General features: G+C 72.4%; 55 protein-coding genes and 1 riboswitch (1 of these 56 cut by a window edge). Of the genes, 25 read left to right on the top strand and 30 right to left on the bottom strand.

Features of this window, described 5'->3' with window-relative positions:
• The 6 genes in view from Nocox_RS20705 to Nocox_RS20680 are tightly spaced (at most 1 nt apart) and all read left to right on the top strand, a layout consistent with a single transcriptional unit that may run on beyond the window.
• Positions 1-578, top strand: the 3' portion of a protein-coding gene (locus Nocox_RS20705; protein ID WP_020543534.1) for an ABC transporter ATP-binding protein. The gene continues 148 nt to the left of window position 1, outside the view; only the last 578 of its 726 coding nucleotides appear in the window; its start codon lies off the left edge, out of view; it ends in the stop codon at positions 576-578.
• A gap of 1 nt (position 579) precedes the next feature.
• Positions 580-1,446 carry a branched-chain amino acid ABC transporter permease gene (locus Nocox_RS20700; protein WP_020543533.1) on the top strand — a complete coding sequence of 289 codons (867 nt, stop codon included), beginning with the start codon at positions 580-582 and terminating at the stop codon, positions 1,444-1,446.
• Positions 1,443-2,474 carry a branched-chain amino acid ABC transporter permease gene (locus Nocox_RS20695; protein ID WP_020543532.1) on the top strand — a complete coding sequence of 344 codons (1,032 nt, stop codon included), beginning with the start codon at positions 1,443-1,445 and terminating at the stop codon, positions 2,472-2,474. Before Nocox_RS20700 ends, Nocox_RS20695 begins: the two co-directional genes overlap by 4 nt.
• The gene (locus tag Nocox_RS20690) at positions 2,464-3,816 is read left to right on the top strand and encodes an amidase (RefSeq protein WP_020543531.1); all 1,353 of its coding nucleotides are present in this window, start codon (positions 2,464-2,466) and stop codon (positions 3,814-3,816) included. The genes Nocox_RS20695 and Nocox_RS20690 overlap by 11 nt, the downstream gene beginning before the upstream one ends.
• The gene (locus Nocox_RS20685) at positions 3,813-4,934 is read left to right on the top strand and encodes an NAD(P)-dependent alcohol dehydrogenase (RefSeq protein WP_026214395.1); all 1,122 of its coding nucleotides are present in this window, start codon (positions 3,813-3,815) and stop codon (positions 4,932-4,934) included. Before Nocox_RS20690 ends, Nocox_RS20685 begins: the two co-directional genes overlap by 4 nt.
• Positions 4,931-6,391: an aldehyde dehydrogenase family protein gene (locus Nocox_RS20680; RefSeq protein ID WP_020543529.1), complete on the top strand. Its 1,461-nt coding sequence runs from the start codon at positions 4,931-4,933 to the stop codon at positions 6,389-6,391. The genes Nocox_RS20685 and Nocox_RS20680 overlap by 4 nt, the downstream gene beginning before the upstream one ends.
• Here Nocox_RS20680 and Nocox_RS20675 read toward each other — a convergent pair.
• Entirely contained in the window at positions 6,388-7,206 is an 819-nt protein-coding gene (locus Nocox_RS20675) for an SDR family oxidoreductase (protein WP_020543528.1), read from the bottom strand. The genes Nocox_RS20680 and Nocox_RS20675 overlap by 4 nt on opposite strands.
• A gap of 435 nt (positions 7,207-7,641) precedes the next feature.
• Here Nocox_RS20675 and Nocox_RS20670 point away from each other — a divergent pair, with 435 nt between their 5' ends.
• Positions 7,642-8,457 carry a hypothetical protein gene (locus Nocox_RS20670; RefSeq protein ID WP_020543527.1) on the top strand — a complete coding sequence of 272 codons (816 nt, stop codon included), beginning with the start codon at positions 7,642-7,644 and terminating at the stop codon, positions 8,455-8,457.
• 88 nt (positions 8,458-8,545) lie between these two features.
• Here Nocox_RS20670 and Nocox_RS20665 read toward each other — a convergent pair whose 3' ends face one another.
• From Nocox_RS20665 to Nocox_RS20650, 4 genes are read right to left on the bottom strand one after another with little or no spacing between them, the layout of a single operon-like run.
• On the bottom strand, positions 8,546-9,262 hold the full coding sequence (locus Nocox_RS20665) for a TSUP family transporter (protein ID WP_020543526.1): 717 nt from the start codon (positions 9,260-9,262) through the stop codon (positions 8,546-8,548).
• Complete coding sequence (locus Nocox_RS20660) at positions 9,259-10,620, bottom strand: MFS transporter (protein ID WP_020543525.1); 1,362 nt, start codon at positions 10,618-10,620, stop codon at positions 9,259-9,261. The genes Nocox_RS20665 and Nocox_RS20660 overlap by 4 nt, the downstream gene beginning before the upstream one ends.
• Before the next feature lie 5 nt (positions 10,621-10,625).
• Positions 10,626-11,486 (bottom strand): SDR family NAD(P)-dependent oxidoreductase, encoded by an 861-nt coding sequence (locus Nocox_RS20655; RefSeq protein ID WP_020543524.1) that lies wholly within the window; start codon positions 11,484-11,486, stop codon positions 10,626-10,628.
• Positions 11,483-12,844: a flavin-containing monooxygenase gene (locus Nocox_RS20650; protein WP_020543523.1), complete on the bottom strand. Its 1,362-nt coding sequence runs from the start codon at positions 12,842-12,844 to the stop codon at positions 11,483-11,485. The genes Nocox_RS20655 and Nocox_RS20650 overlap by 4 nt, the downstream gene beginning before the upstream one ends.
• A gap of 254 nt (positions 12,845-13,098) precedes the next feature.
• On the opposite strand from Nocox_RS20650, the gene Nocox_RS20645 reads away from it, so the two are divergent.
• The 5 genes from Nocox_RS20645 to Nocox_RS20625 all read left to right on the top strand — a co-directional run bounded on the left by Nocox_RS20645 (position 13,099) and on the right by Nocox_RS20625 (position 19,612).
• A complete protein-coding gene (locus Nocox_RS20645) occupies positions 13,099-14,226 on the top strand; it encodes a helix-turn-helix domain-containing protein (protein WP_033409179.1) in 1,128 nt (375 codons plus the stop codon).
• A 292-nt stretch (positions 14,227-14,518) separates the two neighbouring features.
• Positions 14,519-16,840, top strand: a complete 2,322-nt coding sequence (locus Nocox_RS20640) for a hypothetical protein (RefSeq protein ID WP_020543521.1) — start codon at positions 14,519-14,521, stop codon at positions 16,838-16,840.
• Positions 16,841-17,240: 400 nt separating this feature from the next.
• Positions 17,241-18,245, top strand: coding sequence for a metallophosphoesterase family protein (locus Nocox_RS20635; RefSeq protein ID WP_020543520.1), 1,005 nt, complete (start codon positions 17,241-17,243; stop codon positions 18,243-18,245).
• A 114-nt stretch (positions 18,246-18,359) separates the two neighbouring features.
• On the top strand, positions 18,360-18,797 hold the full coding sequence (locus Nocox_RS20630; RefSeq protein ID WP_020543519.1) for a hypothetical protein: 438 nt from the start codon (positions 18,360-18,362) through the stop codon (positions 18,795-18,797).
• Entirely contained in the window at positions 18,776-19,612 is an 837-nt protein-coding gene (locus Nocox_RS20625; protein ID WP_020543518.1) for a CocE/NonD family hydrolase, read from the top strand. Before Nocox_RS20630 ends, Nocox_RS20625 begins: the two co-directional genes overlap by 22 nt.
• Positions 19,613-19,643: 31 nt before the next feature.
• On the opposite strand, the gene Nocox_RS20620 is transcribed toward Nocox_RS20625, so the two are convergent.
• Positions 19,644-20,441 carry a hypothetical protein gene (locus tag Nocox_RS20620; RefSeq protein WP_020543517.1) on the bottom strand — a complete coding sequence of 266 codons (798 nt, stop codon included), beginning with the start codon at positions 20,439-20,441 and terminating at the stop codon, positions 19,644-19,646.
• 125 nt (positions 20,442-20,566) lie between these two features.
• Entirely contained in the window at positions 20,567-20,758 is a 192-nt protein-coding gene (locus Nocox_RS20615; protein WP_020543516.1) for a DUF1918 domain-containing protein, read from the bottom strand.
• Positions 20,759-20,951: 193 nt separating this feature from the next.
• Here Nocox_RS20615 and Nocox_RS20610 point away from each other — a divergent pair, with 193 nt between their 5' ends.
• Complete coding sequence (locus tag Nocox_RS20610) at positions 20,952-21,206, top strand: DUF1876 domain-containing protein (RefSeq protein WP_033409213.1); 255 nt, start codon at positions 20,952-20,954, stop codon at positions 21,204-21,206.
• Positions 21,207-21,272: 66 nt separating this feature from the next.
• On the opposite strand, the gene Nocox_RS20605 is transcribed toward Nocox_RS20610, so the two are convergent.
• Both Nocox_RS20605 and Nocox_RS20600 read right to left on the bottom strand, forming a co-directional pair.
• Complete coding sequence (locus tag Nocox_RS20605; RefSeq protein WP_020543514.1) at positions 21,273-21,488, bottom strand: heavy-metal-associated domain-containing protein; 216 nt, start codon at positions 21,486-21,488, stop codon at positions 21,273-21,275.
• Positions 21,485-21,772 (bottom strand): nuclear transport factor 2 family protein, encoded by a 288-nt coding sequence (locus tag Nocox_RS20600; RefSeq protein ID WP_020543513.1) that lies wholly within the window; start codon positions 21,770-21,772, stop codon positions 21,485-21,487. The genes Nocox_RS20605 and Nocox_RS20600 overlap by 4 nt, the downstream gene beginning before the upstream one ends.
• 40 nt (positions 21,773-21,812) lie before the next feature.
• Between Nocox_RS20600 and Nocox_RS20595 the strand changes: the two genes are divergently transcribed.
• Complete coding sequence (locus tag Nocox_RS20595; RefSeq protein WP_169577038.1) at positions 21,813-22,025, top strand: hypothetical protein; 213 nt, start codon at positions 21,813-21,815, stop codon at positions 22,023-22,025.
• Positions 22,026-22,054: 29 nt separating this feature from the next.
• On the opposite strand, the gene Nocox_RS20590 is transcribed toward Nocox_RS20595, so the two are convergent.
• On the bottom strand, positions 22,055-23,200 hold the full coding sequence (locus Nocox_RS20590; protein WP_020543511.1) for an FAD-dependent monooxygenase: 1,146 nt from the start codon (positions 23,198-23,200) through the stop codon (positions 22,055-22,057).
• A gap of 16 nt (positions 23,201-23,216) precedes the next feature.
• On the bottom strand, positions 23,217-24,221 hold the full coding sequence (locus tag Nocox_RS20585) for a Rossmann-fold NAD(P)-binding domain-containing protein (RefSeq protein WP_020543510.1): 1,005 nt from the start codon (positions 24,219-24,221) through the stop codon (positions 23,217-23,219).
• 385 nt (positions 24,222-24,606) lie between these two features.
• On the opposite strand from Nocox_RS20585, the gene Nocox_RS20580 reads away from it, so the two are divergent.
• On the top strand, positions 24,607-24,756 hold the full coding sequence (locus tag Nocox_RS20580) for a hypothetical protein (RefSeq protein WP_020543509.1): 150 nt from the start codon (positions 24,607-24,609) through the stop codon (positions 24,754-24,756).
• A gap of 490 nt (positions 24,757-25,246) precedes the next feature.
• Here Nocox_RS20580 and Nocox_RS20575 read toward each other — a convergent pair whose 3' ends face one another.
• Positions 25,247-27,472, bottom strand: coding sequence for an alpha/beta fold hydrolase (locus Nocox_RS20575; RefSeq protein ID WP_033409177.1), 2,226 nt, complete (start codon positions 27,470-27,472; stop codon positions 25,247-25,249).
• A complete protein-coding gene (locus Nocox_RS20570) occupies positions 27,469-28,386 on the bottom strand; it encodes an ABC transporter ATP-binding protein (RefSeq protein WP_020543507.1) in 918 nt (305 codons plus the stop codon). The genes Nocox_RS20575 and Nocox_RS20570 overlap by 4 nt, the downstream gene beginning before the upstream one ends.
• Positions 28,387-28,543: 157 nt before the next feature.
• On the opposite strand from Nocox_RS20570, the gene Nocox_RS20565 reads away from it, so the two are divergent.
• A complete protein-coding gene (locus Nocox_RS20565; RefSeq protein WP_020543506.1) occupies positions 28,544-29,719 on the top strand; it encodes a sensor histidine kinase in 1,176 nt (391 codons plus the stop codon).
• Positions 29,704-30,414, top strand: coding sequence for a response regulator transcription factor (locus tag Nocox_RS20560; RefSeq protein ID WP_020543505.1), 711 nt, complete (start codon positions 29,704-29,706; stop codon positions 30,412-30,414). Before Nocox_RS20565 ends, Nocox_RS20560 begins: the two co-directional genes overlap by 16 nt.
• Here Nocox_RS20560 and Nocox_RS20555 read toward each other — a convergent pair.
• Genes Nocox_RS20555 through Nocox_RS20535 form a run of 5 tightly spaced genes read right to left on the bottom strand, consistent with a single transcriptional unit; the run spans position 30,396 to position 33,930 of the window.
• Positions 30,396-31,073: an alpha/beta fold hydrolase gene (locus Nocox_RS20555; protein ID WP_020543504.1), complete on the bottom strand. Its 678-nt coding sequence runs from the start codon at positions 31,071-31,073 to the stop codon at positions 30,396-30,398. The genes Nocox_RS20560 and Nocox_RS20555 overlap by 19 nt on opposite strands.
• Positions 31,074-31,105: 32 nt before the next feature.
• Positions 31,106-31,627: a pyridoxamine 5'-phosphate oxidase family protein gene (locus tag Nocox_RS20550; protein WP_020543503.1), complete on the bottom strand. Its 522-nt coding sequence runs from the start codon at positions 31,625-31,627 to the stop codon at positions 31,106-31,108.
• A gap of 47 nt (positions 31,628-31,674) precedes the next feature.
• Entirely contained in the window at positions 31,675-32,691 is a 1,017-nt protein-coding gene (locus tag Nocox_RS20545; protein ID WP_020543502.1) for an RNA polymerase subunit sigma-70, read from the bottom strand.
• Between the two features lie 28 nt (positions 32,692-32,719).
• Entirely contained in the window at positions 32,720-33,238 is a 519-nt protein-coding gene (locus tag Nocox_RS20540) for a pyridoxamine 5'-phosphate oxidase family protein (RefSeq protein WP_020543501.1), read from the bottom strand.
• A gap of 38 nt (positions 33,239-33,276) precedes the next feature.
• Positions 33,277-33,930: a DUF899 domain-containing protein gene (locus Nocox_RS20535; RefSeq protein WP_020543500.1), complete on the bottom strand. Its 654-nt coding sequence runs from the start codon at positions 33,928-33,930 to the stop codon at positions 33,277-33,279.
• 95 nt (positions 33,931-34,025) lie between these two features.
• Here Nocox_RS20535 and Nocox_RS20530 point away from each other — a divergent pair, with 95 nt between their 5' ends.
• Positions 34,026-34,484 carry a winged helix-turn-helix transcriptional regulator gene (locus Nocox_RS20530; protein ID WP_020543499.1) on the top strand — a complete coding sequence of 153 codons (459 nt, stop codon included), beginning with the start codon at positions 34,026-34,028 and terminating at the stop codon, positions 34,482-34,484.
• Here the strand turns inward: Nocox_RS20530 and Nocox_RS20525 are convergent.
• The 3 genes from Nocox_RS20525 to Nocox_RS20515 form a co-directional block, all read right to left on the bottom strand.
• A complete protein-coding gene (locus Nocox_RS20525; RefSeq protein WP_020543498.1) occupies positions 34,481-34,915 on the bottom strand; it encodes a RidA family protein in 435 nt (144 codons plus the stop codon). The genes Nocox_RS20530 and Nocox_RS20525 overlap by 4 nt on opposite strands.
• A gap of 129 nt (positions 34,916-35,044) precedes the next feature.
• Positions 35,045-36,574 carry an MFS transporter gene (locus Nocox_RS20520; RefSeq protein WP_020543497.1) on the bottom strand — a complete coding sequence of 510 codons (1,530 nt, stop codon included), beginning with the start codon at positions 36,572-36,574 and terminating at the stop codon, positions 35,045-35,047.
• 142 nt (positions 36,575-36,716) lie between these two features.
• Positions 36,717-39,503, bottom strand: coding sequence for an AAA family ATPase (locus Nocox_RS20515; RefSeq protein WP_020543496.1), 2,787 nt, complete (start codon positions 39,501-39,503; stop codon positions 36,717-36,719).
• 53 nt (positions 39,504-39,556) lie between these two features.
• Here Nocox_RS20515 and Nocox_RS20510 point away from each other — a divergent pair, with 53 nt between their 5' ends.
• Together Nocox_RS20510 and Nocox_RS20505 are read left to right on the top strand one after the other, a co-directional pair.
• Complete coding sequence (locus Nocox_RS20510) at positions 39,557-40,084, top strand: SDR family NAD(P)-dependent oxidoreductase (protein WP_169577040.1); 528 nt, start codon at positions 39,557-39,559, stop codon at positions 40,082-40,084.
• A 229-nt stretch (positions 40,085-40,313) separates the two neighbouring features.
• The gene (locus tag Nocox_RS20505) at positions 40,314-40,985 is read left to right on the top strand and encodes a GNAT family N-acetyltransferase (RefSeq protein WP_020543494.1); all 672 of its coding nucleotides are present in this window, start codon (positions 40,314-40,316) and stop codon (positions 40,983-40,985) included.
• A gap of 120 nt (positions 40,986-41,105) precedes the next feature.
• Here Nocox_RS20505 and Nocox_RS20500 read toward each other — a convergent pair whose 3' ends face one another.
• On the bottom strand, positions 41,106-41,327 hold the full coding sequence (locus tag Nocox_RS20500) for a heavy-metal-associated domain-containing protein (protein WP_020543492.1): 222 nt from the start codon (positions 41,325-41,327) through the stop codon (positions 41,106-41,108).
• A 184-nt stretch (positions 41,328-41,511) separates the two neighbouring features.
• Between Nocox_RS20500 and Nocox_RS20495 the strand changes: the two genes are divergently transcribed.
• Together Nocox_RS20495 and Nocox_RS20490 are read left to right on the top strand one after the other, a co-directional pair.
• A complete protein-coding gene (locus Nocox_RS20495) occupies positions 41,512-41,976 on the top strand; it encodes a hypothetical protein (protein ID WP_020543491.1) in 465 nt (154 codons plus the stop codon).
• A gap of 48 nt (positions 41,977-42,024) precedes the next feature.
• Positions 42,025-42,396 (top strand): response regulator transcription factor, encoded by a 372-nt coding sequence (locus tag Nocox_RS20490; RefSeq protein ID WP_157383085.1) that lies wholly within the window; start codon positions 42,025-42,027, stop codon positions 42,394-42,396.
• A 32-nt stretch (positions 42,397-42,428) separates the two neighbouring features.
• Here Nocox_RS20490 and Nocox_RS20485 read toward each other — a convergent pair whose 3' ends face one another.
• The gene (locus tag Nocox_RS20485; protein ID WP_020543489.1) at positions 42,429-43,406 is read right to left on the bottom strand and encodes a saccharopine dehydrogenase NADP-binding domain-containing protein; all 978 of its coding nucleotides are present in this window, start codon (positions 43,404-43,406) and stop codon (positions 42,429-42,431) included.
• A gap of 81 nt (positions 43,407-43,487) precedes the next feature.
• Between Nocox_RS20485 and Nocox_RS20480 the strand changes: the two genes are divergently transcribed.
• Positions 43,488-44,186, top strand: a complete 699-nt coding sequence (locus tag Nocox_RS20480; RefSeq protein ID WP_051112570.1) for a TetR/AcrR family transcriptional regulator — start codon at positions 43,488-43,490, stop codon at positions 44,184-44,186.
• Between the two features lie 65 nt (positions 44,187-44,251).
• The gene (locus tag Nocox_RS20475; protein WP_020543487.1) at positions 44,252-46,615 is read left to right on the top strand and encodes a heavy metal translocating P-type ATPase; all 2,364 of its coding nucleotides are present in this window, start codon (positions 44,252-44,254) and stop codon (positions 46,613-46,615) included.
• A gap of 134 nt (positions 46,616-46,749) precedes the next feature.
• On the opposite strand, the gene Nocox_RS20470 is transcribed toward Nocox_RS20475, so the two are convergent.
• From Nocox_RS20470 to Nocox_RS20450, 5 genes are all read right to left on the bottom strand, one after another.
• A complete protein-coding gene (locus Nocox_RS20470; RefSeq protein ID WP_020543486.1) occupies positions 46,750-47,010 on the bottom strand; it encodes an SHOCT domain-containing protein in 261 nt (86 codons plus the stop codon).
• 294 nt (positions 47,011-47,304) lie between these two features.
• On the bottom strand, positions 47,305-49,539 hold the full coding sequence (locus Nocox_RS20465) for a heavy metal translocating P-type ATPase (protein WP_020543485.1): 2,235 nt from the start codon (positions 49,537-49,539) through the stop codon (positions 47,305-47,307).
• 21 nt (positions 49,540-49,560) lie between these two features.
• Entirely contained in the window at positions 49,561-50,538 is a 978-nt protein-coding gene (locus tag Nocox_RS20460) for a hypothetical protein (RefSeq protein ID WP_020543484.1), read from the bottom strand.
• The gene (locus Nocox_RS20455; protein WP_020543483.1) at positions 50,535-50,744 is read right to left on the bottom strand and encodes a heavy-metal-associated domain-containing protein; all 210 of its coding nucleotides are present in this window, start codon (positions 50,742-50,744) and stop codon (positions 50,535-50,537) included. The genes Nocox_RS20460 and Nocox_RS20455 overlap by 4 nt, the downstream gene beginning before the upstream one ends.
• A 30-nt stretch (positions 50,745-50,774) precedes the next feature.
• On the bottom strand, positions 50,775-51,056 hold the full coding sequence (locus tag Nocox_RS20450) for a metal-sensitive transcriptional regulator (RefSeq protein ID WP_020543482.1): 282 nt from the start codon (positions 51,054-51,056) through the stop codon (positions 50,775-50,777).
• 223 nt (positions 51,057-51,279) lie between these two features.
• On the opposite strand from Nocox_RS20450, the gene Nocox_RS20445 reads away from it, so the two are divergent.
• Positions 51,280-52,704, top strand: coding sequence for an MFS transporter (locus Nocox_RS20445; protein WP_020543481.1), 1,425 nt, complete (start codon positions 51,280-51,282; stop codon positions 52,702-52,704).
• 77 nt (positions 52,705-52,781) lie between these two features.
• Here the strand turns inward: Nocox_RS20445 and Nocox_RS20440 are convergent, their stop codons facing one another.
• Both Nocox_RS20440 and Nocox_RS20435 read right to left on the bottom strand, forming a co-directional pair.
• Complete coding sequence (locus Nocox_RS20440) at positions 52,782-53,426, bottom strand: CHAP domain-containing protein (RefSeq protein WP_020543480.1); 645 nt, start codon at positions 53,424-53,426, stop codon at positions 52,782-52,784.
• A 12-nt stretch (positions 53,427-53,438) separates the two neighbouring features.
• A riboswitch (cyclic di-AMP (ydaO/yuaA leader) is annotated at positions 53,439-53,585 on the bottom strand.
• A 218-nt stretch (positions 53,586-53,803) separates the two neighbouring features.
• Positions 53,804-55,000 carry a hypothetical protein gene (locus tag Nocox_RS20435; RefSeq protein WP_020543479.1) on the bottom strand — a complete coding sequence of 399 codons (1,197 nt, stop codon included), beginning with the start codon at positions 54,998-55,000 and terminating at the stop codon, positions 53,804-53,806.
• Positions 55,001-55,147 lie beyond the last annotated feature (147 nt).

Genomic DNA, 55,147 nt, shown 5'->3' with positions numbered 1-55,147 from the left:
CCGGGCTCAACACCCCCACCTCGGGGACCGTGCACCTCGCGGGGCGCGACATCACCCGCTCCCCCGCCCACCAGCGGGTCTCGGCCGGGATCGCGCTGGTGCCGGAGGGCCGGCGGCTGTTCCGCTCCCTCACCGTCGAGGAGAACCTGCTCACCGGCACCTACCGCAAACGGACCGGCCCCTGGTCGCTGCGGCGGGTCTACGAGCTGTTCCCGTGGATGACCGAGCGGCGGCGGCAGAACGCGGCGCAGCTGTCCGGCGGCGAGCAGCAGGCCGTGGCCATCGGCCGGGCCCTGCTGACCAACCCCGACCTGCTGCTCGTCGACGAGCTGTCGCTGGGCCTGGCGCCGGTCATCGTGCGCCGCATCTACGAGACGCTGCCGGAGATCGTCGCCGCCGGCACCACCGCGCTCGTCGTCGAACAGGACGTCTCGCAGGCGCTGCGGGTCGCCGACCGGGTGCACTGCCTGCTGGAGGGCCGCTCGGTGCTGGCGGGACGGCCCGCGGAGCTCACCGCCGAGCAGGTCGAGCACGCGTACTTCGGCATCGGCGACCTCACGCAGGACGGGAAAGACTGACATGCAATGGTTCAACGCGGTGGTCCAGGGACTGCTGCTCGGCGGCCTGTACGCGCTGTTCGCGACCGGCCTGTCGCTGATGTTCGGCGTGATGCGGATCGTCAACCTCGCCCACGGGGACCTGGCCGTCGTCGCCTCGTTCCTGGCCCTCGCCCTGGTCGGCGGGACCGGGCTGCCGCTGTGGGTGGTCGTCGTGGTGACCGTGCCGCTGTTCGCGGTGCTCGGCTACCTGAACCAGCGGGTGCTGCTGCAGGGCAGCCTCTCCTCGGGGCCGCTGGCCACGCTGCTGGTGACGTTCGGGCTGTCGATCGTGCTGCAGAACGTGCTGCTGGAGATCTTCTCCGCCGACACGCGCACCCTGGACGGCGGCTCGTTCGCCACCTCCTCCTTCCAGCTCGCGGGATCGATCACCGTCGGCTGGCTGCCGCTGGCCACGTTCCTGCTGGCCTGCGCCGTGCTGGCCGGCATCCAGGTGTTCCTGACGCGCACCGGGCTCGGCAGGATGCTGCGCGCCTCCTCCGACGACCGCGAGACCGCGAACCTGGTGGGCGCCGACAGCCGGCACGTCTACGGCGTCGCCACCGCCATCGCCTTCGCCACCGTGGCGCTGGCCGGGCTGATGTTCGCGGTGCGCTCGTCGTTCGACCCGGCCACCGGCCCGTCCCGGCTGATCTTCGCGTTCGAGGCGGTCGTCATCGGCGGGCTCGGCTCGCTGTGGGGGACGCTGCTGGGCGGCATCGTGCTGGGCGTCACCCAGTCGCTCGGCTCCCAGATCGACCCGGCGATGACGCTGCTGGCCGGCCACCTCGTCTTCCTCGCCGTGCTGGCCTTCCGGCCGCAGGGCCTGCTCGCGGGACGGACCGCATGACCCTCTCCCATCTGCTGACCGAGCGGGCGGCGGCCGCGATCGACGTGCGCCGCGCGGCCCGCACCTCCAAGGCGTCGGGCGGGGCGCTGCTCGCCGTCGTGGTGCTGCTCGCGGCGCTGCCGTACGTGGTGTTCAGCGACATCACCGACACGCTCGTCAACTTCTACGTGCTGGTCGCGCTGGCGAGCATGTGGAACCTGCTGGCCGGGTTCGGCGGCCTGGTCTCGGTCGGCCAGCAGGCCTTCGTCGGGATCGGCGCCTACAGCGTGATCGCGCTGGCCGACCTGGGGGTGCAGCCGTACCTGGCGGTGCCGCTGGCCGCGCTCACCTGCGTGGTGTTCGCGGTGCCCACCTCGTGGCTGGCCTTCCGGCTGCGCGGCGACTACTTCGCCGTCGGCACGTGGGTGATCGCCGAGGTGTACCGGCTGCTGGTGGTGCGCGTCGACGCCTTGGGCGGTGCCAGCGGCAAGGGCCTGGCCGGGCTGTCCGGCCTGGACCCCGCGCTGCGCGGCGCGCTGACCTACTGGGTGGCGCTGGCGCTCACCCTCGCCACCGTCGGCGGCTGCTACCTGCTGCTGCGCGGCCGGGTGGGGCTGTCGCTGATGGCGGTGCGCGACGAGGAGACCGCCGCGAGCGCCGCCGGCATCGACGTGACCCGGGCCAAGCGGATCGTGTACCTGGTGTCGGCCGCCGGGACCGGCGCGGCGGGCGGGGTGATCACGGTCAGCTCGCTCAGCGTCAACCCGGACGCGATCTTCAACGTGCAGTGGTCGGCGTACATGATCTTCATCGTGGTGATCGGCGGCATCGGCTTCGTCGAGGGGCCGCTGCTCGGCGCGGTGGTGTTCTTCGCGCTGCAGCAGCTGCTGGCCGACTACGGCTCGTGGTACCTGGTGCTCTTGGGCGCCGTCGGCATCGCCGCCGCCCGGTGGCTGCCGGGCGGGCTGTGGGGGCTGGTACGCGACCGGACCGGGCTGAGCCTGTTCCCCGTCGGCTACTACGTACGGGACCCCGGCCATGCGCGTTGACACCATCGCCGCGGCGTCGGCGGCCGTCGCGCGCGGCGAGCTGTCGCCGGTCGAGCTGACCGAGCACCTGCTGGCCAGGATCGCCGCGACCGAACCGGCGCTGCACGCCTACGCCACCGTCACCGCCGAGGCCGCGCTCGCCCGCGCGAAAGCCCTCGCCGGCGAGCCCGTCCGCGGCCCGCTGCACGGCATCCCGATCGGCGTCAAGGACCTGATCGACACCGCCGGGGTGCGCACCAGCTACGGCTCGCCGCGCTTCGCCGGACACGTGCCGGACCGGGACGCGACGGCGGTGACCCGGCTGCTGGAGGCCGGGACGGTGATCCTCGGCAAGCACACCACGCACGAGCTGGCCTGGGGCGGGCGGACCGACAGCGCCTGCTTCGGCCCCACGCACAACCCGTACCGGCGCGGGCGCATCCCCGGCGGCTCGTCCGGCGGGTCGGCCGCCTCGGTCGCCGCCGGCAGCTCGCTGGGCGGTCTCGGCTCCGACACGGCCGGCAGCGTGCGCATCCCCGCCGCGCTCAGCGGCTGCGTCGGCTTCAAGCCGACCCGCGGCCGGATCCCGCTGGACGGCGTGCTGCCGCTGGCCCCGTCGCTGGACCACCTCGGGGTCCTGGCCCGCACCGTGGACGACGCGGCGCTGCTCATGGACGGGCTCGCCGCCCCTCTCTCGGACGAGCCGCCCGCGCGGTTGCGGGTCGGCTGGCTGGGCGGCTGGTTCGCCGCGGTGCTCGCCCCCGAGGTGCGCGCGGCGCTCGACGCCGTACGGGCCCGGCTGGAGGACGCCGGCGTGGCCGTCGTGGACGTCGCCGTCCCCGACGAGCCGTTGATGCCGGAGGCGCCGCTGGCCAGGATCGTCCGCGAGGCCGGCGCCTACCACCGGGCCGCGTTCGCCGAGCAGCCGGAGCTGTTCGGGCCGGACGTCGCCGACCTGATGCGGCTGCCCGCGCCGCCCGCCGAGCAGGTGGAGCGGCAGGAGGCCGCGCTGGGCCGGGTCGTCGCCGCGCTGCGCTCCGCGCTCGACGACGGCTGCGACGTGCTGGCCTGCGCCACCGTGCCGGTGACGGCCCCGCCCATCGGCGCGGGCACCGTCACCGTGGACGGCCGCGAGTGGCCCGTCGAGTTCGTGCTGACCCGGCTCACCGCGCCGTTCAACGCGGCCGGCCTGCCGGCGATCACGGTGCCGGTGGCCCTGGCCGACGGCCTGCCGATCGGCGTGCAGTTCGCCGGCGGCCCGCTGCGCGACCCGGCGGTGCTGGCGGCGGCCCGCCTCGTCCAGCGGCTCACCCCTCCCCCGCCCCCGCCCTCCGCCATCCGTACCGAAGGAGATCAGCGATGAGAGTGACGGCCGCGGTCGTCGACGAGCTCGGCGGGCGCTTCCACGTCGAGGAGCTCGACCTCGACGAGCCGGGACCGGGCGAGGCCCTGGTGCGCGTCGTCGCCTCGGGCGTCTGCCACACCGACACCATCACCCGGCACGGCGACCTGCCGATGCCGTTCCCCGCCGTGCTCGGCCACGAGGGCGCCGGCGAGGTCGTGGCCGTGGGCGACGGCGTCACCTCCGTACGGCCGGGCGACCACGTGGTCATCGGCTGGCCCTCGTGCGGCACCTGCCGCAACTGCCGCGACGGCGAGCCCCGCTACTGCGCCCGCCTCGGCGAGGCCCTGTGCGGCGGCGGGCGCCTCCTGGGGCCACGCGCCGGGCAGAGCGCGTTGCGCCGGCCGGACGGGTCGCCCGTGCACAGCCACTTCTTCGGCCAGTCGTCGTTCGCGACCCACGCGCTCACCTGGGCGGACGCCCTCGTCGTCGTGCCGAAGGACGCGCCGCTGGAGCTGCTCGGCCCGCTCGCCTGCGGCATCGCCACCGGGGCAGGGGCGGTGCTGAACACCGTCAAACCCGGCCCCGGCTCCAGCCTGGTGATCTACGGGGCCGGCGCGGTCGGCCTGGCCGCGGTCATGGCCGCCAGGCTCTCGCCCGCCACGACGATCATCGCGGTGGACCGGCACCCCTCCCGGCTGGACCTGGCCGTGGAGTTCGGCGCCACCCACACCATCGACGCCTCACGGGCCGACCCCGTCGCCGAGGTGCACCGCATCTGCGACGGCCCGGCCGACCACGCCCTGGAGTGCACCGGCGTCATCCCCGTCGTACGCCAGGCGGCCGACAGCGTCGGCATGCTCGGCACGTGCGTCCTCATCGGCGGCGCCCCGGCCGGCGCCGAGTTCGCCCTCGACCACCTGACGACGTTGTGGGGCAAGCGCATCGTCGGCACCCTCGGCGGCAGCGGCCGCAGCGAGACGCTCATCCCCACCCTGATCGAGCTGCACCGGCAGGGACGCTTCCCCTTCGACCGGCTGGTGCGCCTCTACGACCTGACCGACCTCGAGACGGCCCTGCAAGACAGCCACCGGGGCGAGGTGCTCAAGCCCGTCCTCCGAATGAAGGATCCTTCATGACCATCACCCGCGAACTGCTCATCGGCGGCAAGAGCGTGCCCCCGCGGTCCGGCCGTACCACCGCCGACCTCAACCCCTACACCGGACAGCCGTACGCCACCGTGGCCGCCGCCGGGCCCGAGGACGTGACCCTCGCGGTGGACGCGGCGCAGGCCGCCTTCGACGACTGGGCGGCGCTGAGCCCCTTCGCCCGCCGCGCCATCTTCCTCAAGGCCGCCGACCTGCTGCAGGAACGCGGCGAGCAGGCGGCGGCCCTCATGGCGGGCGAGGTCGGCGGCACCCGGCCGTGGGCCCTGTTCAACGTCGGCCTGGCCGCGAACATGCTGCGTGAGGCGGCCGCCGCGATCACCGCCCCCCGCGGCGACGTGCTCGCCGCGCAGGAGGAGGGCGCGCTCGGCCTCGCCGTACGCGAGCCCGTCGGCGTGGTCGCCGCCTTCTCCCCCTGGAACGCGCCCCTCATCCTCGGTGTCCGCTCGGTGGCCGCCGCGCTCGCCGCCGGCAACACCGTCGTCATGAAGCCCAGCGAGGACGCGCCGATCGCCTGCGGCCTGTTCGTCGCCGACGTGCTGGCCGAGGCCGGGCTCCCCGCCGGCGTCCTCAACGTCGTCACCAACGACCCCGCCGACGCCGCCGGGGTCGCCGAGGCGCTCATCGCCGACCCGCGCGTACGCGCGGTCAACTTCACCGGCTCCACCGAGGTCGGCCGTATCATCGGCACCCACGCCGCCCGGCACCTCAAGCCCGCCATGCTGGAGCTCGGCGGCAAGAACGCCATCATCGTGCTCGACGACGCCGACCTGGACTACGCGGTGGACGCGGCGACGTTCGGCGTGTTCATGAACGCCGGGCAGATCTGCATGTCCGGCGACCGCGTCCTGGTGCACGAGTCGCTGGCCGGGGAGTTCACGGCCAGGTTCGCCGCCAAGGTCGCCGCGCTGCCCGCCGGCGACCCGGCCGAGCCGACCACGGTCATCGGGCCGCTGGTCTCGGCCGCCGCGGCGCGGCGCGTCGCCGCCCTCGTCAGCGACGCCGTCGCCAAGGGCGCCACCGTCGTGACCGGAGGCGGCGAGCCGGTCGGGGCCGTCCACCCGGCGACCGTCCTGACCGGGGTGCCCGCTGACGCCGACCTGTACTACGGCGAGGGCTTCGGCCCGATCTGCGTGATCGACACCTTCGCCACCGACGAGGAGGCCGTCACCAAGGCCAACGACACCGACCACGGCCTGACCGCGGGCATCATCACCGAGAACGGCACGCACGGCCTGCGCGTGGCCCGCCGGTTGCGGACCGGCATCGTGCACGTCGGCGACCAGTCGGTCGCCGACGAGCCGCAGGCCCCGTTCGGCGGCTTCAAGTCCTCCGGTTACGGGCGCTTCGGCGGCCGCTGGGGCATCGAGGCGTTCACCAACACCCGCTGGATCACCCTGGCGACCCAGCACGCCCACTACCCCTTCTAGGGTGCGCTGACGACGTCGGCGAGCGGGGTGGCGGCGTGGCCCGTCAGGCGCCTCATGTCGTCGCTCACCCCGTCGAGCTGCCCCGCCGCGATGGCGGTGTAGGTGGACACCCACGCGTCGACCTGCCAGTCCGGGGCGCCGTAGGAGGCGCGGGAGCGATAGGCCTCCTCCACCGTCTCGGGCCGGTAGGTGACCGTACGGCCGCTCGCCCGCGACAGGACCGCGGCGACCTCCGCCATGGTGAGCGCGTGCGGGCCGGTCAGGTCGTAGGTGCGGCCCGCGTGCGCGTCCGGCCGCAGCAGCACGGCGGTCGCGGCGTCGGCGATGTCGTCCTGGGCCACCACCGCGGCCCGGCCCTCCCCCGCCGGGCCGCGGATGACACCGTCCTCGCCCACGAGGGCGGGCATGAAGTCCGCGTAGAGGTTGTCGCGCAGGAAGGTGCAGGACAGCCCGCTGCCGCGCAGGTGCTGCTCGGTGGCCCAGTGATCACGCGCCAGCGTGAAGACCGCGTCCGGCGCGGCGCCGAAGAACGACAGGTAGACCACGTGCCGGACCCCCGCCCGCGCGGCGTCGTCCACGAACGCCCGATGCCGGTCCAGGCGGTCGGGCGACTCGGAGGCCGAGACCATGAACAGCACCTCGGCGCCTTCCAGGGCGGCGGCCGCGCCCGGCTCGCCGTAGGCGCAGCGCACCGCGGTCGCCCCGGGCAGGTCCGGGGCACGGCCGGGGTCGCGCACCGCCAGGCGCTGCGGCACCCCGGCCGCGGCGAGTCTGCGGGCGACCCGGCCGCCGACGCGGCCGGTCGCCCCCGTCACGGCGATCGTCGCCTGGTCGGAGCGCCTGTCACTGTGGACCTCCTTCGGTCTCCGGCACGAGCGGTTCGACGGAGCACTGCAGTCAGTCTCGCAGCCGGGCGGCGGGAAGGCGCGGAGCCTGACCCGTTCACGCGCCTGAGCGGCCTGCCCGTGAGGAACGTCATCAGCCACCGGCCGAATCGTTCGGCGGGAATGCGCGAAAATACTCAAGTGGTTCCCCGGACCATTATGGGCGGCACCTATAGCCTGGCATTCATCGAGAAATAGCGAAAAGCTGTCACTAATCTTGTCAAGGTCGCGCAGTGCGCAGAAAGTGAGGGGTGACCAGGAGGAACCACGACCGATGGAGGAACGGTGAACCGACCCGTCAACGGGCTCCGGCGCGTCCGGACGACGATCCGGCGCGCGTTATCCATGGCTCTGGGAATTGTCATCGTGGCATTTGTCGCCGCGCCGCCGGCCGCCGCGCTGACGCTGCCCACGCCGAAGGATTTCGTGTCGTACCTCGACCTCGAGTGCTTCAAGACCGACCCGTACCAGCCGCCGGCCGTCGGGCTGACGCTGCGGCACCTCAACCCGGTGCTCAGCGGCCTGCCGATCGAGCAGGTCACCCTGGGCGCGCGTGAGCAGTTGTGCGTGCCGGTCGCCAAGAACGACGTCATCCCGCCGCCCGGGGTGCTGGACTTCGTCAGGTTCGTCGACCTGGCCTGCTACCGGGTCGTCACCCCGGCGCCCGGCAAGGCGCTGGTGCTCAGCCATCTCAACCCGGTGCTGCAGGACCTGCCCCGTACGGAGGTCGTGCTGGGCAGGGCGGAGCAGTTGTGCGTGCCGGTGGCGAAGAACGGCGTCGCGCCGCCCGCGGAGGTGATCCGGCTGGTGCAGCACATCGACCTGCTGTGCTACGGCATCACTCCGAACACGCCGATGAACCGGGCGCTCAACCTCAGGCAGCTGAACCCGGTGCTCACCGGCCAGATTCCCCCGGCCACGGTGCGGGTGACCTACGCCCGTCAGCTGTGCGTGCCCATGCAGAAGGGCGGAGACGTCATTCCGCCGGAGGTGCTGCAGGTGGTGCGCTGGGTGGATCTGGAGAAGTTCGACATCGTCGCTCCGGCGATCGCGCCGGTGACGCTGAGCCTGCGGCATCTGAACCCGGTGCTGGGGTCGTTGCCGCTGGAGCGGGCGACGCTCACCGGCGCCACGCAGCTGGGTGTGCCAGTGGCGAAGAACGGCCAGCTGCCGCCGGGGTGAGCGTGCCGCCGGTGGCGTAGGTCCCCGGCCGGGCGTCCAGCGGGGCCCGGCCGGGCAGGCGGCACGAGCCGGCCGTCGCTGCGGGAGGTCAGAGTGCTCCGACGGTCAGGGCGATGCCGCCCAGCAGTGACGCGCCCAGGACGGCGCTGCGCAGCGCCGCGACCGGCAGCCGGGGCGCCAGCAGCATCCCGGAGGCCGTGCCGGCGGCCAGTGCGAGGAGCTCCGGCGCTCCGGGCAGCACGATGCCGAGCACCAGGGCCGTCGCGGTGTTGTGCAGAATGAAGAAGGCGTGCAGATTGCCCCGCGTGGTCGCCGGTTCCCAGCCCGCGTTGGCCGCGTACAGGCCGATCGGCGGGCCGCCGACCCCGCCGACCACGTTGAGCAGCGCGCTGGCGGCGCCGGTGGCCACGGCCCCCTCGGGACGGCGCAGCCGGCTCCAGCGCACCCCGCTCGCCAGGACGCACACCGCGATGATCACGCCGGCGCCCGCGGCCAGCGCCAGCCAGCGGGTGTCCACCCCGCGCAGCGCCAGCGCGGCCAGTGGAGTGCACGCGAGCGCGGGCACCAGCAGCCGGGCCACCTCGCCCGGCCTGGCGTGGCGGCCGTCGCGGAGCAGCGGCACGACGGAGGAGAGCACGGCGAGCGCCACGGTCGCGGCCACCCCGTCGCGCGGCCCCAGGTGGAGCACCATCACCGGCGCCGCCAGCAGCGAGAAGCCCATGCCGGTGGCAGCCTGCGCGAGCGCACCGAGCAGCACACCGGCGAGCGCCAGCAGGTGCTCGCCGGTGAGGAGATCCGGGGTCATGGGCCTGCCGGCCGGTCGAGGGCGTAACGGCGCTGGAACCACACAGCCGCCGCCATCAGCACGGCGGGCACCACGGTGAAGCCCGCGAGCAGCGCGGTGAGGGCGGAGTCCGGCTGCGCCACCCCGTGCCCGCCGGCCGTGGACACGAACCCGCCGGCGGCCAGGACGGCGGAGTACAGGTAGGGGCCGATGGCGGTGCCCGTCGCCTCGGTGGCGGTCCACACTCCGGTGTAGGCGCCCGCGCGGGCGGTACCGCGCGCCTCGGCGGCGGCGACGGCGTCCGGGACCATCGAGAAAGCGAACAGTTGCAGCCCGGCGAAGGCGGTGCCGAGCGCCACGACCACGGCGACGGTCGCCGCGACTCCGAGCAGCTCGCCCAGCAGCAGCACGAGGGATCCGGCGATGAACACGCCCTGCGACAGCAGCAGCCCGCGCTGCTTGCCGATGCGCCGTGACACCCGCAGCCACAGGGGCCCGGCGACCATGGCCGGGCCGAGGAAAGCGCCCATGAACACGGCCGTGAGCCCGCCGTCCGCGAAGACGTACTCGGTGTAGAAGGGCAGCGCGGCGAGGAAGAGGTGGGTGGTGGTGCCGGTGAACAGGTAGGACAGCACCAGTGCCCGGAAGTCGCGGTCGCGCCACGCGATCCGGACGTCGCCGAGGGCGGTGTGGGCGCGCCCGTCGGGAAGCCGGAAGCCGCAGTTGCCCACGAGCCGCCGGACGCCCGCCAGGGCGACGAGGCACGACACGACCATGGCGACGGCGAGCAGCAGAGCCATGCGGGAGTAGTCGCCACGGCCGCCTGACGCCACCAGGGCGGGTGCCGCGACGCCGGCGCCGAGCAGCCCCGACGTCAGGAAGAGCATCCGGAACATGAAGATGCGGGTGCGCTCGTGGTAGCCGACCCGCAGGTCCGACGGCGTCGTCAGGTACGGCACCTGGAAGCAGGCGAAGAGCAGGTTGCCGGCGATGAACCAGCCGCCGACCCACAGCGCGGCGGCCGGCCCGGACAGCCCGGCCGGGACCGAGAACATCGCGGCCATGGCCACGCCCAGCAGCAGGCCCCAGCGGAGCAGGCCGCCCCGGTGCCCGCTGCGGCGCGCCTGCCGGTCGGAGAGCGTGCCGAGCAGCGGATGCACGACCACGTCGACGATCTTCGGCAGGAGCAGGGTGAGGCCGGCCAGGAACGGCGGGACGCCGAGCGTGTGGGTGAGGAAGTAGAGCAGGAGCAGCCCCGGGACGGTGACCCACACGCCCATCCCGATCGAGCCGGTCGAGTAGGTCACGAGGTCGGCGGCCCGCGCGCGAGGCGCCGGCGCCGGCTCCGCGGTGGGCCGGGGAGCCGGTGTGCCCGGCATCGTGCTCACGGCTTTCGCGCGTGGCGCGCGACGACGCCGGCGGCCAGCTCGGCCCCGTCGAACGCGCCGGAACGGACGCGGCCGGACAGGGTACGGGCGATGATCCGGTCGGTGACCGAGGGCAGGTGCCGCGCCAGGAACAGCTCGACGGCGCCACGTCGGGTGGTCGCCAGGTCGCGCCGCGCGCGGCCCAGGGCGGCCCGCAGCACCGCGTCGACCACGCCCTCCAGCGGCTCGTAGCTGCTCATGCCCTCCAGGGACAGTCCCGCGGCGGCGGTCGAGTCGTGGATGGGGCTGCGTACCGCCGACGGGTAGACGCAGGTGACGGTGACGTGGGTGCCGATCTCCAGGCGCAGCGCGTCGGCGTACGCGACGAGCGCTCGTTTCGAGGCGCCGTACGCGGCCGCGAGGGGGAGCTGCATGACGGCCATCCGCGAGGAGAGCATGACGACCCTGCCGCGGGACTGGACGAGCGCGTCCACGCAGGCGGCGGTGACGCGCCAGGCGCCGAGCAGGTTGATGTCGAGCTGGCGGCGCACCTCGGCGCCGGGCGGCAGCTCGGCCGGGGCCGGCCCGCCGATGCCGGCGTTGTTGATCAGCAGGTCGAGGCCGCCGAGTTTCGCGATCGCGGCGGCCACGGCGTCGGGAACGCCGGCGTCGTCGGTGATGTCGCAGGCCAGGACCTCGACCGGGTCATCGGCGCGCGGGGCCAGGTCCAGTCCGATGACGTGGGCGCCGAGCCCGGCCAGGCGGGCGCTGATCGCCCGGCCGAACGTGCCGGACGCGCCGGTGACGATGACGCGCAGGCCGCGAGCGTCACGGCGGCGGCCGGGCAGGTGGCCGGGGGAGGTTCGGGACGTGCTCACGCGGGGGTCTCCTCACGGCGGGCAGGGGTGAACGGCCGGGCTCCCCGCAGCAGCCGGACGCGGCCGGCCTTCATCTCGCGGGGCAGGCCGGCGACATAGCGGTCGAAGTCGATCCGCATGACGGGACGCCGGTCGCCGCCCCACCGCTCGGTCGCGGCGCGCAGGGCGCGGGCGACGGCGCGCCGCTGCTCCAGGGGGGCGGGCAGGGCGTAGCGGCCGGACAGGTGGGCGGCGACCAGCTTGGCCTGGGCCTCGACGACGGGCAGGGCGGCGCCTGTGGACTGCATGAGCCCCACGAAGGCCAGGCTCGGGTCCTCCAGGTGGAAGACCCGCTGGTACAGCGGCAGGCGCTCCGCGTCGTCGCCGATCCAGCGGGAGGTCAGGAAGGGGATGGTCACACGGTAGCCGGTGGCCCAGACGATCACGTCGACGGGGTCGGACGTGCCGCCGGTGAAGACGACGCGGTCGCCGTCGAGGCGGTCGATGCCGGGCCGTGCGGTCACCTCGCCGTGGGTGAGGCGGTGCAGGATGGTGTCGCTGATCGTGGGATGGTTCTGGAAGAGGCCGCCGGAGGGGGCCGGCAGGCCGTAGCTCTGCGGGGTGCCGACGGCCAGCCGGAGGAGCGTCTCGGCGATGCGCTGGCGCACCCGCCACGGCAGCGCCGCCATGGCGGCGCCGGTGGCGTCCGCGGGCCGGCCGAACAGGTACTTCGGCACGATGTGCACGCCGTGGCGGGCCGAGAGCAGGACCGGGCCGCGGGCGACGTTCGAGGCGTCGACGGCGATGTCCATGGCGGAGTTGCCCATGCCCACCACCAGCACCCGGCGGTCCCGGAAGATCTCGGGGGTGCGGTAGTCGTGGGCGTGCAGCTGGGTGCCGCCGAACGTGCCGGGGTAGCCGGGCTCGGGCATCCGGGGATCCCAGTTGTGGCCGTTGGCGACCACGACCGCGTCGTAACGGCCGGTCTCTCCGGACTCGGTCGTCACGACCCAAGGGAGGGGTCCTGTGCCCTCGCGCTCCACGTGCCTCACCGTGCTGCCGAATCGCAGGTGCGGGGTCAGGCCGAAGGTCTTCGCGTAGTCGGCGAGGTAGCCGGCCACGTGGTCGGCCGACGGGTAGTCCGGCCACTCGGCGGGCATCGGGAAGTCGGCGAACTCGGTGCGGCCCTTGCTGGTGTTGAGGTGCAGGGAGGCATAGGCGGGTGACAGGCCACTGCTGTTGTCGCGGGCCCACAGTCCGCCGGGCCGATCGCCCTTCTCGTACGTGACGACGTCGAGGCCGGCGTCGAGCAGGGCCTTGGTGGTGGCGAGTCCGGCCGCTCCGGCGCCGATCACGGCGACCCGGCACGAGGGGGTCATGGGTGGGGTTCTCCTGGAAAACTCGGCTGCGTCAGAGGGCGTGGCGAGCGGAGGGCTACGACTCGCCGTGACGGTGGAACCGCCGCGTCATCGCGTGTCCGGTGCCGCCGGCGGAGCGCGACGACTTGCTCTCACGGAGGGTTGTTGTGGTGGCCTCCAAGGCTAGGGCTTGATCAGAGGCCGGACCATGGTGCTCCTCACGGTTTTGCCGCCCCGGGTTGTGAGGGATCACAACCTCAGGGCAGGATCGCGGGGTGAACTCTCGCGACGACTGGACCCCTGTGGTCGACCTCATCGAACGGGTCGTCGGCGACGCCGACCTGATGTCGTCGGTCGTGGCCGGCGTGCGCACGATGGTGCGGGAGGTCGCCGCCCTGCCGTCGGCCGACATCGCCGGGCACACCCGCGCGCTGCTCGTCGCGGCGACCCGGGCGCTGGCGGCCAGGCGCGGCCCGACGGAGGCGGAGCTGTCGTTCGTGGAGGAGCTGGCCGTGACGCGGGCCCGGCAGGGCGTGCCCGTCGAGGCGGTGCTGGGGGCCATCCACGTGGCCGAGCGGGCCATCTGGTCGCGGGCCCGGGAGGTGGCGGGCGCGGCCGGGGTCGGCGCCGAACGCCTGCTGGACGCGCGGGAGCTGTACGACGACTGGGCGGAGGCCGTACGGGCCAGGCTGATCGCCGCCCACCATGCCACGAAGGCCGGGCAGGGCCCGCGAACGCGGGATCGGGAGGCCGCCATCCTGCGGCGGCTGCTCGACGGGGGTTCGGCGGGCGCGCTGGCCGCCGCCGAGGCGGGACTGCCCGTCGCGGGCGGGCTGTGGGTGCTGGCCGCCCGGCCGGGCGAGGCCGTCGCCGGGCTGGAGCGTTCGCTGCGTGATCAACCCCCGGTCCTGTGCGCGGTCGTGGACGGGCTGCTGGTCGGGGTGCTCGGCCGGGCGCCGTCGAGCCGTGTCGCCAGGGCCGGGGTGGTGGCCGGGCTCGCCGGTCCCGCCGAGCCCGAGGAAGTGGCCGCCGTACGGCATCTCGCGGTCGCCGCGCTGAACGCAGCCGAGTCGGCGGGCCTGGCCGGAGTCGTCCATGTCGCCCGCGTGCCGGCGCTCGCCGCGGTCGTCGGCCGGGCCGACCTGGCCGCGGTGCTGCTCGACCACCACCGGCCGGCGTGGACGGCGCTCGGCGCGCGGGCCGAGCCCGTGGCCCGTGCGGTGTGCGCCTGGCTGGAGGCCGATCGGGACGTGGACCTGGCGGCCGAGAGGCTGTTCGTGCATCCCAACACGGTGCGCAACCGGCTGCAGCGCTTCGCCGAGGTCACCGGGATCGACCCGTCCGCCACGTTCGGCGGGGTGGACGCCTGGTGGCTGTGCCACTCCTGGCTGGCCCAGACCTGACTCTCGCGAGTGGAGCGGCCCGGTCGGCAACACGGCGGCTCCTACGCCCGCCGTTCCGTCCTGCCGATCTCGCCGCTGACGAATGGCGCCAGGGAACGAGAAGCGACCATGGAAGGAGAGCCCGCCTTAGTTGCGGCGAAAAGCTCGATCAGCAATTTCGGCGAGGTCCGCGTGCACGCCCCCTGCCTGGTCTCGGCTCTAGGCGCTCGCATCTGCCGCGACCATTATCGAGGCATGGCGAATCTCTCTGTGACGGCGTGCTCCTTGCCTGAGCTCGCTGTGGACGTCGGCTGTGAAGAAATCTTCTGACGCTCCTGGAGCCGATCACAACCCGCTCGCGGACGACGTCGCGCTGTTCGACATGTACATGCACGCGCTGACGGAGGTGTTGGGGAAGGACGAGATCCGCAGTGCGCTGGACGAAATCGGCGTGTCCACCAACCAGCTGCGTCACATTCTCGTCTCCGACGCCAGGCAGGTCCTTGCTCTCGCACCAGAGGAGTTCGCGGCCTACGAGGCCGCGAGAACGTCGACGGTGGACGACGGTGACCTCGATTCAGTGATGCGATGGGCAGGTCGGACGCTGCTGGTCTTGGGAGCGGCTCTCATCGCGGGCGGCCTTGCCACGGTCTGGTGGTGGTCATGGGGATGGATCTTGTTCTGGGCCGGCGGCACGACCTTGGTCGCGGCCGGCGTGGCCTTCGGCGTTCTGCGGTTGCGACGCCTGCGACTCGGGCGACGCGTCTTCCAAGGCGACCTGGCACCGGGCGCCGGCAGCGAGCGCGACGCGCTGATCAAGCGGCTGGCCCGGTACGAACTTCTGGGGCAGGTGCGGACGAGGATCAACCTCCTTCGGGCGTACCGCTTCGACAGGGCGTTCGGCGTCACCAGCAGTCCGGGGCTGAGCGAAATCCACGACAGCCTCTACGAGGTCCCCACCCGCGCCGCCGTCGAAGTCGACAGCCTGATCACCAACGTGACGGGCATCAGCCTGGGGATCGCCGGACCGCGCGGATCGGGCAAGTCCACCATCATCGCTCACTACTGCGGGACACCTCCTCGCGAACAGGAGCGGCTCAAGGCCCGGAACGTCCCGCTGACGGAGTCGCCGCCGGCGACTTCGCTCGCAGATGTGCGCTGTCTCGTGCTGGCGCCGGTCGACTACGCCGCCCGCGACTTCGTCCTGCATCTGTTCACTGTGTTCTGCCGACGTGTCATCTCCGTCTTCGGCCCGGTCGCGCGGCAGCGGCCGTGGCAGCGATGGCTGATCGTGCCCTCCTCGATGGCGGCCGTCGCCTCTGCCGCGGCCCCGCGTGTCATCGTGATCGTTCTCGCGGTCGCCGCCCTGCTGCTCGTCGCGCTGAACCCGTGGACGATCGGCGTCGCCGTGCTGGTCGGATCGATCTGCGCCGTTCGGTTCGCCTACGGAGTGGGCCGTCTTGTCCGACGGGCAGGAGTCGCCCCCCGAACCTTCGCTCACCAAGCCAGGTCGCTCCTGCGGGACGCCCAGCGGAACCTGGTCAGGGTCCGGCACTTGCAGTCGCACAGCACCGGTTGGTCGGGGGCGCTGCGGCTGCCGGTGGGGGCGGAGGGGCAGCTGTCAGGCGGCGTGACCCGAGCGGAGCAGCCGCTCAGCCACCCGGAAGTGGTGGAGGAGTTCCGCGGATTCGCCCGCCGGGTGTCTGCCCTGGTGCATGCGTACGGCGGTCGCGTCTTCGTCGGTGTGGACGAGCTGGACAAGATCGGCTCCGCGGAACAGGCCGAACGGTTCCTCAATGAGCTCAAAGGGGTGCTGGGCATCCCACACGTCTACTTCTTGGTGTCGGTCTCCGACGATGCTCTCGTGTCCTTCGAACGGCGCGGCATCCCCTTGAGGGACGCGTTCGACAGCTCCTTCGACGAGATCGTCCGGGTCGGCAGGCTCACCTACCCCGAAAGCCGCAGACTCCTCTACCGCCGGGTCATCGGGCTGAGCGAGCCGTACATCGGGTTGTGCCATGTGTTGTCGGGCGGAATCGCCAGGGACCTGATCAGGGCCGCCAGGCGAGTCGTACAGATCGGCACCGCCCTGGCCGCCCGCCCCGCAGGCCTCGTCTCATGGGACGAGACCGTCCTGGAGGCCGATCGGTTCGTGGTGATGGCGCAGGAGGAGACGCCCCCTGTTCCCGTTGAGCTCGTCACCGTGTCCGCCGCCATCGTTCAAGAGGAGATCTCCCGCAAGGCTCTGGCGTTCACGCACGCGCTGGCCGACGTGCGCGCGACCGGGGACTTCGCCTTTCAACAGATCCTGTACGACGCCCGCATGGCGGGGTCGCCCAAGGACCTCATGGACGCATTGTTACGTCCATGCGACGGCGAACCCCCGGAGATGACGCGGCTGCACGTGGATTACGCGGCCTACGTCTACTTCTGCCTGACCGTGGGCGAGGTGTTCAACGCCTCCTTGGACGACAACCGCCTGGAACGCTGCACGGGGACACCGGCCTGGGAGGGCGGCTTCGACGCGCTGGCAGCGGCGCGAGCCGCATTCGTCACGGACTCCCGCATCGCCTGGCGCGCGATCAGCGGCATCCGCCGAGCTTGGCAGCTCGACGTGAAGGACCTCACCATGTAGATGATCGATTCCAGGGGTGGAGTTCGGTTAGCCGGCTGCGGACATGAAACGAGGGCGTCCAAGATCCGTTTGTGACCCCTCGCTCAGCACTGTACGCGAAGATCGACGATCAACTGATCGCTCATCGTCGCCGGAGATCATTCCTGTGTTGGTGACCACGGCGATGCCGTACTGGCTCGTGGGCAGGAGCATCTGTGCGGAGTTGTGGGTGAGCAGCCAGCCGGCGTGCCGGAGTCGGGTGCTCCATCGGCGGTCTTCCCGGTGTGCCAGCCCATGCTTGGCCAGATCGTCGGCGTGGTGACCACGCCGACGCCATTGCGGCAGGCCGTCGCGCAGGCGGGGAGTGTCAGCTCGGATAACCCTTTGTCGGCGGGATCGATGTCTTCCTAGGCTCTCGCGGGTGAACCGTACTGTCATCATCGGCGACATCCATGGCTGCTTCGACGAACTGCTCGAACTGCTCGAGAAGGTGGACCTGCGCCCGGACGACCTGCTGGTCAGCGTCGGCGATGTGGTCGACCGCGGTCCAGCGCCCGGCGAGGTGGTCACGTTTTTCCGGGAGCGTCCGAACTCGGTGGTGGTCATGGGCAACCACGAGCGTAAACACGTGCGTGGGATCTTCTCCTTCTCGCAAGAGATCACGCGCCTGCAGTTGGGCGAGCGCTACCCCGAGACGGTCGAGTGGATGCGGACGCTGCCGTACTACTTCGAGAACGAGCATGTCCGTGTCGTCCACGCCGCGGTGGTATCCGGAGTTCCGCTGGCCGACCAGAAAGAGGAGATCCTCTGCGGTTCTACCAGCGGCGAACGAGAGCTCACCGCGCTGTTTCCGGACAGCCACTGGTACGACCACTACGCTGACGCCAAGCCGGTCGTGTTCGGCCATCATGTCACCGGCCGCGAGCCGATGATCCGTGACGGCAGAATCTTCGGCCTCGATACCGGTGCCTGTCACGGCTGGAACCTGACCGCGCTGTGCGTACCGGGATTCACGGTGCACTCGGTGGAGGCGCACGCGGATCATTGGTCGATCACCAAGCGTCAGTGGCAACTGCCCGTCCTGAAAACCAAGCCTTGGCACGACTTCACCTGGTCACAGCTGGCTGCGGCGGCCGCGCGGGTCTCCCCGGCGTCCGACGCCGCCACACGGAGCTGGCTCGAAGCGGTCGAAAAGTGGGCCGCGGATCTGCGGTCGTCGTTTCCCGCCTTGGTCGAGGCAGCGCATCGCCTCGCCGATGAGCTCAGCGCGAACGAGCTGCGACAGCATCCCGCCGCGCCATACCTGTTCCAAGCCCGTGACGGCCGGCTCGACCAAACCAGCCTGGAAAGGCAGTGCCCAACACCTCGCAGGACGATCGACCTGGCCGCGGCGCTGGGGCTGGTTGTGCCCAAGATGCCTGATTGACCCGGAAGCCGAGAGGGAGCTCATCAACGCCGGTGTCTTCATCGAGGCCGCCCGCCGCGCCTGAGCTGCCGGCGTGGGCCATCCAGAAAGGTCCGGCCGCGGCTGGACCGCCGCGTGATGCTGTGCGTCCTCATGGCGGTGCCGACCGTGGCCGACGTGCCGGCCGCGGTGGCGGCGTCCTACTGGGTCAGGCTGATCTCCAGGGTGCTGGCCGGCCTCACCATCGGCGGTTTCTGGTCGATGAGGGCCGGGCTGGCCGGCCGCCTGATGCCGCCGTACGCCGTCGGCACGGCTACCGCTGCGATCTTCTCCGCCGTGCCGCTGGGCTCCGTGCTCGGCGCACCGGCCGGCACCTTCGCCGTCCTGCTGGCGTACGGCATCGCCGGAATCGCGGGCAACTTCCTGGCCGGCAGGGCCACCGCCCCACGCCTGCGCGCCGCTCCCGTCACCTGCGGTTGCCTGATCGCGGCCACCACCCTGCTGCTGCCCCCGGCAGGTCGCGCGCCGATCACCGCCCGGCCGTCGCCGCGGTGGCCGCCCCCAACCACCTGATCAGCGGCTACCAGACGCTCCGGAAGGCGGGGCGCGAGCCGTACCTGACCATCGGGTCCTGGCAGCACTGGGACGCCGAGTTGTCGCTGACCGCCCTGCGGGAGAGCATCACCTGGCTGCGCGCCCACCTGCTGGGGGATCGGCGCGAGCTGCGGGAGGCGCCGGTGCGGATCTACGTCAGAGGCGCGGACGAGTGGCGTGACCTGCCGGTCTACCCGCCCGCCGAGGCACAGCCGCAGCGCCTCAACCTCCACCCGAACGGCGGCCTGTCCGGCGACCTGCCGGCGGAGTCCGCGCCCGACCGCTACCGCTATGACCCCGCAGACCCGACCCCGGCCATCGCCGCAATGTCCCGCATGATCGGCATCCCGCGCAAGACCGGCGAGGGCGTCCTGGCCGGACGTGAGGACGTCGTCACCTACACCGGCGCGCCACTGCCGGCCGACCTGGAGGTCATCGGCATCCCCACCGCCGAGCTGCACGTGACCTCCAGCCTCGCGCACACCGACTTCTACGTACGGATCAGCGACGTGGCGCCCACGGGCACGATCACGCACGTGTCGGACGCGCTGCGGCGGTTCGCCGCCGACCGGCCGATCGACGAGATGGTCGGGATCGAACTGGCGCCCGTCGCCCACCGGTTCAAGCGCGGGCACCGTGTCCGGGTGCAGATCGCGAGCGGGGCCTGTCCACGCTGGGACCGTAACCCCGGCACCGGTGAGCCGCCTGCCGCCGGGAGCGCGATGCGCGTGGCCGACCAGCGGATCCACCACTCTCCCGCCCGGCCGTCCGCCGTCATCCTGCCGGCCACCTGACCCGGGTCATGCTCGTGCGCGCATCGTGTCCTCAGCCTGGAAGGCGCCAGGTGCAGAGGCCTTTGATGCAGAGCTCGGTGGTCGTCCTGCGGGGGTCCGGCGCCTTGATCGATACTTTGCCGCCCCACCGGCTGTAGTGGGTGTCGACGTGAAGGGTCTTGCCCACCAGTTCGTCGAGGCCGCGGGAGAACGTGAACATGCTCTGCACCCTGCCGACCAGGCCGGAGGAGGTCAGCGTGAGGGTGTAGGTGAGCCTCGTGTCCCGATCCCAGCCGACGTGGGAAGAGTGCTCAGCCCAGCGGGAGGCATGCTCGAGCTCCTTGAAGGTGACCGTGCCGGTGACGGTGTCCCCGCTTCGCCGCCCGTTCTTCAGGAGGACGGCCAGGGTCGTGGGCTCCGCCGGATTGACGAGCTGCTCGTCGTAGCCGAGCAGGCCGGTGTGCCAGAGGTGCATCTGGTGGGAATCCTTCCACCAGGTCTTGCCCTTCTTCAGCCACTTCCTGACGAGACCGCCGGACTGGTAGCCGGTGCCGCCGATGTCGTGGTTGAAGCCGATGACACGTTCGCGACCGTACTCACCCCCGGTGGTGGTGACGTCCAGGGCCTTGACACCACCCTGGGCGTCGAACTCGAAGATGCCCTTGCGCCGGCGTTCCGCCCGTTCGTCTGCGCCCTCCAGAAGGGTGGCCGTCTCGGTGAAGTGCACGCCGTGACCGACCGCCAGGACGGCTTTCAGCGCCTGGACGGGATCCATGGTCGCTGCTTGCGCGGGCGCGGCGCCGGCCAGCAGAGCGGCACAGACCGCCAAGGTCGCGAGCGTCTCCCTCATGGTGCTTGATCCTGCCGTGGGCGGATCACGTCCGGGACACGGGCGCGGTGCGACCGTCGAAGGATCGGACGGAGGTCTGAGGACGACCTCGTGTCATGTCCAGCGGTGCCGCAGGTGTTGTTCCCTCATCGGACGGCGTGGACGATTCGCGCGTCCGGCCCAGGAAAGACGAGGGTCTCGTGGTCGTCGTCCAGCCACCGGACCAGATAGGGCGGAGAGCCGTCCGCGTGCCCCACCTCCACGATGACCCCCACCCGGCGGTGCTCGCTGTCGCGTGTGCTCTCCACGATCAGCCGATCACCCTTTGCTGCCTTCATCTCGATCCCCTCATGTCGTGTTCTGTGAAGTGACGTCCGGCGGCTTCTACCCCTCCGGACGCGTCTCTCCCGCGGGGGCCGAAAACCGCTACGGAAAGGGCCCTTGGCCCTATGACCTGCGAACATTTGCTTCCGCGGCGAGCCATGACGCTACGGTGGGATGGAAGGGGGATCGCTGAAGGAGGTCTTGGTGATGAAGGCCAAACAGTGGAGCGTACAGATCTACCTCGCCGAGGACGGCGACAACACGAAGGCACGAGCGGTGCTGACCAGCAGGGACGGTTCAGGTCTGACGGGCATCGGACGCGCCCGCCGCAACCCGTCCGATCCCTCCGTACCGGAGATCGGTGACGAACTGGCGGCGTCGCGAGCGCTGGCGGATCTCGCCGGCAAGCTGGCTACCGCTACGCAACGTGACATCGAGCAGGCTGCCGGTTCGCCTGTGTGAGACCGCCGGCTTCGACGGAGCACCGGGCCTGTTCCGCGCGGCGTGTCCGCCGGGCGGAGCAGGGCCCTAGCCGTGCGCGTGGGTGAGTTCGTAGCCGGCCTCTTCGACGGCGGCGCGTACGTCCTCGGTGTCGAGGCCCTTGTCGCTGGTCACCGAGACCGTGCCGGTGCCGGCGTCCACCGTGACGGCGGTGACGCCGGGGATGTGTTCGAGCTCCTCGGTGACGAAGGTGGCGCAGTGTCCGCAGGTCATGCCGGCGACGGTGTAGCTGGTCCCGGTCATGCCGATGCGCGCCCCGTGTTGCGTGCGGCGGTCGCCGCCTGGTCCGGATCGGCGGCTGGGAGGGTGCGGGTGAGCATGTGCGCTTCGCGCATCCGGCCGTCGGCGGCGAACCGCCCGAAGAAGCCGACCTCGATCGCGAGGTACTTGCCGCGGCGCTGGACGTTCAGGGTGTAGCGGGCGGCGATCCGGTCACCGTCGGCGATGGCCTCGTGCACCTCTGTCCGGTTGCTGGGCCGGGTCTTGCGTATCGGGCGGGTGTGCGCGATGAGCTTGTCGCGGTCCATCCGGTGTCCGTCGGCGACCTGGACGATGTCCGGGGGCCGGGTGATCGAGCGCGGTCGGCAGACCGGAGAGTTCGACGACCGGCTCCCGCTCGGCTGGCTGGTCACCGCCATCGTGAAGCTCGCCCACAGCGCGAGCGAGGAACAACAGGCGGGCCGGATGTCCAGCCAGGAAGCCGAACACGCGCTGCGTACCAGCGTGCTCCGCCTGCTAGGCGCGGCCCGGGAAGAGGATGATGCGTATCGCTCCCGATGAGCGGCAGCCGGCCAGGTGCACCACGATCCTCAGCCCTTGATGAAGCGGCGGGTCATGTATCGGCGCACAGGCGGCAAGGAGGCCAGCCGCAGCGGCAGCAGGCTCAGCCACAGCAGGAACGGGCTGGTGGGGGCGTAGACGCCTTTGACGCGGCGGCCGAGTTTCTGTTTGCGTTCGGCTTCGGGCCGGATGGCGGCCTCCCAGGCGGTCAGCGCGGCGGGGACGTCGCCGGGGCGGGCCGCCAGTTCGGTGCCGAGGCGGTCGGCGCCGCCGACGGCCAGCGAGGAGCCGTACCCGGCGAACAGGGTGACGCACCAGGCGGCGTCGCCGAGCAGGACCACCCGGCCCTTGCTCCAGGACGGCGCGACGACCTGGCTGATGGTGTCGAAGTAGACCGAATCGGCCCGCTCCAGCCCGGCGAGGGCTTCGGGGATGATCCAGCCGAGGTCGCCGTAGACGCGCCGCAGTTCGGTGGTCACGTCCTCGCCGGGGCGGGCGTGGGCGGCGCGGTAGCCGAAGAAGGCGACGTTGCGGCCGTCGGGGATGCTGATGACCGCCGCGGTACGCCCGCGCGACGACAGGGTGCCGGTGGCGCCGGGCGCGATGGTGGCAGGGCGCTTGTCGAGCATGTAGACGGCGACCTTGTGCTCCAGGTCGAGCAGGAAGTCCTCCTCCGGGCCGAACAGCAGGGCGCGGGTGGCCGAGTGCAGGCCGTCGGCGCCGACCAGCAGGTCGCCCTCCTGCGTGCTGCCGTCGGTCAGGCGCACGCGTACGCCGTGCTCGTCCTGGTCGACGGCGGACAGGGTGGTGCCGAAGCGGATCTCGGCATGGCCCTCGACCTTCTCGTACAGGACGGCTTCGAGGTCGCCGCGCAGGATGGTGATCGAGCGCGGCCCGGTGGTGGCGGCGATGGTGGCGCGGTCGAGGGAGAAGCGGCGTTCGCCGTTCGGTTTGTGGTAGACGAGTTCGTCGGTGATGAAGCCCTTCGTGAGCAGGTCGGGCAGGATGCCCATGTGTTCGGCGGCGTCGTAGCCGATGCCGCCGAAGGTGACGGCGTAGCCGCCGCCGCGTCGCTGCGCGGCGCGTTCGACGATGAGGGTGTCCCAGCCGATCTGGTGCAGGCGCAGGGCGGTGGCCAGGCCGGCGATGCCGGCTCCGATGATGATGGCGCGCATGGCAGGTGGTGCTTCCTTATCGGGTGAGCTGGTCGAGCAGCCGCTGTTCCGCGGCGGCGTCCAGCCAGGTGTCGGGGGAGGGCGCGTCGGCGCGGGGCGCCGGGTCGCCTTCGGCCTGCAACCAGGCCCAGGTGTCGGCAAGGGTCTCGCGCAGCGGGCGCGTGGAGAGCCCTTCGGCCAGGACGGCGCTGACGTCGGCGTCGTGCATGCCGGTCGGCACGCTGCCGTCGAGCATGCGCAGCCCGAACTCCATGCCGAGCGGCAGGCCGTGCCGCAGGAGCAGCTCCGGCGGGGCCCACACCAGCTCGGTGGCGAAGCCGGTGACGTCCAGCGCCGTGGTGAGCAGGTCGCCGAGGGTGGTCGCGCCGGGCGGGCCGGTCACGGTGAAGGCGCCGCTGAGGCCGCGTTCGGCCGAGCTCAGCATCCAGGCGGCCAGGTCCCGGACGTCGAGATACTGCAGAGGCGTCCGGGCCGGGGCGGGCGCCAGGACCCGGCCGCCCTTTTCCAGGCGGCGCAGCCACCACGGGATGCGGCCGACGTCCTCGTACGGGCCGAGGATCATCCCCGCCCTGGCCAGCAGCGCGCGCTCGCCGAAGCTCTCCAGTACGGCGAGCTCGCCGCCGCGCTTGGCGGCGGCGTAGTCGGCGTGGTCGCTGCCGCCGGGGTCGCCGTCGACCAGGGGCGCCTGCTCGTCGGCGCCCGCGGGCCAGGGCCAGCGGTGCACGCCGCGGCTGGAGACGTAGCCGTAGTGCCCGGCCCGGCCGGCCAGCAGGCGGGCGGACTCGCGTACCACCCGCGGCGCCCAGGCCCAGGTGTCGATGACCGCGTCCCATTCCTGGCCGTCCAGCGCCCAGCGGACGGCCTCGGGGTCGGTGCGGTCGGCGAGCAGCGCTCGCACCCCGGGAGCGGGGTCGCGGCTGAGGCCGCGGTTGAGCGTGCTCACCTCGTCGCCGCGCTCCAGCGCGGTCTCGACAATGGCGCGGCCGACGTGGTGGGTGCCGCCGAGGACGAGGAGTTTCACGTTGCTCCTGGAGTGATGTGGTCGGGGAGACGCCGTGTCCCGAGGTGCGCAGGCCGCGCCCGCCCGCGGGGTGGTGGGCGTCGCTGGGGATCTGGGGCCGGATGCGGTGGCCGGGGTTCGCAGAGCCGGACGATGTCGTCGCCCACCTCGACCGGGCGGGCAGGCGACGTGGGGGTTGGCCGAGCGCGCGTGCAACCTGCTGAGCAGCAAGGCCATGGCCGGTCGCCTTTCTGCCGACGTCGATGAGAGGTCACGCCGCCGACCAGGCTTCCCGGCACACCATCGAACCTCTCGCGAGGCCGATACGAGGAATATACCGACTTTTCAGAAATTTCTGAAGTCTCGCGAGTTTCGGTATCCTGATGTCCCTCAAGGAGGCGAGCACGTGAACGGCCGGAATGGGCGGTGGCAGGCGGCGGAACGGCTGGCCCTGACGCTGATCGAAGGCGGACTGCGGCGCATGGCCGCGCGCACCCTGGCGGTCTTCCTGTTCACCGACCAGGACAGCGTCACCGCCCGGCAGCCGGCGCGGTGAAGCCGTCGCTGCCCGCGCGCACCGCTCCAGCAGCGCCGGCGGCAGCGCCGAGCGGGGCGATTGGGCAGGCAGCGCCGGGCGGCGCGAGCTCGGCGCGAGCGCGAAGCCGCCCACGAACGGCCGGTGACATGATCTCCACCACCAAGGACTCCACACGTTCTTCTCCGCGCTGAACCGTGGCAGGCTCCTGCCCGCCCGGCTGCCGGCCGAGATGCGCGAGCCGCACCCCGGGAGCGGCACCCTCGTCTACGGTCTGGGGGTGTCCGTGCAGGATCTGGGCCCCGGCTGCGGCACTGTCCTCCCTCACAACGGCAGCACAGCGGGGGCTACGTGTCGGTGATGTACGGCACCCCCGACGGCAGGAAGACGCTGTCCGCCTCGATCACCTACGGGAACGCCGCACCCGATCTGGCGCAGGCGCTCCCGAAGGCGCTGGACGATCTTCTCAAGGAGGTGTTCTGCGGCGGGCAGGCCCCCCGCGAGCTGAGCCTCACTCGACGGGGCGGCAGACGGTGCCGGGGGGAGGCAGGCGCAGGCTCGTCAGGTAGCGGTTGACGTGGCCGACGACGCACGTGACGCCGCTGTTGTAGAGCGCGTGGCCGTCCCCGTCGTGCAGGAGCGCCGCCGAGCCGGGGACGCGCCGTACGATGTCGGCGGCCCCGTCGAAGTCCGTCCGGGAGCCGACGCCGAGGAACGGCGGCAACCCCTGGGCGGGCAGCGGTTCGAACGGGTTGGTGACGGGGCTGGGCCAGCCGACGCAGCCGAGCGGGTGCCACGACTCGATGCCGGAGAGGTTGGGCAGCAGCCGCTCCGCCTTGCGGCGCTGTTCGCGGTACTCCTCGTAGGAGCCGTAGCCCATGCCGTCTGGGCAGTGGGTCATGTTCATGCCGACCGGGGAGGGGACCTTGAGGCTGTACGTGCCCTGCCGGACGTAGCCGGCGAATCCGGAGGCGTCGCCGCCCACGGCGCGTTCGATCGCTTCGGCGAGCTGCGCCCAGCGCGGATGTTCGGGTTTCCGGCCAGGCGCGATGATGCTGGGAGCGGCGGCCTCCTTGAGGTCGAACCCGCTGTAGGCGACCGGCGGCTCCGCCCTGACCGGGATCGGCGAGCGGTCGGCCCGTTCGATCAGCGCCCGCCAGACCTGGCCGACGTCCTGGCCGTGCAGGGCGCAGGCGGTCGTCGCCGCGCACCAGGCGGCGAAGCGCGCGAAGGCCCTCTCGCTGCCGAGCCTGCTCTCCGCGCGGTCCATGGCCGGGCTCGCCGTGCCGTCGAGGACCACCGCGCGGACGCGGGCGGGGAACAGGCGGGCGTAGGTGATGGCAGGGATGCCGCCGTAGGAGGAGCCGATGAAGCTCAGCCGCTCCTCCCCCAGCGCGACGCGGATCGCCTCCATGTCACGGGCCACGGACGCCGAGTCGAGGTGGTCGAAGTACTCCGGGTCGGCGGCGCGGCAGCGCTGCGCGGCCTCCCGGTTGCGGCGGCCCTGCTCGGCGTACTCGGCGGGGCTGCCGGGCAGGGCGATCCACGGCCCGCTGATCAGGCACTCGTACGGCAGCACGCCCTTGTCGACGGTGTTGCGCGGTTCGACGGTGACGATGTCGAAGCGTCCGCGCAGGTCGGAGAAGCTGCCCGCGTACGTGCTCAGGTCCTTGACCCCTGAGCCGCCCGGCCCGCCGGGGACCGCGAACACCGCGCCGATCCGGCGTTCCGCGCCGGTGTGCGGCAGCATGCCGGCGGTCAGGCGGATCTTCCTGCCGGACGGCTTCGACCAGTCCACGGGCACCTCGATCGAGGCGCACCTCATCTCCTTGTCCGCGCAGGCCGTCCAGTCCAGCGGGGACGGGCCGGAGCGCGGCGAGGCGGACGCGGCGGCGGGCACCGCCGCCACCAGGACCGTGGCGGCCACGCCGGCGGCCAGGGCCTTGATCCGGCCGCCTTTCGACGCGATCGCCGTCGCGCCCGCCGTCAGCGCGGCGATCACGTACGCGGCCAGCAGCCCCGCCGCGCCCGCGGGCGGCAGCAGCCCGCCGCCCACCCCCGCGATCTGGAGCGGCAAGTTCTCGATCATGAACGAGCCGGCCCGGGCCCGCAGCGGCGAGGGCAACGTCCTGGCCGCCACCGGCAGCACCACGATGATCACGGTCAGCACGACCAGGGCCCCAGGGGTGGAGCGGACGGCTGCCCCGACGCCCAGCCCGATCAGGGCCAACGCCGCCATCGACAGTCCGGCGGCGCTCACCGAGGCGAGCACGCCCGGCTCCGGCAAGGGCGTGCCCAGCGTCCGGCCGTCACGAAGCACCTGGCCGGCCCGGTCGCCGAGCACCGCCATGGCGGCCGCGTGCATGGCGAAGGCCAGGACCTGACCCGCCACCAGCGTGACCACGGCCAGCGCCGGGATCTTGGCCAGCAACAACACGTGCCGGCGCGGCATGGCCACCAGGCTCGTCCGGATCATCCCGGTGCTGTACTCGGAGGTGATCGCCAGCGCGCCCAGCGTGGCGAACACGAAGTAGGCGACCGCGATCCCGTTGCCGAGGCCGTCGCCGTTGCCGGCGAAGGCCATCCGCTCGTCGGGCGACTGGTGGTCGAACCCGCGGCCGATCATGAACGCCACGCCGGCGCAGGCCAGGACGGCCGCCACCGAGCAGGCCAGCAGGTGGAGGTTCGAGCGGAGCGAGCGCAGCTTGAGCCACTCCGAGGCGATCACATCCGTCATCGGACCGCCTCCCCGGCGCCGGCCCGGTATTCCGTGCTGTCCTCGGTGAGCCGCATGAACGCCTCCTCCAGGGAGGCGCCGCGCGGGGACAGCTCGGACAGCGCCACGCCGCCGCCGAGCGCCAGTGCGCCGATCCTGGCCGCGTCGAGATCGCGTACCGACAGGGCGCCGTCGTCCTCGGCGGTCACCGTCGCGCCGTGCGCGCGCAGAACGGCGGCGAGGCGGGTGGGGTCGGGCGTGCGGACCAGCACGTCGCGCTGGAAGCGGACGGCCAGGGCGCCGACGGGGGCGTCAGCGACCAGCCGGCCCCGTCCGATGACGATGACGTGGTCGGCGGTGAGCGCCATCTCGTTCATCAGGTGGCTGGACAGCAGCACGGTGCGGCCCTCGCCGGCCAGCGAGCGCAGCAGGTCGCGCAGCCAGCGGATGCCCTCCGGGTCGAGACCGTTCAGCGGCTCGTCGAACATCAGCACCCCCGGGTCGCCGAGGAGCGCCGCGCCGATCCCCAGGCGTTGCCGCATGCCCAGCGAGAAGCCGCCGATCCGCTCGCCGGCGACGCCGGTCAGGCCGACCTGGTCGAGCACGGCGGCCACCCGGGCACGGCCGATGCCGTTGCTGCGGGCCAGGCAGGCGAGATGCGCCCGCGCGCTGCGGCCCCCGTGCACCGCCCCGGCGTCGAGCAGCGCTCCCACGGAGCGCATGGGCCTGCGCAGGGACGCGTACGGACGGCCGTTCACCAGGGCCTTGCCCGCGCAGGGAACCTCCAGGCCGAGCACGATGCGCAGGGTGGTGGACTTGCCCGCGCCGTTCGGGCCGAGGAAGCCGGTCACCAGCCCGGGTCTCACGGTGAACGTCAGGTCGTCCACGGCGACCCTGCCGCCGTATCTCATGGTCAGCCCGCTCACTTCGATCACGGTCCGCCCTCCCTTCTTCCGATGACGGCCGCCAGCCTCGCGGCTCCGGCCGCCGATCTCGATGGGGGTGCGCCCACCGGCCGGGGCGAGGATTCCCACCTCCGGAGGTAGGTCTGGACCTACCGACCGGACGCCGCGCATCGGGCAGACTCCTGGCATGACCGGCCTTCGACACCTCATCGCCGCAGGGGGTGGGCTGCTGCTCAACGCCGCCACGGGCGTGGCCGCCCTGGCGCTGCTCGCCATGCTGCTGGTGAGCCTCGCGCTGGTCCCGGTGGCCGGACTCGGCCTGCCGCCGCTGGCCCGCGTGCCGGCACTGGTGCGGTCTCTGGCGCGGCTGCAGCGTGACTGGGCGAGCCGGGTGCTCGATCCGGCCGGCGACCGGGCGTACCGGTGGCACGGGAGCCCGCGCGTCCCGCCGGCCGTCGCGCCGCAGGACGCGGGAACCTGGCGGGAACTGGCGTGGCTGGTCGTGCACGGCCTCACCTGGCCCGGCCCGGCGCTCGTCCTCTGGGCGCTGCTGGCCGCGTTCGACCACATCTTCTCGCGGGTGCAGGTGGTCGTGACCGGCGGCCTGACGACGTTCGCCTTCAGCGTGGCCGTCGTCGCCATCGCGCTGATCACCGTCATGGCGGTGCCCGTGCTGCGCACCGCGCAGGCGTGGCTCGCGGCGAGGCTGCTCCTGCCGGACGCGACCCCGGCCGCGCGCATCCGGCAGCTGACCGAGTCGCGGGCCGTGGTGGTGGACGCCCAGGCGGCCGAGTTGCGCCGGATCGAACGCGACCTGCACGACGGCGCCCAGGCCAAGCTGATCGCGATCCGGATGAACCTGGGCCTGGCCCGCGACGCCCGCGACGGCGCCCAGGCCCGGCTGATGATCGACGAGGCCAGGGAGATCGCCGGCCAGGCGCTCACCGACCTGCGTGACGTGGTGCGCGGCATCCACCCTCCGGTGCTGACCGACCGCGGCCTGGCCGGGGCGGTCCAGGCCGCCGCGCTGCTGTGCCCGGTGCCGGTGACCGTCGAGATCGAGCTGCCGGGCCGGCTGGAGGCGCCGGTCGAGTCCGCGGTGTACTTCGCCGTCGCCGAGGCGCTCACCAACGTGGCCAGGCACAGCGGCGCCTCGCGCGCGTGGCTGCGGCTGTCCTGCGCGGGCGGCCTGCTGCGCGTGACGGTGCGCGACGACGGCCGCGGCGGAGCCGGCCGGGCCGGCGGCAGCGGCATCCGGGGCATCGAGGCGCGGCTGTCGGCCTTCGACGGCCGGCTCGATGTCAGCAGCCCTCCTGGCGGGCCCACCGAACTCACCATGGAGGTGCCGTGCGCGTGGTCATAGCCGAAGATCTCGCCCTGCTCAGGGACGGGCTGGTCCGTTTGCTGACGGCGTACGGCTTCGAGGTGGTCAAGGCGGTCGACAACGCTCCGATGCTGCTCGACGCGCTCGTTCACGATCGTCCGGAGGTCGCCGTCGTCGATGTGCGGCTGCCGCCCGGACACACCGACGAGGGGCTGCGCGCCGCCCTGGAGGCGCGGCGGCTGGTGCCGGGGCTGCCGGTGCTGATCCTGTCGCAGTACGTCGAGCAGTTGTACGCCCGCGAACTGCTCTCCGACCGGCCCGAAGGGGTGGGTTACCTGCTCAAGGACCGCGTCGGCGACGTCGACCGGTTCGTGGACGCGGTGCGTCAGGTGGCCGCCGGCGGCACCGTGATGGATCCCGAGGTGATCTCACAGCTGCTGAGCCGTCACAGCCGGGACGAGCCGCTGGGTGAGCTGACGCCCCGGGAGCGGGAGGTGCTGGCGTTGATGGCCGAGGGGTTGTCCAATCTGGCGATCGCCGCCCGGTTCCAGGTCACGGACAAGGCGATCGGCAAGCACACCACCGGCATCTTCGCCAAGCTCGGCCTGCCGCCGTCCGACGATCACAACCGGCGCGTGCTGGCCGTGCTCGCCTACTTGCAGGCCGCCCCGCCGGCGCCCTCGGCCCGAACCCGGGTCGAGGGCGCCGGGGCGCCTCAGTGGTCGGCCAGGTAGGCCGTCAGCCGGTCAGCGAGGGCTCGCGGACGGCTGAGAGCGACGTTGTGGCCTCCGTCGATCTCGTCCGGCACGATGCCGAGTCGTTCACGGACGACGCGACGCAGGAACGTGGCCGGCAGGAACCGATCGCCGCGGCACAGCAGGAAAGCGGTCGGTGCGGACGGCCACGCGGCGAGCGGCCACGGAGCGGCGAAGGGCGTGGCGGACTGGTCGCGGACGTTCCTCCGCGCCTCGGCCGCGACGTGGGGCGGGACATCGTGGAAGAACAGCGCGGTCTCGTCATCCGGGGCCCGGCCGTCACGCTCGTCCTGCTCGCGCCGGGCCGCCTCCCAGCCGGTGCTCGTCCACCACTCCCCCGGGGGCTCGCCCGGGGCGGGCACCATGCCGGCCAGCAGGACGAGCCGCCTGGCGGGAACGCGTTCACAGACGAGCGGCGCGGTGAAGCCGCCGAAGGAGTGCGCGACGACGGTCACATCGGCACGCGCGCCGACGGCCTTGATCACCGTGTCCGCGTAGTCGTCCAGCGTGGCCGAGTCGTCGTCGCAGGGCAGATCGGGTGTGACGACGTCCTGGCCCCGGGCGCTCAGCTCAGCGGCCGTCAGGCGCCAGTACCGGGAGTCGGCCGCGGCACCCGGAATCAGCACGAAGGTGGTCATGCGAAAACCCTTCACAGGAGATGGGGACGCGTTCACGAACGGCCGCGGTGTTCGAACTCCTCGGCGCTGACGCCTCCCGGCAGGCGCGAGGTGAAGTCCAGGACGCCGACCCACGCGGGGCGCACGGCGATGCGGGCCATCCGCGTCCCGGGGTGGTCCACCGCCGCCACGTTGGCGGCGCCTTGCTCGGGCCCGGCGTAGCGGTGCTGGGCCAGCACGTACTCCGGCACGATCCCGTCGACGTCGGTGACCTCCGCGCGCCCGCGGACGAGGAGCGTCTCGGGCGGCGTGGACGCCCTGTCGATGGTGATGGCGATGTCAGGTCTGGCACGGAGCGCCCCGATCTTCCGCGCCCCCGCGAACGTGGACAGGACGATCTCGGCGCCGGTCCAGTGGAACAGCATGGGGAACACCCGGGGCGTGCCGTCGGCCGCGACGTAGGCCACCCGCGCCAGTTCGGTCGAGGCGAGCAGGCGCCGCGCGACGGGGCTGTCCAGCAGGCGGACGTCGCCCTGCGGCAGGCTCATGACATCCGGACGGTCGTCGGTCATCATGCGAAGACTCCTCTCGTTGCGCCGGCCGCGCCCGTCGCGGCCGGCGCCTATTGAGACGGAGAAGGCTCCGAGAAGGGGGCACCGTCCGCCGGCCACACGGGGGGCAGCCCGAAGGCGGCGAACAGCCTCGGCTCGAAGACCGTGATCTCGGCGATCCGCCCGTGCTCGATCCTCAGCACGTTGAGCGCCTGGGGGCGGTACTCGCGCTCGCCCGGCCCGCAAAAGTAGGCGGCCAGCGCGGGCTGGAGGTTCGCTCCCGTGATCACGCTGCGCCACTGTCCGCCGGACAACGGCGAGCCAGGGCCGAACGCCTGCGCGGCGAAGGCCGCGACCGCGTCCCGGCCGGCGAACCAGTACGGCAGCGGCGGCATGATCATCCGCACGTCATCGCTCAGCAACTTCGCGAAGGCGGCGGCGTCCGTCCGGTCATGGGCGTCCATGAGACGTCGCAGCAGTTCGCGCTCGCTCTCGGTCGGAACCCTTGAGGGCGACCACCCGAGCCGCTGCGGCGGAAGCTGGGCACGCAGGATGGACCGTGCCCGTTTCAGGGCGCTCTTGACGGATTCGACGCTGCTGCCGAGTTGTGCGGCGGTCTCCTTGGCCGGCCAGCCGAGTACGTCGCGCAGGATCAGCACCGCCCGCTGCCGGGGGGACAGATGCTGGACGGCGGCCAGGAACGCCAGTTCGATGGTCTCCCTGCCGATGACGGCGGCGTCCGGCTCCCCGGCACCGGACGCGCCGACGGCCAGCAGGTGGTCCGGGTACGGCTGCAGCCAGGGAATCTCCGCCGGAGGTTCCTGACCGTCCACACGTTCGCGCGTCAGGGGCCGGCGCCGTTGCCGATCGAGGAAGTCCAGGCAGGCGTTCGTGGCGATCCTGTAGAGCCACGCCCGTGAGGTGGACTCCCCCCGGAACGTCCCGCGGGCCCGCCAGGCCCGCAGGAACGTCTCCTGCGCCAGGTCCTGGGCCTCCTCGAACGAGCCCAGCATCCGGTAACAGTGCACCTGTATCTCGCGCTGGTGCCGCTCGACGAGCCGGCCGAACGCGTCCTCGTCATCGGCCACGACATCTCCCTCGGCTGTGCCGGCGGCTTCAGAAGCGCCAGCGGGTCGCGGTCAGGCCGTCGGAGCCGTAGCCGTAGGCCCGGAGCGGCGTGATCCGGTAGAAACCGTACTCCGGTGAGCCGGGCAGGCCGTCGTCGTGGACGCGGCCGCCGCGCGGCGACAAGGGCCACCCGTACGTGGCCAGGAAGGCGTCGGCCACCTCCCGCTGCCGCGCCGGGTCGAGGACGGGGACGGCCGTGCCTTCGAGGACGAGGTCGAGATCGGGGCCGGCGACGGTGAGAACGCAGTGGCCGCTGTGGGCGAGGTTCCTGCCTTTGCGGGAGCCGGGCCGGGTGGCGAAGCACACGCTCTCATCGGCCCAGACCGGCATCAGCGGCATGGCGTGCGGGCGTCCGTCGGGCCGCACGGTGGACAGCCAGGCTTTCCGCGCCTGCCGCAGGCAGGCAAGGGCCTGGGCCCAGGGTTTCACGGTCGTCGCGTCGGTGCTCATCGGGGTCGCGTCGGCGTCGCTGAACAGCAGTTCGGCGACGGGTGTCGGTGCGGGCATGGCGGAAGTGTCCCCTTCGGGTCGATCGTGGGCCGGGTTCAGGAGCCGTACTCGTCGTGCAGGCGCCACCACTGGTAGGGGGCGCTCTGCGGCCGGCCTTCAGGGGAGTCCTCCCAGTGCTCCTGACGTCCGTACGGGGTCAGGTCGAGGAGGGTCCAGTTGCTGCCGAGCCGTTCGACGCCCCGGCTGGTGGTGGTGTAGGTGCGGTAGACGTCCTCGCCGTCGCGCAGGAAGACGTTCAGGGCGAAGCCGTCGCCCGCTCCCATGTCGTGGTTGAAGGCGCCGTCCGGGGCGGCGTACCAGGGGATGTCCCAGCCCATGCGCCGCCGGTACGGCAGGATCTCGGCCAGGGGCCCGGTGGAGACCAGCGCCAGCGACACGTCGCGGGCGTGCAGGTGGGCCGGGTGGCCGAGGTTGTCGACGAACATCGAGCAACCTGAGCAGAAGTCGCCGGCTCCGTGCCACATGAAGGAGTACACGATGAGCTGGCCGCGTCCTTCGAAGAGGTCCGGCAGGCCGGCGGGGCCGTCGGGGCCGTCGAAGCGGTAGGTCCTGGTCACGTGGACCATCGGCAGGCGGCGGCGTTCCGCGGCCAGGGCGTCCTGGGCGCGCGTGAGCTGTTTCTCCTTGTGCAGCAGCGCGGCCCGTGCTCTGCGCCATTCCTGGTCGGAGACGATCGGGGGTGGGGTCATCCGGCACTCCTCACGAGGCTTTCCTGAAGGAAGGAACTCCCCGCACCCTAACCGACTGACTTCCTCAAGGGAAGCCGGTCGGTTACGCTGACCGCATGCAGCGCACCCGGTTCGACGAGATGGCCTGCTCCATCGCCCGCACCCTGGACGTCATCGGCGAGCCCTGGTCCCCGCTGATCCTGCGGGACGTCTACGTCGGCATCGCCCGCTTCGACGAGCTCCAGCGCGACCTCGGCATCTCCAGCAAGGTGCTCAGCGAACGGCTGAAGTGGCTCGTCGGCCACGACGTCCTGGAACGCCGCGAGTACTCCCGGCGCCCGCCACGCCACGAGTACGTCCTCACCCAGAAGGGCCGGGAGCTGTGCGACCTGCTGCTGGTGATGGTTCGCTGGGGCGACCGCTGGACGGCCGGGACGTCGGGGCCGCCCGTGCTCTATCGGCACCACGCCTGCGGCCGGATCGGCCACGTGGAACTGCACTGCTCGGCCTGCGGGCAGCCGATGCGCGCCACGGACGTCGACGTCCTGCCCGGCCCCGGTGCCGCCGGGGACTAGCGAGCCGCCTGATCGTCCGGCGAACCGGACTCGGGCTGTCCGTCGAGAGCGATCGCCTCGATCTCCAGGAGCCACGCCTCGTCGTAGATGTCGGTGATGATGATGGTGAGCGCGGGTGTATGGCCCTTGAGGATTTCCGTCCGGATACGGGAGTTCGCTTCACGGTATCGGCGATCAGCCAGGTAGATGGTCACCTTGGCGAGGTTGCGCACCCCCATCCCGGCCTCGGCCAGTACGGCGAGCACGTTGCGCCAGGTCGTCCTGCACTGGGTGTCGAAGTCCTCAGGCACCTTCCCGTTCTCCGGCCAGGGCACCTGACCGCTGACGAACAGCATCCGGCGCGCCCCGGTGACCACGGTGCCGTGGGTGTAGTCACCGGGTGCTTGCGGCAAGAACGCCGGATCGAGCGGTGAAATGGACAATGAGGTCACAGGTTCCTCCGGGATTCGTGGTCGTCGCCGCTGGAACCGGCGAAGGCATGAAGTTGATCTCAGGACGGGGGCAGGCCCGGCCGTCGGCGGCCGTGGCACGACGGATGGACACCACGGCGGACACCTCTTTCAGCCGGTGGGCGGGATGTGACGGAGCTGGAGGAGCGCCAGGATCGCGGCGCCGGCCGCGACGACCGCCGCGACGACGGCCGCCACGTTGAGCCCGCCGGCGAACGCCTCGCGGGCGGAAGCGAGCACCGCCGCGGCGACGTCGGCCGGGAGCCCCTGCGCCGCCGACACCGCCCCGTCGAGACTGTCCCGGCTGGCCGCGGCGGCCTCGGACGGCAGGTCGCCGGGCAGGGTGGTGGCGGCCTGGGACCGGTAGACGACGGCGCCGATGCTGCCGATGACGGCGATGCCGAGCGAGATGCCCAGGTCGCTGCAGGTGGTGGCCAGTCCGGAAGCCGCCCCCGCCTTCTGCGGCGGCACCGAGCCGACGACGAGGTTGGTGGTCAGCGCCATGGACGGCGCGACGGCGGGATAGAGCACCATGAAGCCGGCGACCAGGAGCGGCAGCCCGCCCGCGACGTCGACCTGGGTGAGCATCAGGTAACCGATCACCTGCACGGCCAGCCCGGCGGCGATCAGGTGGCCGGGGCGGACGCGCCGTACCAGGACGGGTGAGAGCGTGGAGACCACCACCAGCAGGGCCGCGCCCGGCAGCACCCAGAGCCCCGCCCGCAGCGGCGAGAGCCCCTCGACGAGCTGCAGGTACTGGGTGAACAGCAGGTAGATGCCGCCGAGCGCGGTCGCGGCGAGCAGGAAGACGCCGAGCGCGCCGCCGACCGCGCGGTTGGCGAACAGCCGCACGTCGAGCAGCGGCTCGGGCAGGCGGAGCTGGCGGACGAGGAACCAGGCGCCGAACGCCAGCCCGAGCGCGATGCCGAGCAGCGCCGGCCCGAGCGAGTCCGGCCTGGCCAGTTCCTTGACGCCGTAGACGATCGGCAGCAGGGTCGCCAGCGACAGCAGCACGCTGAACAGGTCCGGGCGGCCGGCCGCCGGGTTGCGGGGGTTGGGCAGCAGCAGCGGGGCGCCGATCGCCACGACGGCCATGACGGGCACCGCGACCAGGAAGGCCGCCCGCCAGGAGAACGCCTCCAGCAACGCCCCGCCGATCACCGGGCCGAGGCCGGTGCCGACGGAGATGCCTCCCGACCAGATGCCGACCGCGATGCCCCGTTGCCGCGGGTCGGTGAACGTGCTGAAGATCAGGCCGAGGGTGGCGGGCATCTGGGTGGCCGCGGCGACGCCCAGCAGCGCCCGCCAGACGATCATCAAGGCGGGGTCGGAGGTGTTGGCGGCGATCAGCGACACGACGGCGAAGACGGCGGCGCCGGAGATCAGCAGCCGGCGGTGGCCGATGCGGTCTCCCAAGGTGCCCATGGTGACCAGGAGGCCGGCCATCAGGAAGCCGTAGATGTCGATGATCCACAACGTTTGGGTGCTGCTCGGCTTCAGGTCCGCGGCCAGTTGGGGGATGGCCAGGAACAGGATGGTGAGCATCATGAACAGCAACAGGGCGGGGAGGACCAGCACCACCAGGCCGGCCCACTGTCTGGGCCCGGCGCGCCTGGCGTCGTCGATGTCCGCGGATGACATGAGGGTGTTCCTTCGGTCGGGAGGGGTCCGGCGGGCCTGTCGGGCGTCCGGACGTGACCGCGCCAACGTTAGGAAGGCCCGGGCGGGCGCCGAATCAGTGAAGTCGCCGGTCCCGGCCGATCCGATCCGGGCAGGCCCCGTGTCAGTCCGGGCGCTCGGCGAGGACCAGCCGCATGAGCTCGGCGCGCGAGGCGATGCCGGCTTTCTGGAAGACCTTGCGCAGGTGGTAGTCCACGGTTCGCGGGCTGAGGAAGAGCTGGGCGGCGATCTCCCGGTTGGTCAGCCCTTCGCCGACGGCCAGGGTGATGCGCAGTTCCTGCGGGGTGAGCGTGCTCAAGGCGCCCGTGTCGTGGGGCCGCGCCGACTCCCCGGCGGCGCGCAGCTCCCCCAGCACCCGGTCCTCCCAGGCGAGCGCGCCGAGGCGGCGGAACGTCTCGGCCGCGCCGCGCAGGTGTCGCTGGGCCTGCGTACGCTGCCGGCTCCTGCGCAGGTGCTCGCCGAGCAGCAGGTGGGTCCTGGCGTGCTCCAGCGGGAAGCCGGTGCCGACGCGCAGGCTTTCCGCGAAGTGCGCCTCGGCGGTGCCGCCGGTGGAGAGCAGCGCCCGGCAGCGGGCCGCGAGGGCGGCCTGCTCGGGCGAGGTGGTGTGCCGGCCCCACTGTTCGTAGCGGGCCGTGGCGGCCGCGGCGCGGTCGCGGGCGTCGGCCCGGACCAGGGCCTCGACGAGGTCGGGGACGACCCCCATGACCAGGTCGGCGGGCGCGTCGCTGTCCCAGTCGCCGGCCGCCTCGAAGTGCCGTACGGCGTCGTGGTAGCGGCCGGCGGCCAGCTCGACGAGACCGAGCGCCCGCCAGGCGTGGACCATCGCGTCGGGCAGCCTGCGCTGACTCGCCTCGGCCAGCACGCCGGCGGCCAGTTCGGCGGCGTCCCGGCGGCCGCGCATGGCCGCGCACAGGGCGAGCAGCCCGCGGTTGCGGCAGGCCGTGCTCGGCTGGCCCACCTCGACGGCGAACTGGTGGCCCTCCTCGGCGTGGGCCTCGGCGAGCCCGAGCCTGCCGCGCGCGAGCTCGTCAGCGGCCTGATACTCCAGGTTCCACGCCAGCGCGCCGAGTGACCCGCCGGCGCGCGCGAGCTGCCCGGCGTCGTGGTACAGGCGTCTGCCCAGCTCGTGGTCACCGAGCCCGCGCGCCACGGCGCCGGCCATGGTCATCAGGATCGGATCGGTGAGCGCGTCGAGCGCGGCGCCGTCCCACCGCACGGTGGCGGGGTCCTGGCCGGTACGGGCCTGGCCGGCGTGGCGCAGGAGCAGCAGCACCGCGTCATCCGGATCGCCGGGGTCCAACGGGATCCGCTGAAGCCCGGCGGCGAGGTCGGCCCAGACCTCGGAGCGGCGGGTACGGGTGCCGAGGTCGGCGTACATCGCGACAGTCGGGGCGAAACGCCGCCGGTCGAGGCGGAGGACGTGCGGGACCCACGGCCGGATGAGGTTCAGCGCGTCCTCGGGAGAGCCGGCGAACTCGGCCACGATGGCGCGCATCACCGCCAGCGGGATCCGGTCCGCCTCGTCCGGGAGGAGTTCGCGCTCGGCCCGATCGAGCAGCTCCACGGCCCTGGCGGTGAACCCGCCGTGCAGGGCGGCGTGCGCGGCCGTCCACAGCCGCCGCCCCCGGCGCCGGCCGTCCGCGGTGAGCTCGGCCGCTCGCGCCAGCGCGGCCATGGCCGCGGCCGGGCCGCCGCGCGAGGCCACCTGCTCGGCCGAGCGTTCGAGCTCCTCGGCGGTCCGCTCGTCGGGGCCGACCGCGGCCTGCCCGAGGTGCCAGGCGCGGCGATGCTGGTCGGCCGGGCCGTCGAAGGCGGCGGCGAGGGCGCGGTGGATCGCGGTGCGCCGCTCGGCGGTGGCGCTGTGATAGATCGCGGACCGGATCAGCGGGTGCCGGAACACCAGCCGCGTCCCGTCGTACGACAGCAGCTCGTCGAGCTCGGCGCGATGGAGCGGGCCGGTGTCCACCCGCAGCGACGCGGCGGCTCGCTCGAAGCCGCCGAGGCTGCCGGAGCCGTCGGCGGCGATCAGCTGGAGCAGCGGCAACGACCCCGCGTGCCGCGCCTGGACCTTGGCCAGGAACGACCGCCGCAGCTCGTCGTGCAAGGCCGGCGGCTCGGGCGTGCCCTCCGGAGGTAACGGCTGTCCGGCGAGCTCGATCAGGGCCAGCGGGTTGCCGCCGGTGACCGCCAGCAGCCGGCTCCGCTCGCCGCCCATCAGCCGCTGCCCGCCCAGCAGCGCCGTGGCCGACTCCTGGTCCAGGCCCATGAGCGGGACGCGGCGCAGGTCGGGCAGCTCGGCACCGTGACCTTCGTCGGCCCGTGCGGCGAGCAGCAGCACGACGGGCTCGTCGGTCAGGCGGCGGGCGACGAACGCCAGGGTCCTCAGCGTCGGCTGGTCCGCCCAGTGCGCGTCGTCGACGACGCACAGCACCGGCTGGTCGCCGGCCAGCAGGGACAGCGCCGACAGGGTCGACAGGGCGACCAGGAACGGGTCCGGCGGCGCTCCGTGCGTGCGCCCGAACAGCACGTCCAGGGCCTGCGCCTGCGGGCCAGGCAGCCCGTCGATCCGCCCGAGCACGGGCAGCAGGAGCTGGTGCAACGTCGCGTAGGCGAGGTCGGACTCCGGCTCGGCGCCGACCGCGCGCAGCACCCGGAAGCCGGCGGCGCGTTCCTCGGCGCAGGACAGCAGCGCGCTCTTGCCGATGCCGGGCTCGCCCTGGAGGATCGCCCCGCCGCCGCGGCCCTGGGCGGCGTGCAGGAGCAACGAGTCGAGCAGCCGGAGCTCGTCGTCCCTGCCCAGCACCCGCCGGCCGGGAGAAGCGCCGGCGCCTGCGGCGGCGGGGGCAGGGTTCGCCGGGACCGGCGACTTCACGGATGCGGCCGCGGCCATGGCTCTCCTACCGTCGGACACCGGACAGGCGCGCAGACAAGGACCAGATCATCGTGACGCGAGCAGCGTTGAGCGGCCGCACCGCCATCGTCGTCGGCGCCGGCGACGGGGCCGGCGCCGCCGTGGCGTACGCGCTGAGCCGGGCCGGCGCCGGCGTGGTCCTCGCCGCCCGCCCGGGCCCCGCTCTGACGGCGCTGGCCGCGGGCATCGTCGCGGTGGGAGGCCAGGCGGTGGCCGTCCCGGCGGACGTCGGCAGCCGGGCCTCGATGCGGCGGCTCGTCGAGCAGACCCTGGGCGCGTTCGGCCGGCTCGACATCGCCGTCAACCAGCTCCGGGCACGTGAGCTGTCCGTGGCGATGACCTACCAGCTCGCCGCCATGCGGCGCGCGGGCGGCGGTCACGTCGTCAATCTGGCGACGAGTGCCGCCGCGCGGACCGCGGTGGCGGAGCTGACGTGGACGGCGGCGCAGGAGCACGCCTGCTCCGGCGTCCGGATCGACGTCATGGCGGGGGCGCCGGGCGGGAGCGCTGAGCAGGTCGCGGACGCCGTCGTACGGTGGTGCTCCGGCGACAGCCCCTGAGCCACGCGCGAGACGTGCCACGGACGGCGCGGCGTCACCAGCAGCGCCGGCGAGTGCGCCATGGCGGCGGCCATCTCCCCCGCGCCGCCTCTCCTGCCGAGGATGTCGTTCAGCAGTTCTTTGGGACCTGCCCGGCGCGTCGGCGGGCTCAAGCGGGACGAGACGTCGCACATGTCCTCCTCAACACTCCCGATGTACTATACCCCCCTACCGTATGATGGAGGAAGGCGTGGAGCGACTGCTCGTTGACCATCTGTCCCACTGGCTCGGCGGCTGGCCCGCGGTGACCGAGCTGGACATCATCGGCGCGGACGTGCGCGATCATCCCGGCTGGGACGGCAAGATCCATCCCGCGATCGGAGTTTCCAGCCCCGAGGCAGGCGTGTTGTCGCTCCCGCCACACGCCGTCACGGCCGCCACGCAGCTGTACGCCGAGCACAAGGACATCTCCATACTGGGGCCGCGGATTCCCGCCCTGGTGGGCTTCCCCGACCGCGGCTGGTTCACCGCCGCCTACCGCTGGACCAGCCACCCCGAGCCCCTGCCCGACGCCGGCGCCTGGATGGCCGCGGACGCCCCCGGCGTACCGGACTGGCTGCTGCCCTTCGGCGGGGACGTCCTGGTGGCAACGGACCCCGCGACTGGCGAGCATCTGGCCGGGGTGGGGATCAAGCGGCACGACGCCTATGGTCACGAACTGGCCGTGGTGACCGCTCCCCCGGCCCGCGGCCGGGGCCTCGCCCGCCGCCTGGTCGCCCAGGCGGCCAGACGGGTGCTGGACGAAGGCGCCCTGCCCACCTATCTGCACGACCCCGCCAACCGGGCCTCCGCCGCGGTGGCCGAAGCCGCCGGCTTCCCCGACCGGGGATGGCTCGCCTTCGGCGCCACCGAAGCCCGTTGATCACACTGCCGACCGGGGCGCACGTGACCCCGGCACGGAGGCGAGGAACTCGACGATGGCCTGCCTGATGGAATCGGCGTCAAAGAATGCGTTGTCGTATGCCGTGGTCATGGCGCGATGTCAGGTCCACCCGGCCGCTTCCACGGCCGCGTGGACCTGCTCCTCGCGGACAGGGCCATCGGTCAGGATGCCGACCCGCCCCTCAGCCGGATCGACCTCCACGCCGACGATTCCCGGCACCTGGATGAGCTCCGACTTGATGGCGGCCAGGCAGTGATCGCATGTCTCCGGGGACAGGCCGGTGATGCGATAGGCGACGAGGCTGTAGGCAACGGTGATCAAGGGACACCTCCTTCTGCTTCGCGGCGGGTACCGCCGCGAAGCAGAACAGATCGTGCTGCACAAAAGGCCGGCGTGGAGGTATCAGACACTTCCGAATCACGACATGGCGGAAACCGGAACCTTTGCTCCAAAGAGCCGGATATGTCACTGTTCAGCGTTGAGCCAGCGAGAGGAAAGAGGTTCGGTGGACGAGAGACCGTTCGCCGCGGATGACACTGTGGCGCGCTCCTTGTACGCCCGCATACGCCAGCGAGGGGAGTCGTTGCCCGAGGCCGCCGAGCAGATGCGCCTGGCGGCGGCGGACATCGACCGGGCTCGTTCCCAGCTCGTCCGGCTCCAGCTGCTGAATCCTGAGACGCAGACCGCCGCCGACGTCACCACCGCGCTCAACCGGAGCCTGCAGAGCAGCCATCGGCTGCTCGACAGGCTGGTGGAGCAGCACGTGAAGACGGCTTCGCTGGCCAAGCACTACCTGGGCCTGTCCGGGCCGGCGGACAGCCACGCGCATGTCAAGTTCTTCCCTGGCCCGACCACCGCGAGCAGCTGTCCGAGCGCATTGACGAGCTGGCCGAACAGGCTACGGCTGCGCGCCCTGCACGCGCAGATCGCCATGTCCAACCCGCTGATCCGCGAATTCACGGGTGAATGACAGAAGCGCGGCATCGAGGTGCGGGTCACCCCCGTGATCCCTACGCGCATGCTCATCTACGACCGTCACGTCGCCGTCGTACAGGCCGATCCAGAGTCCCTGCAGGCCGGCGCCGTGCTGATTCGCGGCGGCACCGTGGTGAAATCCCTGGCGGCGATCTACGACTACTGCTGGACGACGGCCTCCGAGCCCGAGGACGTGCCACGGTCAGCTGATGCCGTCTCGCTCACCGAGCAGCAACTCGCGGTTCTCCGCATGCTGGCAGCGGGCGCGAAGGACTCCGCCATCGCGCGCAGCATGGGCGTTTCGACGCGGACCATCATCCGTCTCGTCGGCGAGCTGACGGCGGTGCTGGGAGCGAGCAGCCGGTTCCAGGCAGGCGTACGGGCGGCACGACTCGGCTGGCTCGACCCCGGCTGACCAACGAGCGACGGGACCGCCTCCCGCGCGGCTCAGCCATCGACGTCGAGGACGAACCCGTCGGCGGCCAGTCCGGTCAGGAAGGCGATCGGGTCCACCAGTTGCTCGATGTGCCGCACGCCGGCCGGCAGCCCCGGCAGGTGGCGGACGAGCAGCGCGGCCACGCGACCGGTCGCGCGACTCTGCGAGTGCCCGCTGAAGGACACCTGAGCCGCGCCGGCGCTGACCGTCACGGCGAAACCGTCGCTTCCGATGTGAATGTTCGCCAGCGCCCTGAGCAGCAGCTCCCGAACCCGGGGACGGCGCAGCAGCCGCGCGACGGCGGGCCGCCGGGCGGCGGCCAGCAGCGTGGTGAACAGGCGGGAGTCCAGGCACAGACCCGTGCGGGCGGACGGCACACCGATCGTCCGGGGCAGCGTGTACTGGTCGGAGAAGGGGAAGCGGTGCACGGTACGAGCACCGTACGGCTCGGGGAAGTCCATCGGCCACGAGCCTTCGAGCACGCCCAGCCCGTCCAGCGTCCAGGCGATCGCCGCCGAGCCGTGCTGCTCCCCCGAACCGAGCAGCACGCCGATGCGCGTCCCGCTCTCCGGCGACCGCTCGGCGACCACGCGTGCCAGCAGGTTGCTGACGCCGGGAACGAGACCGACGCTGAGGGCGGCGGTCGCGCCGTGCGCCGCGGCGAGACCGTCCAGCTCCTCGATCGCGGCCAGCACGTCAGGGGAGGCCGACACGTCGACATAGCCGATGCCGCGCTCCAGGCAGGTGCGGGCGACGACGGCGTTGCCGATCTCGGCGCACATGAGCACCGTCGTGACGCCCTCCAGCGACCTGGTCAGGTCAGCGGGGTCGGCGGCGTCCACGCGAACCGACGTCACACCGGCGATCGGCCGGGCCCGGTCCGGATTGCGCCCGGCGACGATCACGTTCGTGCCGGGACGTCCCGCCAGGGCCAGGGCGGCCTCGCGGCCGACCGCACCGTATCCGCCGAGGATGAGAACGGTGCTCATCGACGGGCCCCTTCCCTTCTCCGCCACAATTTTCGTAGTCACACTACAAGAATGTTTTCGTAGTGACGCTATAGTCAAGTCGTGAGCGCACCACCATCACGACGACACGGCGGCGGCCGTACTCCCAAGGAGGACGGGCGGACGGCGCGGGCCAGGTCAACCCGCGCCCGCATCCTCGCGGCGGCCACCGAACTGTTCGTCGCGAACGGCTACACGAGCACGAGCGTCAATGCCGTCGCAGCCGGTGCGGGCGTGGGCGAGCAGACCGTCTACTACGCCTTCGGCACCAAGCGGGGCATCCTCACCGCGGCTCTGGATCTGTGCGTCGCGGGCGACGACGAGCCGGTGCCCACCCTCGAACGCCCCTGGGCGCGGGACGCGATCGCCGACCCGGACCCGCTGGGGCAGCTCCGCCGCCAGGTGGCCGGCGCCGGAGAGATCTACTTGCGTGCCGCCCCTCTCCTGGACGTCGTGCGCGGCGCCGCCACCACCGATCCCGACCTCGCCGAGGTCTGGAACACGAACGTCCGGCAACGCCTCACCGTGCTACGCGTCTTCGCCGAAGCGCTGGCCCGCAAGACGCCGCTGCGCGACGGGCTCACGTGCGAGCTCGCGGCCGACGTCGCGCTGACGATCCTGTCCCCCGAGACGTACAACCTGCTGGTCCACCGCCGTGGCTGGAGTCATGCGCGCTGGCGGGGCTGGGCCTTCGACGCCCTCGTCGGCATGCTCACCACCCTGCCCCGCCCCCACGACGGTCCGGGTGAGGTCGGCACGTGACCGGCCACCACCCTCTCCGCGATCCAAGATCGTGTGGCAGGCGTTCAGCCGGGGAGGAGAGGGCCATGAGCGACACCGTCCCCGCACGCCATGGCGATGCCGGAGAGGTCAGCACGGCGATCCTGGACGTCAGCGGGCCGCACTGGGCCTCCGAGCAGAACGTCGTCGTGTCGGTCCTCGGCCGGCGGCCCGGCGTGCTCCACGTCGAGGCCAACCCCGTCGGCCAGACGGCGACCGTGAGCTTCGACCCGCGCCGCACCTCGGTCGCCGAGCTCCGGACGTGGGTCGTCGAATGCGGCTACCACTGCGCCGGGCAGTCGGTGCCCTCGCACATCTGTGACCCGCTGGCCGAGCCCGGTCCGTCAGTCGCGAGGGCGGCCGGCCCCGGGCCGCAGGCCGGGGAAGCCGCCGCACCGCCCGAGGTCATGGAACATGACGGCCATGCCGGGATGTCGATGGCCTCGATGGTGGCCGACATGCGCAACCGCTTCCTGGTGGCCGCGTTCTTCTCCGTCCCGATCGTGTTGTGGTCGCCGATCGGCACCGAGGTCTTCGGGCTGCGTCTGCCCGTGCCGTTCGGCCTGCGCCAGGACGTCTGGGCCCTGCTGCTCAGCCTGCCGGTGATCTTCTATTCGTGCTGGATCTTCTTCGACGGCGCCGTACGCGCGCTCCGGGCCCGCACGCTCGACATGATGGTGCTCGTCGCGGTGGCCGTGGGCGCCGGCTGGTTGTACTCCCTGGTCGTCACCCTCACCGGCGGCGGCGAGGTGTTCTACGAGGCCGCCACGGTGCTGGCCACTTTCGTGCTGCTCGGACACTGGTTCGAGATGCGTGCCAGGGGCGGCGCCAACGACGCCATCCGCGCGCTGCTCGATCTCGCGCCGCCCAAGGCCACCGTGATCCGCGACGGCGAACCGGTCGAGGTCCCGACCGCCGACGTCGTGGCCGGTGACCTGCTGCTGGTGCGGCCGGGCTCGAAGATCCCGGTGGACGGCGCCGTGGAGGAGGGCCAGAGCGAGGTCGACGAGTCGATGGTCACCGGCGAGAGCCTGCCGGTGCACAAGGAGCGGGGTTCGGCCGTCATCGGCGCCACCATCAACCGCAACGGCACGCTGCGGGTACGCGCGACCAAGGTCGGCTCGGACACCGCCCTGGCGCAGATCGTGCGGCTCGTCCAGCAGGCGCAGAACTCCAAGGCGCCGGGACAGCGGCTGGCCGACCGGGCGGCGTTCTGGCTCGTCCTCGTCGCGCTGATCGGGGGCGGTCTCACCTTCGTCGTCTGGCTGCTCCTGGCCGGTCAGCCGTTCAGCGTCGCGATCCTCTTCGCGATCACGGTCGTCGTCATCACCTGCCCGGACGCGCTCGGCCTGGCGACGCCCACGGCGATCATGGTGGGCACGGGCCTGGGGGCCAAGCGGGGCGTGCTGTTCAAGAACGCGATGGCGCTGGAGACCTCGGCTCGCATCCAGGTCGTGGTCATGGACAAGACCGGCACCCTGACCAGAGGCGAGCCGGAGGTCACCGATGTGGTGGTCGATGACACGCTGACGGATGAGGAGTTCCTGCGGCTGGTCGCCGCCGTGGAGCGGGAGTCGGAGCACCCGCTGGCCGAGGCCATCGTCCGGCATGCCGGCGCGTCGGGCGTGGCCCCGGCCCGGGCCGGGCGTTTCGAGAACGTTCCCGGCCATGGCGCCGTCGCGGAGGTGGACGGGCACAAGGTGGTGGTCGGGAACCGGCGGCTGCTGGAGCGCGAAGGCGTCGCGCTCGGGGCGATGGCGGGCCGGCGGCAGGAACTGGCCGAGGGCGGCCGGACCGCTGTCATGGTCGCCGTCGACGGCAGGGCCGCCGGAGTCCTCGGCGTCGCGGACGCGGCCCGTGAGACCTCCGCCGCGGCGGTGAAGGCGCTGCACGAGCTGGGGGTCGAGGTGGTGATGCTCACGGGCGACAACACCGCGACCGCCGAACGCATCGCCGGGCAGCTCGGCATCGACACCGTCATCGCCGAGGTCCTGCCGCGGGACAAGGCGTCCAAGGTGGCCGAACTCCAGGCCGGCGGCCGTAAGGTCGCCATGGTGGGCGACGGCGTCAACGACGCCCCGGCGCTGGCCCAGGCCGACCTGGGCATCGCCATCGGCGCCGGCACCGACGTGGCCATCGAGACGGCCGACGTGGTGCTGATGCGCTCCGATCCGCTGGACGTTCCCACGGCGCTGCGGATCGGCCGGGGCACGTTGCGCAAGATGCGGCAGAACCTGGGCTGGGCCATCGGCTACAACACGCTCGCGCTGCCCATCGCCGCCGGGGTGTTCGAGCCGGCGTTCGGGCTCGTGCTCCGTCCCGAGATCGCGGCGCTGTCCATGTCGGGATCAAGCGTGATCGTCGCCGTCAACGCCCTCGCTCTGAAGGGCTTGCGGCTGCCCTCCCGGTGAGCACCCGGCCAGGATGACCGCGACGAGGCGGCGCGTGGCGGCTCGCGGCGCGGCCGGCATCAGGCAGGCGGCGCGCACGCCGCTCGCCCGATGCCGCACCCATCACCCCTGTACCGGGCCGCCACGGAGTCCGTTCACCGGGCCCTCGGGCGGTGGGCGGCCAGGCGTTCGCGGGCCTCGGTATAGGTCTCGGCGTCGATCTCGCCGGAGGCGTAGCGACGGTCGAGAATCTCCTCCGGGCTCTCCCCGTGCTCGCGGGGGTGCCCGCCGTAGCGGCCGCCGGACGACCCGCCTTGCGTGAGGCGGATCACCGCCCACACGACGAGGCCGATCAACACGATCCACAGCAACGACATGAAGATCACCCAGATCCAGCCGCCGCCATCGCCGTACATCACTCTCCCCACCTCCTCAGGAGGCTTCCTCTTCTCCACAGTCCATGCCGGCCAGGAACAGTGATAGGGCCCTTCGACCCTGATCGGCCCGCGGGCCATGATCTTGGCCGTGCACAGTCGTCAGCGGAACGCAGGCCTCACCCGGGCCCCACCGCCGGCGGCCATCCCCGCGCACACCCGTCCCCTTCCCTTGCCATCGTGGGGTTCACCCGGACGGCCCGATGAAAAGGTGCTCGAAGCAGGACCCTCGATCAGGTGGTCGGCAAGCCGCGCGGCCGATCCAGCACCGAGGTTCTACTTGAAGCGGCGTAGCCGCAGGCTGTTGCTGACCACGAAGACGCTGGAGAACGCCATCGCGGCGCCCGCGATCATCGGGTTGAGCAGGCCGAGCGCGGCCAGCGGCAGGGCGGCCACGTTGTAGGCGAAGGCCCAGAACAGGTTGCCCTTGATCGTGGACAGCGTACGGCGGGACAGCCTGATGGCGTCGGCCGCCACCCGCAGGTCGCCGCGCACCAAGGTGAGGTCGGAGGCTTCGATGGCGGCGTCGGTGCCGGTGCCCATGGCCAGGCCCAGATCCGCCTGGGCGAGGGCGGCGGCGTCGTTGACGCCGTCGCCGACCATGGCCACGACCTTGCCCTCGGCCTGCAGCGTCTTGACCACGTCGACCTTGTCGGCGGGCAGCACCTCGGCGATCACCTCGTCGATGCCCACCTCGTCGGCGACCGTCTTGGCGACGGCCTCGTTGTCGCCGGTCAGCAGCACCGGGGTGAGGCCGAGAGCCCGGAGCTGGGCGATGGCCTCCTTGCTGGTCGGCTTGACCACGTCGGCCACCACCAGCACGGCGCGAGCCTTGCCGTCCCAGCCGACCGCCACGGCGGTGCGGCCGGCGGCCTGGGCATCGTGCAGGTCCCGTTCCAGGCCGGCGGGCAGGTGCTGGGACCACTCCTCCAGCAGGCGGGGGCGGCCGACCAGGACCGCGTGCCCGTCCACGATGCCCTGCACGCCCAGGCCCTCGACGTTGGCGAAGTCCTCGGGAGACGGGAGCTCGCCAACCCGGGCAGCGGCACCCTTGGCGATGGCCTGGGCGATCGGGTGCTCGGAGGCGTGTTCCAGTGCGCCGGCCAGGCGCAGCACCTCCTCTTCACTCTCGCCTTCGGCCACGTGGACGGAGGTGAGGGTCATCTTGCCCTCGGTGACGGTACCGGTCTTGTCCAGCACGACCGTGTTGATCCTGCGGGTGGACTCCAGCACTTCGGGACCCTTGATGAGGATGCCGAGCTGGGCGCCCCTCCCGGTGCCGACCAGCAGGGCGGTCGGCGTGGCCAGCCCCAGCGCGCACGGGCAGGCGATGATCAGCACCGCCACCGCGGCGGTGAAGGCCGCGCCCACGCCGTCGCCGGTGCCCAGCCAGAAGCCGAGCGTGCCGAGGGCCAGCGCGATCACGATCGGGACGAAGATGCCGGAGATCCGGTCGGCCAGCCGTTGCACCTGCGCCTTGCCGGTCTGGGCCTCCTCGACCAGCTTGGCCATCTGGGCGAGCTGGGTGTCGGCGCCGACCCGGGTGGTGCGGACGACGAGCCTGCCGCCCGCGTTCACGGTGGCGCCGGTGACGGGGTCGCCGGGGCGCACCTCGACCGGCACCGATTCGCCGGTGAGCATCGAGGCGTCGACGGCGGAGGCGCCTTCCTCGACGACGCCGTCGGTGGCGATCTTCTCGCCGGGCCGGACGACGAACCGGTCACCGCTCTTGAGCTGCTCCACCGGGACGCGCCGGCCGTCGGCCAGTTCGACGTCCTTGGCGCCCAGCTCCATGAGCGCGCGCAGTGCCGCCCCGGCCCGCCGCTTGGAGCGCGCCTCGAAGTAGCGGCCGGCCAGGATGAACGCCGTGACGCCGGCGGCGGCCTCCAGGTAGATGTTGCCGGAGCCGTCGCTGCGTTCGATGGTGAACGCGAACGGGTGCGTCATCCCGGGCGTGCCGGCGCTGCCGAAGAACAGCGCCCACAGCGACCAGCCGAGCGCGGCGATGGTGCCGATCGAGATCAGCGTGTCCATGGTCGCGGCGCCGTGACGCAGGTTCGTCCAGGCGGCCTTGTGGAACGGCCAGCCGGCGTAGACCACCACCGGCGCGGCGAGCACCAGCGACAGCCACTGCCAGTTGGTGAACTGCAACGGCGGGATCATCGCCATCGCGATCACCGGCACGGCCAGCACGATCGAGGTGATGAGGCGCTGACGCAGGGGCCGCAGCTCGTCCTCCGGCTCCTGCCCGGCTGTCCCCTCCCTCTCGGTCCTGGGCGGGGCGGGCAGGGCCGCGGTGTATCCGGCCTTCTCCACCTCGCTGATGAGCTGCTGGGGGTCGATGCCTTCGGGGAAGGTGACCTTCGCCTTCTCGGTGGCGTAGTTGACCGTCGCGGTCACGCCGTCCATCTTGTTCAGCTTGCGCTCGATGCGGTTGGCGCACGAGGCGCAGGTCATGCCGCCGATCGAGAGTTCGACGGCGTTCTGCCGGTCATCGGCGACCTGGGACATCACCGTTCTCCTTCCTCTCCGTCAGTGGCCGTGGCCGTCGTCGCCGTGCTTGCTCGGCTCGGGCGTGGGCTCGGAGGCCGCCACCTGGGGCCGCTCGCCCGCGCCGAGGGTGAAGTCGGCCGTGCGGACCTCGCCCTTGTGCTGGAAGTCGAGGAACAGGCGGTAGTCGCCGGTGCTGGGCACCTCGGCGTAGAAGACGATCTCGGGGCCGGGCTTGGTCGTGCCGTCGCCGGGCTCTCCGTCGGGGTGGACGTGCAGGTACGCCAGGTCCCTGGCGCGCAGGGCGACCAGGTGGCCGTAGGCGCCGAGGTAGGGCTGCAGGTCGGTGACCGGCTCGCCGTCCTTGCTGACCTTGAGGGTGAGCCTGCTGGACTGCCCGGGGGTCAGGTCGCCGTCCAGGGTGACCTCGTAGCCGTCGACCGTCGCCGTGCGGCTCTGCGCGGGCAGCGCCTCGGGCCGGTAGTCGCCGGCCACGGCCAGGTCGGCTCCCAGGGTCAGGGCCTCGCCGCCGGTGGGCGCGAAGTCGGCGAAGGCGCGGTACGGCCCGGCCTTGGGCAGGGTCAGCTTGACCGACCACACGCCGTCGGGCGCCATCTCCGGATGCACGTGCTGGAAGGTCTTCAGGTCGCGGGAGGCGACGATCAGGTGCAGTTTCTTGTCGTGCTGGACCTGGTAGCCGGTGACCGCCTTGCCGTCGGGTCCGGTGACGGCGAAGCGGAAGTCGGTGGGCTCACCGGGCTTGATCGTCGCGGTGAGCGGGTTGAGGGCGTAGCCGTTCTCGGACACTTGGAGCCCCCCGGGGGTATCGTCCTTCGCCTGCGGTTGCGTGGCGTGCTCCCCGTGGGCCGCGCTCGCGCTCGCGGTGGGCGCCGTCATGGCGGCGTGGTCCTCGGCCGGGGGCGCCTCGACCGGGCCGACCGCCTTGCCCACGCCCAGGGCGCCGCCGAAGACGACGGCCAGGCCCAGGACGTACGAACCGAGCTTGACCGCGGTGTTCACGGCTTCGCCACCTCGTAACCGGCCTCCTCGACCGCGGCGACGATCTTCGCCGCGTCGACGGGGCCGTCGCTGTTCACGGTCAGCAGGCCGGTCGCCAGGTCCACCTCGACCTCGGTGACACCGGCGACTTCGCCGACCTCCTCCTTGACGGAGCTCACGCAGTGGCCGCAGGTCATGCCCTTGACGGTGTAGGTGGCGGTGCTCATGTCGATCTCTCCTTCGATCAATCCGGTCGGTCAGGAACGAACAAGCCGTGCGATGGCGTCGGAGGCCTCCTTGACCTTGGCCTCCGCCTCGGGCCCGCCCTTCTGCGTGGCCTCGGCGACGCAGTGGGCCAGGTGCTCTTCGAGCAGCGACAGGGAGAACGACTTCAGCGCGCTGGTCGCCGCCGACACCTGCGTCAGGATGTCGATGCAGTACTTGTCGTCCTCGACCATCCGCTGCAGGCCGCGGACCTGCCCCTCGATACGGCGCAGGCGCATCGCATGGTCCTGCTTGCTGTGGGTGTATCCGGCCATGTCCACTCCCCTCTCGGTCGCTTGCCCGGAACAACACCATACCCCCCTATGGTATTTCTGACAAACGCGGCGGCCTGCGCCGCGGGCCCCACAGAACCGCCGGCCCCGCCTCCGTGATCGCCCGCATGGACGCCGATCCGAACTTGACAGATACCCCCCAGTGGTATTCATTAGCCATCGCTCCTCATACCCCACCGGGGTACCCTGACTTTTGGAGACACCCATGTCCGCACCATCCCCCCGGCGCTGGACCGCCCTGGCGCTCATCGCCATGGCCCAGTTCATCGTCATCATGGACACGTCGATCATCGGCGTGGCCCTGCCCCGCATCCAGCAGGACCTCGGCTTCTCCCAGGAGAACCTGTCCTGGGTGTTCAACGCCTACGTCGTCGCCTTCGGCGGCCTCCTCCTGCTCGGCGGCCGCCTGTCGGACCTGTTCGGCGCCCGCCGGCTGTTCGGCGCCGGCTGGCTCATCCTGCTCGCCGGCTCACTCCTGGCCGGCCTCGCGCCCGAGGTGTGGGTCGAACTGACCGGCCGCGCCGTCCAGGGCGTCGGCGCCGCGCTGATCGCCCCGTCCGCGCTCACCCTGCTGATGATGCTGTTCGGCCACGCCCCCAAGGAGCTGACCAAGGCCCTCGCCCTGTACGGTGCCGCCGCCCCCGCCGGCGGCACCGCCGGCGTCTTCCTCGGCGGCCTCATCACCGAATACCTGAGCTGGCCGTGGGTGTTCTACATCAACATCCCCATCGCCGTCGTCGCGCTCCTGGCCACCGGCCCGCTGATGCCCGCCGCCCCCGCCCGGCGCGGCTCCATCGACGTGCTCGGCACGCTGACCGTCACCCTCGGCCTCGGCACCGCCGTCTACGGCGTCGTCCGCGCCCCCGAGATCGGCTGGGGCTCGGCCGGCACCTGGATCACGCTCGCCGCCGCCGTGGTGCTGCTCGCCGCGTTCGTCGCCATCCAGGCCCGCCGCCGCGAACCGCTGATGCGCCTGTCCATCTTCCGCACCCCCGGCCTGTCGGCCGCCAACCTCACCCAGTTCCTGCTCGGCGGCGCGTGGATCCCGATGTGGTTCTTCCTCAACCTCTACCTGCAGCAGGTCCTCGGCTACGGCGCCTTCCCCAGCGGCGCCGCGCTGCTCCCGATGACCGTGCTCATCATGATCGGCATGATCGTCCTGGCGCCCCGCGCCATCGGGCGCTTCGGCCCCAAGGCCACCACCGTCAGCGGCCTGCTCCTGCTCGCCGCCGGCATGGCCTGGCTGTCGCTGATCAGCCCGGACGGCGGCTTCGCCACCGACGTCCTGCCCGCCGGCCTCGTCGCCGCCCTCGGCATGTCGCTGGCCTTCATCCCCTCCCTCGGCACCGCCATCTCCTCGGCCCGCCCCGAGGAAGGCGGCCTGGCCTCCGGCATCGTCAACACCAGCTACCAGGTCGGCTCCGCGCTCGGCCTGGCCGCCATGACCGCCGTCGCCGCCGCCAACGGCGCCGGCCGGCTCGGCGACCTGCCGGCCCTCACCGACGGCTTCTCCGCCGCCTTCGTGGGAGCCGCCGCCATCGCCCTGGCCGGCGCTCTGATCGCCGCCGCGACCCTGCGCACCCGCGCCGCCGCGCCGGCCGGCGACGAGGCCACCGTCTCCCGTACGTGAGCCGGCGCCCGTCACCGATCACGGACGCGCCCCCGCTCCCGGATCCCATCCGAGGTGGGGGCGCGTTCCCAGCTCCGTCAGGCGCGGTAGTCGGGGTAGCCGTAGCCCACGACCTGCGACTTGGGCCGGATCCGCTGCTCGACCTTGCCGTTGCCGGTGTTGCCCTCGATCGCGGTGATCGTGCCGTCGCCGTTGTCCTGCTTCACCAGGCCCACGTGGTCGATGCCCGAGGTGCTCCCGCCGTTCCAGTCGTAGAAGACGACGGCGCCGGGCTTGGCCAGCGTGCCCCAGCGCTTGTTGTCCTGGAACCACTTGGCGTAGGTGACGGTGTAGGCGTCCCAGCCGACGGTGGGCCGGGCGCCGGCCTTCTCGCCGACCCAGGAGACGAACATGGCGCACCACGGGGCGTTCGCGTACGCCTGCACGCTGCCGCCGTCACGAGCGATGGTCTCCTTGGCCCGCTGCGAAGACATGTACCAGCTGTGGAACGGCGTACCGCCACCGGCCGCGTTCTCCGTCACGCCGAGCTGCGACTCGGCGATCCGCAGCACCGTCTGCGCGCTCGCCTGGGTCGCGGGCTTCCGGGCCTGCTCCTGGGAGTCACGGTCGGCGGCGAAGGCCGGGCCGGCGGCGAGAACGGCACCGGCGGCCACGCTCATCCCGACGGCGAGCCTGGAGAGGTTCGCGGGCATGAGGGTACGAACGAAGGTGTGCTTGGGCATTACGGGGATTGCTCCTTGCTTCCCTGCCGCCTACCGGGTTAGCTGACGGGTTCGGGCGTGGAAGTGCCCTACGGCGCGCCCGCGTGGAGCACGCCGATTCACCCCGGAAACACATGGGTCCCCGGCTCCGCGAGATCGCGGACTCGGCGGCCGCGTCCCACCTCGACACATGCGGTTCATGCTGGTGAGACACGGTCTCGGCAATGTGGAGACGTCACGCGACATGCTTGCGCCTGCCTGGCGTACGCCTTAAGTCCTCGAAGGTAAGCGAACCTCACAGAGAGATGCAAGCGCGGGTCTGCCCTCCGCAACGCGATCCCCTGCACAGGCGGGGATCGGCGAGCGATTTCTTTACCCACGCGCCCGCCGCTCGGCTCTCAGAGGAGCCGGCCGGAGCGGCGCAGCCGGCGTTCGCGCAGGGCGAGAGCGGGCGGCACGCAGAGCTGCACGCCGATGTAGACGGCCACGGCGAGCGCTTCCCAGAAGCCGGCCGAGGTGACCGAGCCGCTCGCGAGCCGCTCCAGCCCCCATCGCCCCAGGGAGACGACCAGCGGCAGCACGACGGTGGCGAACATCCAGCCCATGACGGCGATCCCGGCCACGTACGGGATCACGAACCAGCGGGCCACGCTCCGGTCGCGCTCCGACATCTGCGCCAGCTCGTCCGCCTCGGGCGGGCTGAGCCGGAACAGCCGGGACTTGGCCGTCAGCCACGTCGCCCGGTAGAGGTTGTGGCAGCGCAGCGCGTTGGCCAGCAGCGCGTACGCGTCGCTGCGCAGCGGCAGCGCGGCCCACTGCCAGACCAGGTTGACGACCAGGAGGAGCGAGACGGCGGCGAGGAAGTCGCCGGCGACGCCGCCCACGCCGAGCAGCCGCGCGCCCAGCGACGCCGCCAGCAGCACGACGTCGACGGCCATCCCGGCGAGGTACACGCCGTGGCGGCGATGGCGCGGCACCGTCACGATCTGGGTGAGGTCGGTCTCGTAGACCACGTACAGGCCGCGATGGCTCACCCGGAAGACGGCCGGCACGCCGATCGCGCGGCCGGCCAGCCAGTGCCAGGCCTCGTGCACGGCGCCGCACGCCATGGCGAGCAGCAGCCAGGTGAACGCCGAGAGCCCGGGGCTGGGCAGGAACCAGGCGTCCTGCCAGGACGGGCGCAGCTCGGGCCGAAACAGCAGGAGCCCGGCGGAGAGCACCGCGGCGGCCCCGTAGCAGGACCAGGCGACGGGCCCGAACAGCCGGGCCGCGGCCCCCGGGCTCACTCCCTCGATCCACTTGACCCGGCCGCGCGGGTCGGGCTGCTCCCCCGGCGGGTCGAGGAGCCCGGCGGCGGTGAGCCCGTCGAGGAAGTCCGCTCCGTCCACCGGCTCCCCGGCGACGTCACCGGCCCGCGCCGTGGCCTGGTCGAGCGAGCCGGTCTCCTGGAGCGTGGTGACGAAGACGGCGCCCGGCTCCGGCACCGCGACGAAGACGCCCAGCTCGGGCCGGCCGAGGATCCACGCCTCGCCGTCGTGGGCGACGGTCAGGCGGGCCGCTCGGGCACGCAGTTCCTCATCCGTAGAGGTGGCCATTGTCTGTCTCCAACCGAGGACGGCACCGACGTGGGAGGGCCGCGCTCCGGCGTCGCCGGAGCGCGGCCCCTCGCCCGGATCAGGAGTCCGGGTGGACCAGCTGGGTCAGCCGGGTGTTCTCGATGCGCTTGATCTCGAGCTTCACAA

The organism is Nonomuraea coxensis DSM 45129, from assembly GCF_019397265.1.
In the GTDB taxonomy this organism is placed as follows: Bacteria; Actinomycetota; Actinomycetes; order Streptosporangiales; family Streptosporangiaceae; genus Nonomuraea; species Nonomuraea coxensis.
The sequence above is the reverse complement of the archived record's forward strand: the minus strand, read 5'-3'. Positions and strand labels throughout refer to the sequence as shown.

What these genes read in the sequence shown, in the direction of transcription:
- Nocox_RS20700 (WP_020543533.1), top strand. Translation starts at nt 580, where the DNA reads ATGCAATGGTTCAACGCGGTGGTCCAGGGACTGCTGCTCGGCGGCCTG.
- Nocox_RS20695 (WP_020543532.1), top strand. Translation starts at nt 1,443, where the DNA reads ATGACCCTCTCCCATCTGCTGACCGAGCGGGCGGCGGCCGCGATCGAC.
- Nocox_RS20690 (WP_020543531.1), top strand. Translation starts at nt 2,464, where the DNA reads ATGCGCGTTGACACCATCGCCGCGGCGTCGGCGGCCGTCGCGCGCGGC.
- Nocox_RS20685 (WP_026214395.1), top strand. Translation starts at nt 3,813, where the DNA reads ATGAGAGTGACGGCCGCGGTCGTCGACGAGCTCGGCGGGCGCTTCCAC.
- Nocox_RS20680 (WP_020543529.1), top strand. Translation starts at nt 4,931, where the DNA reads ATGACCATCACCCGCGAACTGCTCATCGGCGGCAAGAGCGTGCCCCCG.
- Nocox_RS20665 (WP_020543526.1), bottom strand. Translation starts at nt 9,262, where the DNA reads ATGACCCCGGATCTCCTCACCGGCGAGCACCTGCTGGCGCTCGCCGGT.
- Nocox_RS20660 (WP_020543525.1), bottom strand. Translation starts at nt 10,620, where the DNA reads ATGCCGGGCACACCGGCTCCCCGGCCCACCGCGGAGCCGGCGCCGGCG.
- Nocox_RS20650 (WP_020543523.1), bottom strand. Translation starts at nt 12,844, where the DNA reads ATGACCCCCTCGTGCCGGGTCGCCGTGATCGGCGCCGGAGCGGCCGGA.
- Nocox_RS20620 (WP_020543517.1), bottom strand. Translation starts at nt 20,441, where the DNA reads ATGAGGGAGACGCTCGCGACCTTGGCGGTCTGTGCCGCTCTGCTGGCC.
- Nocox_RS20615 (WP_020543516.1), bottom strand. Translation starts at nt 20,758, where the DNA reads ATGAAGGCAGCAAAGGGTGATCGGCTGATCGTGGAGAGCACACGCGAC.
- Nocox_RS20610 (WP_033409213.1), top strand. Translation starts at nt 20,952, where the DNA reads ATGAAGGCCAAACAGTGGAGCGTACAGATCTACCTCGCCGAGGACGGC.
- Nocox_RS20605 (WP_020543514.1), bottom strand. Translation starts at nt 21,488, where the DNA reads ATGACCGGGACCAGCTACACCGTCGCCGGCATGACCTGCGGACACTGC.
- Nocox_RS20600 (WP_020543513.1), bottom strand. Translation starts at nt 21,772, where the DNA reads ATGGACCGCGACAAGCTCATCGCGCACACCCGCCCGATACGCAAGACC.
- Nocox_RS20590 (WP_020543511.1), bottom strand. Translation starts at nt 23,200, where the DNA reads ATGCGCGCCATCATCATCGGAGCCGGCATCGCCGGCCTGGCCACCGCC.
- Nocox_RS20575 (WP_033409177.1), bottom strand. Translation starts at nt 27,472, where the DNA reads ATGACGGATGTGATCGCCTCGGAGTGGCTCAAGCTGCGCTCGCTCCGC.
- Nocox_RS20565 (WP_020543506.1), top strand. Translation starts at nt 28,544, where the DNA reads ATGACCGGCCTTCGACACCTCATCGCCGCAGGGGGTGGGCTGCTGCTC.
- Nocox_RS20555 (WP_020543504.1), bottom strand. Translation starts at nt 31,073, where the DNA reads ATGACCACCTTCGTGCTGATTCCGGGTGCCGCGGCCGACTCCCGGTAC.
- Nocox_RS20550 (WP_020543503.1), bottom strand. Translation starts at nt 31,627, where the DNA reads ATGATGACCGACGACCGTCCGGATGTCATGAGCCTGCCGCAGGGCGAC.
- Nocox_RS20540 (WP_020543501.1), bottom strand. Translation starts at nt 33,238, where the DNA reads ATGCCCGCACCGACACCCGTCGCCGAACTGCTGTTCAGCGACGCCGAC.
- Nocox_RS20535 (WP_020543500.1), bottom strand. Translation starts at nt 33,930, where the DNA reads ATGACCCCACCCCCGATCGTCTCCGACCAGGAATGGCGCAGAGCACGG.
- Nocox_RS20530 (WP_020543499.1), top strand. Translation starts at nt 34,026, where the DNA reads ATGCAGCGCACCCGGTTCGACGAGATGGCCTGCTCCATCGCCCGCACC.
- Nocox_RS20520 (WP_020543497.1), bottom strand. Translation starts at nt 36,574, where the DNA reads ATGTCATCCGCGGACATCGACGACGCCAGGCGCGCCGGGCCCAGACAG.
- Nocox_RS20515 (WP_020543496.1), bottom strand. Translation starts at nt 39,503, where the DNA reads ATGGCCGCGGCCGCATCCGTGAAGTCGCCGGTCCCGGCGAACCCTGCC.
- Nocox_RS20490 (WP_157383085.1), top strand. Translation starts at nt 42,025, where the DNA reads ATGCTCATCTACGACCGTCACGTCGCCGTCGTACAGGCCGATCCAGAG.
- Nocox_RS20485 (WP_020543489.1), bottom strand. Translation starts at nt 43,406, where the DNA reads ATGAGCACCGTTCTCATCCTCGGCGGATACGGTGCGGTCGGCCGCGAG.
- Nocox_RS20475 (WP_020543487.1), top strand. Translation starts at nt 44,252, where the DNA reads ATGAGCGACACCGTCCCCGCACGCCATGGCGATGCCGGAGAGGTCAGC.
- Nocox_RS20470 (WP_020543486.1), bottom strand. Translation starts at nt 47,010, where the DNA reads ATGTACGGCGATGGCGGCGGCTGGATCTGGGTGATCTTCATGTCGTTG.
- Nocox_RS20465 (WP_020543485.1), bottom strand. Translation starts at nt 49,539, where the DNA reads ATGTCCCAGGTCGCCGATGACCGGCAGAACGCCGTCGAACTCTCGATC.
- Nocox_RS20455 (WP_020543483.1), bottom strand. Translation starts at nt 50,744, where the DNA reads ATGAGCACCGCCACCTACACCGTCAAGGGCATGACCTGCGGCCACTGC.
- Nocox_RS20450 (WP_020543482.1), bottom strand. Translation starts at nt 51,056, where the DNA reads ATGGCCGGATACACCCACAGCAAGCAGGACCATGCGATGCGCCTGCGC.
- Nocox_RS20445 (WP_020543481.1), top strand. Translation starts at nt 51,280, where the DNA reads ATGTCCGCACCATCCCCCCGGCGCTGGACCGCCCTGGCGCTCATCGCC.
- Nocox_RS20440 (WP_020543480.1), bottom strand. Translation starts at nt 53,426, where the DNA reads ATGCCCAAGCACACCTTCGTTCGTACCCTCATGCCCGCGAACCTCTCC.
- Nocox_RS20435 (WP_020543479.1), bottom strand. Translation starts at nt 55,000, where the DNA reads ATGGCCACCTCTACGGATGAGGAACTGCGTGCCCGAGCGGCCCGCCTG.